Annotated in this window: 30 protein-coding genes and 1 pseudogene (1 of these 31 only partly in view); 15 read left to right on the forward strand and 16 right to left on the reverse strand. The window is 46.2% G+C overall.

The window, feature by feature from the left end; translation table 11 throughout:
• On the forward strand, positions 1–860 hold the 3' end of the coding sequence (locus QUB06_RS08270) for a leucine-rich repeat domain-containing protein (RefSeq protein WP_333434887.1). The gene continues 1,810 nt to the left of window position 1, outside the view; 860 of the gene's 2,670 nt are visible here — the last part of the coding sequence; its start codon lies beyond the left edge, outside the window; its stop codon occupies positions 858–860.
• Positions 857–1,126 (forward strand): annotated as a pseudogene (locus QUB06_RS08275) (Uma2 family endonuclease); the annotation flags it as partial. The gene QUB06_RS08270 and the pseudogene QUB06_RS08275, both read left to right, overlap by 4 nt.
• 25 nt (positions 1,127–1,151) lie before the next feature.
• Here the strand turns inward: QUB06_RS08275 and QUB06_RS08280 are convergent.
• The 4 genes from QUB06_RS08280 to QUB06_RS08295 all read right to left on the reverse strand — a co-directional run bounded on the left by QUB06_RS08280 (position 1,152) and on the right by QUB06_RS08295 (position 4,491).
• Positions 1,152–2,084, reverse strand: coding sequence for an Rpn family recombination-promoting nuclease/putative transposase (locus tag QUB06_RS08280; protein ID WP_333434932.1), 933 nt, complete (start codon positions 2,082–2,084; stop codon positions 1,152–1,154).
• 160 nt (positions 2,085–2,244) lie between these two features.
• Complete coding sequence (locus tag QUB06_RS08285) at positions 2,245–2,676, reverse strand: NUDIX domain-containing protein (RefSeq protein WP_333434888.1); 432 nt, start codon at positions 2,674–2,676, stop codon at positions 2,245–2,247.
• 218 nt (positions 2,677–2,894) lie between these two features.
• Positions 2,895–3,347: a DUF3531 family protein gene (locus tag QUB06_RS08290; protein ID WP_333434889.1), complete on the reverse strand. Its 453-nt coding sequence runs from the start codon at positions 3,345–3,347 to the stop codon at positions 2,895–2,897.
• A gap of 127 nt (positions 3,348–3,474) precedes the next feature.
• Positions 3,475–4,491, reverse strand: coding sequence for a Sll0314/Alr1548 family TPR repeat-containing protein (locus QUB06_RS08295; protein ID WP_333434890.1), 1,017 nt, complete (start codon positions 4,489–4,491; stop codon positions 3,475–3,477).
• Positions 4,492–4,863: 372 nt separating this feature from the next.
• Here QUB06_RS08295 and QUB06_RS08300 point away from each other — a divergent pair, with 372 nt between their 5' ends.
• The gene (locus tag QUB06_RS08300; protein ID WP_333434891.1) at positions 4,864–5,535 is read left to right on the forward strand and encodes an energy-coupling factor ABC transporter ATP-binding protein; all 672 of its coding nucleotides are present in this window, start codon (positions 4,864–4,866) and stop codon (positions 5,533–5,535) included.
• 166 nt (positions 5,536–5,701) lie between these two features.
• The gene (rsmG, locus tag QUB06_RS08305; RefSeq protein ID WP_333434892.1) at positions 5,702–6,445 is read left to right on the forward strand and encodes a 16S rRNA (guanine(527)-N(7))-methyltransferase RsmG; all 744 of its coding nucleotides are present in this window, start codon (positions 5,702–5,704) and stop codon (positions 6,443–6,445) included.
• Positions 6,446–6,511: 66 nt separating this feature from the next.
• Here the strand turns inward: rsmG and QUB06_RS08310 are convergent, their stop codons facing one another.
• Together QUB06_RS08310 and QUB06_RS08315 are read right to left on the reverse strand one after the other, a co-directional pair.
• Positions 6,512–7,267 carry a Fe-Mn family superoxide dismutase gene (locus tag QUB06_RS08310; RefSeq protein WP_333434893.1) on the reverse strand — a complete coding sequence of 252 codons (756 nt, stop codon included), beginning with the start codon at positions 7,265–7,267 and terminating at the stop codon, positions 6,512–6,514.
• Positions 7,268–7,481: 214 nt separating this feature from the next.
• Positions 7,482–8,666, reverse strand: a complete 1,185-nt coding sequence (locus QUB06_RS08315; protein ID WP_445251363.1) for an aldo/keto reductase — start codon at positions 8,664–8,666, stop codon at positions 7,482–7,484.
• On the opposite strand from QUB06_RS08315, the gene QUB06_RS08320 reads away from it, so the two are divergent.
• Complete coding sequence (locus QUB06_RS08320) at positions 8,626–8,829, forward strand: hypothetical protein (protein ID WP_333434894.1); 204 nt, start codon at positions 8,626–8,628, stop codon at positions 8,827–8,829. The genes QUB06_RS08315 and QUB06_RS08320 overlap by 41 nt on opposite strands.
• Positions 8,830–8,981: 152 nt before the next feature.
• On the opposite strand, the gene rpiA is transcribed toward QUB06_RS08320, so the two are convergent.
• The gene (gene rpiA / locus QUB06_RS08325; RefSeq protein WP_333434895.1) at positions 8,982–9,698 is read right to left on the reverse strand and encodes a ribose-5-phosphate isomerase RpiA; all 717 of its coding nucleotides are present in this window, start codon (positions 9,696–9,698) and stop codon (positions 8,982–8,984) included.
• A gap of 39 nt (positions 9,699–9,737) precedes the next feature.
• Between rpiA and QUB06_RS08330 the strand changes: the two genes are divergently transcribed.
• On the forward strand, positions 9,738–14,195 hold the full coding sequence (locus tag QUB06_RS08330; protein WP_333434896.1) for a tetratricopeptide repeat protein: 4,458 nt from the start codon (positions 9,738–9,740) through the stop codon (positions 14,193–14,195).
• A 71-nt stretch (positions 14,196–14,266) separates the two neighbouring features.
• Here the strand turns inward: QUB06_RS08330 and QUB06_RS08335 are convergent, their stop codons facing one another.
• The gene (locus QUB06_RS08335) at positions 14,267–14,395 is read right to left on the reverse strand and encodes a hypothetical protein (protein ID WP_333434897.1); all 129 of its coding nucleotides are present in this window, start codon (positions 14,393–14,395) and stop codon (positions 14,267–14,269) included.
• Between the two features lie 758 nt (positions 14,396–15,153).
• On the reverse strand, positions 15,154–19,107 hold the full coding sequence (locus QUB06_RS08340; protein ID WP_333434898.1) for a PAS domain S-box protein: 3,954 nt from the start codon (positions 19,105–19,107) through the stop codon (positions 15,154–15,156).
• Positions 19,108–19,746: 639 nt separating this feature from the next.
• Between QUB06_RS08340 and QUB06_RS08345 the strand changes: the two genes are divergently transcribed.
• Positions 19,747–20,337 (forward strand): cytochrome b, encoded by a 591-nt coding sequence (locus QUB06_RS08345; protein ID WP_333434899.1) that lies wholly within the window; start codon positions 19,747–19,749, stop codon positions 20,335–20,337.
• 117 nt (positions 20,338–20,454) lie between these two features.
• Here the strand turns inward: QUB06_RS08345 and QUB06_RS08350 are convergent, their stop codons facing one another.
• Positions 20,455–24,276, reverse strand: a complete 3,822-nt coding sequence (locus tag QUB06_RS08350) for an alpha-mannosidase (RefSeq protein WP_333434900.1) — start codon at positions 24,274–24,276, stop codon at positions 20,455–20,457.
• 188 nt (positions 24,277–24,464) lie between these two features.
• Here QUB06_RS08350 and QUB06_RS08355 point away from each other — a divergent pair, with 188 nt between their 5' ends.
• The 4 genes from QUB06_RS08355 (at position 24,465) to QUB06_RS08370 (ending at position 30,519) form a co-directional block, all read left to right on the forward strand.
• Entirely contained in the window at positions 24,465–26,462 is a 1,998-nt protein-coding gene (locus QUB06_RS08355) for a hypothetical protein (protein ID WP_333434901.1), read from the forward strand.
• Between the two features lie 78 nt (positions 26,463–26,540).
• Complete coding sequence (locus QUB06_RS08360) at positions 26,541–26,657, forward strand: photosystem II reaction center protein I (protein ID WP_039887172.1); 117 nt, start codon at positions 26,541–26,543, stop codon at positions 26,655–26,657.
• 459 nt (positions 26,658–27,116) lie between these two features.
• Entirely contained in the window at positions 27,117–29,645 is a 2,529-nt protein-coding gene (locus QUB06_RS08365) for a DUF3769 domain-containing protein (RefSeq protein WP_333434902.1), read from the forward strand.
• A 202-nt stretch (positions 29,646–29,847) separates the two neighbouring features.
• Complete coding sequence (locus QUB06_RS08370) at positions 29,848–30,519, forward strand: hypothetical protein (protein WP_333434903.1); 672 nt, start codon at positions 29,848–29,850, stop codon at positions 30,517–30,519.
• A gap of 139 nt (positions 30,520–30,658) precedes the next feature.
• Here the strand turns inward: QUB06_RS08370 and QUB06_RS08375 are convergent, their stop codons facing one another.
• Both QUB06_RS08375 and QUB06_RS08380 read right to left on the reverse strand, forming a co-directional pair.
• Positions 30,659–31,174, reverse strand: a complete 516-nt coding sequence (locus QUB06_RS08375; RefSeq protein ID WP_333434904.1) for a phycobiliprotein lyase — start codon at positions 31,172–31,174, stop codon at positions 30,659–30,661.
• Positions 31,175–31,657: 483 nt separating this feature from the next.
• Complete coding sequence (locus QUB06_RS08380) at positions 31,658–31,810, reverse strand: hypothetical protein (RefSeq protein WP_333290599.1); 153 nt, start codon at positions 31,808–31,810, stop codon at positions 31,658–31,660.
• A 345-nt stretch (positions 31,811–32,155) separates the two neighbouring features.
• Here QUB06_RS08380 and QUB06_RS08385 point away from each other — a divergent pair, with 345 nt between their 5' ends.
• A complete protein-coding gene (locus tag QUB06_RS08385; RefSeq protein WP_333434905.1) occupies positions 32,156–34,387 on the forward strand; it encodes a hypothetical protein in 2,232 nt (743 codons plus the stop codon).
• 404 nt (positions 34,388–34,791) lie between these two features.
• On the opposite strand, the gene QUB06_RS08390 is transcribed toward QUB06_RS08385, so the two are convergent.
• Together QUB06_RS08390 and QUB06_RS08395 are read right to left on the reverse strand one after the other, a co-directional pair.
• Positions 34,792–36,201 carry a heterodisulfide reductase-related iron-sulfur binding cluster gene (locus QUB06_RS08390; RefSeq protein WP_333434906.1) on the reverse strand — a complete coding sequence of 470 codons (1,410 nt, stop codon included), beginning with the start codon at positions 36,199–36,201 and terminating at the stop codon, positions 34,792–34,794.
• 209 nt (positions 36,202–36,410) lie between these two features.
• Positions 36,411–37,847, reverse strand: a complete 1,437-nt coding sequence (locus tag QUB06_RS08395; RefSeq protein WP_333434907.1) for an FAD-binding oxidoreductase — start codon at positions 37,845–37,847, stop codon at positions 36,411–36,413.
• Positions 37,848–37,944: 97 nt separating this feature from the next.
• Here QUB06_RS08395 and QUB06_RS08400 point away from each other — a divergent pair, with 97 nt between their 5' ends.
• From QUB06_RS08400 to QUB06_RS08410, 3 genes are all read left to right on the forward strand, one after another.
• Positions 37,945–39,411: an ATPase domain-containing protein gene (locus QUB06_RS08400; protein ID WP_333434908.1), complete on the forward strand. Its 1,467-nt coding sequence runs from the start codon at positions 37,945–37,947 to the stop codon at positions 39,409–39,411.
• A 435-nt stretch (positions 39,412–39,846) separates the two neighbouring features.
• Complete coding sequence (locus QUB06_RS08405) at positions 39,847–40,218, forward strand: response regulator (protein ID WP_333041151.1); 372 nt, start codon at positions 39,847–39,849, stop codon at positions 40,216–40,218.
• Positions 40,215–41,375: a hybrid sensor histidine kinase/response regulator gene (locus QUB06_RS08410; protein ID WP_333434909.1), complete on the forward strand. Its 1,161-nt coding sequence runs from the start codon at positions 40,215–40,217 to the stop codon at positions 41,373–41,375. Before QUB06_RS08405 ends, QUB06_RS08410 begins: the two co-directional genes overlap by 4 nt.
• Before the next feature lie 608 nt (positions 41,376–41,983).
• On the opposite strand, the gene QUB06_RS08415 is transcribed toward QUB06_RS08410, so the two are convergent.
• The gene (locus QUB06_RS08415) at positions 41,984–43,516 is read right to left on the reverse strand and encodes an MFS transporter (RefSeq protein WP_333434910.1); all 1,533 of its coding nucleotides are present in this window, start codon (positions 43,514–43,516) and stop codon (positions 41,984–41,986) included.
• 769 nt (positions 43,517–44,285) lie between these two features.
• Positions 44,286–45,251, reverse strand: a 966-nt coding sequence (locus QUB06_RS08420; RefSeq protein WP_333434911.1) for a DALR anticodon-binding domain-containing protein, incomplete at its 5' end; no start/stop codon positions are given.

The raw sequence follows: 45,251 nt of genomic DNA on the forward strand, positions 1-45,251 counted from the left end.
TATCGCGAGTGCAAATTCCGAACCAATTTCAAGAGAATGAGATCGAGCAACTTAAAAAACAGCTAAAAGATGCTTTGCATCCTTTTATATTAATCGCAGAATTAGGCTGGGAACTTTGGAGGTCGATCGAATGGGAAGAACAGCTAAAACAACAATTGCAATCGGTTTTTCCCAACTCTTGGAAATACTCGTGGATAGTTACTCCAAAATACCTCCTTAAGGTTCTGGTTATTGCTGATTTCTGCGTTTCTGGCTTGGGAATGGTTTTAGAACCAGATGCGCAGAAACTTTTTGCAGCAGTCAAACAGCTTTTAGTAGAATGCGGCTGGATTTTTATGTTTGAAAATACCTGTATTGTATGCGCTCGCCCCATCAAACTTTCTCTCGATCGCGAATCCCGCCTCCACGCAGAAGGAGAAAGCGCGATCGAATTTGCCGACGGCTACAAAATCTACTCGTATCACGGCGTAACCTTACCTGAAAAATACGGCGCAATTCACCCGGAATTATGGCAATCCCAATGGCTGTTAGAGGAAGAAAACGCAGAACTCAGGCGAGTATTAATTCAAGGAATTGGTTATGCTAGAATTTGTCAAGAATTGCAAGCTACAGAATTAGATTGCTACCAAGAATACACGCTGCTCAGAATTGATGCCGATATTGATGGCTTCAATCCTGACGATTTTGAAGGTGATGATGGTGCTCCGAAAAAAGAAGATATTTATTTATTAAAAATGACTTGTCCGAGTACGGGATTTATTCATGCTTTGCGAGTGCCGCCAGAAATGACATGCGCTCGCGAAGCAATTCGCTGGGTAAACTGGGATATTGACTCAGAGGAGTTTTCCGTGCAAACTTGAAAGCGCAAGAGCAAAAACGCAAAAAGTTAGCCTGTGCATTTCCCGAGTTGCGCTGTACTTTTGGAGGTCGATCGATCGTTCCCGATATTGCTGTTTTTGAATGGTCGAGAATTTCGCTTGACGGAGATGGAGAAATTGCCAACCGCTTTGAAATTCCACCCGATTGGATAATTGAAATTTTATCACCAGACCAATCTCCCAATAAAGCGATAAAAAAAATTATTTTCTCTATCAATCGCGGCACTAAATTGGGTTGGTTTGCCGATCGAGCGCCCTGACAATTTCATCAAATTATTGACTTTCCGACTGCTGCGCCTCCAGCCAAGCCAGCAAATCCTCCCCAGTAGCAAAATCCAACAGCGCCTCACTCAAATCTTCGAGTACCGGCAAGGGGAGATTGGCAAGGCGCGATCGTATTTCCTCCGACACTTCCTGTTGTAAGCGACGGGTTAATTGTCGGACAATCAGCGCGCAGGCTTCTGCCTGTCGTCCTTGCTGCAGTCCTTGCTGCAGTCCTTGCTGCAGTCCTTCGACCTTAGCTTCTTGATAGAAGCTCGTTTCCTGCAGCGTAATTCCCAACATCGATTCCACCTGTGCTCGACTCAACTGTGTAAATTTGTATGCCATAATAGTTGTCAATAGTTCTATTATGTCACGGCTGGCTTCTGGTGCAACTTCTTGCTGCACTCGGCTCAGCAAATACCTTGCTTCTGCTGGCGCTTGAGTCTCCTCGACAGTCGTCAACACCATCAGCGCAATTCCCAAAGGCAAGGCGCGAATATCCCCCAACTCATCTAAGCACACCCGATGCACTTGATTGCTGTTGAGCAGAGCTCGATAAGGATAAACATCGCTTTGTTCAATACTGCGAGATGGATAAATCACCACAGCTTGCCAATCGCTATAACGACTGCGATTGCGGTAAAAATATAAAAACGATTCGCCAAACAACCGTTCGTAAAGTTGTTCATCTTTCTGAAACTGAACTTCACAAAAATAGACGATGCCTGCACCATCTGATTCTGGTGGCAAGAATACGCCCTCAATTTCAAATTTAGGTTCTTTGACTGCCACCGAGTCAAAGCGATAATTGGCAGCATTTGCTGGAGTTGTAGCCAGTAGATCGAACAGCAAAGTTGGCGCTTGCCCGAACAGTTTGTAAAAGATTGAATCTCGTCGCCTGAAATATTTGCACTTAAAGATATCGATTATAGCCTTTTTCAGTTAGGTGATATCCACCCGCTAATTTGTAATATCATGTCCGGTGGATCGACCGCGTTCAAACCTTATCGATCGCGGGCGAAGCGAAGCGGAGGGAATCGATCGGACATGATATAATTGGTAATAGTCAACTATCAACTGTCAACTGTCAACTGTTACTGCATCAGCCTTCGCAGTAGTCGATAAATTGTTCTGGAACTAAGCGCAATTCGCCCGATCGAAAGCGCTCGATCGGCATCCAAAATGCAGTATGTTCTCCATCTCCGTCTGCAAAATCCAGACTCTCCAATTCATAAAATTTGGAATCAACAAAATCGCACTGGTATAGTTGTATTAATTCGTGTCCCGCTTTGCCATTATAAACAAAGAAGTTTTCCAAACAAGCCAAATATTTAATGTTTGTCAACTCTGCTTGAATTTCTTCTTGAAACTCTCTTTGCAAAGCGTCGATGCTGTGTTCTCCGAATTCTAGGCCACCGCCCAGAGCTCGGTAAAAGGTGTCTTGTTTGACCGGATATTCGCATTCTGACACGAAAATGCGATCGCCCGATTGAATTAATCCTAAAACAATTACGCGAATTGTACCTTTTTGCATAATTAGTTATCAGTCATCAGTCATGACGCATCAACACCAAAACAAAAGAAACCGGGTTCCGACTTCGCCCAACCAGCAGGTTTTTTGCCGTTGATGCGGGCTGTAACGAAGTATGATGCAAAAAACCCGGTTCATTACTACCCGTGCGTAAGTTCTATATTACTCAGCAATCATCACTCATTATCCGTGTATCCGTGTCATCCGTGTCGTGCCAACGTTTAATTATCGGCGGCAAAAGCCTCTCGACGGCGACTGTTGTCAACGGGCCAGTCTGTATTTTCCCCGCCAATAATGAGTTTTTCAATCGTTACGAATTCTTTGCTCAGTTGCTGGAAAACATTAATCAAAACATCGAGGCCAATTGCATCGCTAGTGCCCAAATCAAACCAGCAGCGAGCCCAAGAACCTTGATACTCCATTTCTCCCATATTGTGCATCAAAGCCATCATGCTTTGGTCTGCTAGATTAACATCGTAATTCATATCACTGATGTCTAATCCTTCATCTTGAACTTGCAAATTTTCCGCATTAAATCCTCCCAGTTTTCCCAAGAAAAACCAAGAGTCAAACACTTCTTCAACATACTGTTTTTCACCGTTTGAAGGCACGTTGCTGAACTTCAGCCAAATCCAGAGGTCAAAGGGGTTAAACTCGCGAAACTCTACTTGCATCAATTTTATCAAATAAAGGGAATGGAATTGCAGGAATGGGATTGCGGGAGAGAGGAAAATTGGGAGAGAGGGAGAGAGGGAGAATTTTTCTCCTGACTCCTGACTTCTGACTTCCCTCTGACTCTTTTTATAGTGGTGGTAAGGCCGCCGGCCCCCAGACTCCATCTGCATCTCTAATTTTATCGCGCATCGGGTCGCAGTCGCGAGATTTGCTGTCGAGACGGTTGCGGGTTCTGCACTGCTGAAAGAAAATTTCGGCTACTAAACTGCGCGGCAGTTGGTCTGGTTTTGCTAAGGCGGCGTCGAAGTTTTTTCGGGCTTCCTCAAGTAAGGTTTTGTTGCTGTCTTTCCCCTGGGATTGGGAAAACAAGATTTGTCCTTTTAGATATAGAACTTCGGGATTGTTGGGCGTTTCTGCTAGGGATTTGTTGGCAAATTCTAAAGCGCGATCGTACTTTTTCAAGTCTCGATAGCCGACGGCCACGCCGCGATAAGCTAAGTAGCGGGGAGAGGCTTTTTGTTCGAGTCTTTGAATTGCTTCGTTGGGGTTGGAAAATGGCAGGTTTGTGGCTAGCATTAAGTCCATGTAGCCTTTGATCAGGTTGAGTTCGGGGTCGTTGGGCGCTATTTTATCGGCGGCCTCTAGGTATTGAAATACTACTCGCAATTTACTCAAAGCTTGGGGCGCGCCTTTGGCTGTTCCTTCTTTGGCTATAATGTTCGCCCCTTCTAGAAAGTGACCGGCTGCTGTGTAGATGTTGCCGCGCAATGGATTAGTTTTAGTCAAGTTTTCGCCGACTTCGCGGGTTTTTTGCGCGTAGGAATTCATCGAGTTGAAGTCTTTTTCGATGTAGGATAGGGAGGCTGCCATTGCATAGGCTAGCGGCTCGTTTGGTTCGGCTGATAGTGCTTGTTGAATTTGAGTTTTTGCTTGTTTGTAGTTTCCTTGCTGAAACATTGTTTTGAAAGCGGTTTCGGTGTTGGGCCCGATCGCCTGCGGGTTGCTGCTGCGAAAGGGATCGCCCGCTACTGCTGAGTTAATGCAGAGGCTGAGGGCGATCGCTCCTGCACTGGCGATCGCCCGCACTGTCTGTTTAGAACTTAACATTTGCTTGCCCAGCGATGCTAAAGGGGTTTTCGTCATCGTCAATTCTCTGAATGGAATATACTGTAAACTAGAAACAAGAGAGTTAAATCTTCAGACTCTCGGGCCGCGACCAAAAAAAGAGTGAAATTTGCTTGATTTTTTATGGTTGTTGAGGTATATTTTAATAATGGAAGTGTGACTTGTAATATATTAAAGGACAGATTCCCATTATTAAAATATACCATGAAAAAACCGAAAAATCAAACGCCCATCCTGAAAAGAAAGGAAATTTTTGTAAAGATTTATGTAAAATAATTGTGTGCGATCGGCAACAACCAGAAACAAATGGCTGAGGCTCGATAATTAATCCGTGTATCCGTGTCAAAATTCGTGTAGTGCCTTCCTTCTCCCCAATTACCAATTGCGTTAATGCTTTATCTAAAAAACTTAGTATATCATCCTACAGCCTGTCCGAATGCTATTCTGAAAAATATTAACTTAGAACTTCCCTCGCAGCAAATGGGGCTGATTGTGGGTCGCAGCGGTTCAGGCAAAAGTACGCTATTAGAAATATTAGCAGGTTTAGCGGAAAAAACTAGCGGCGACATCCGTTGGCGGGAACAAGAATTAACACCGGAACACTTGCAACAGTTAGGAGGGTTAGTATTCCAGTTTCCAGAAAGGCATTTTTGCGGAGGCACAATTTTAGAAGAATTGCGGTTGGGTCATCCTGAATTGGGACAAGAACAAATTAACTTAGCAATGGCAGAAGTGGGACTCGGACATTTGCCGCTGCGCGCTTCCCCCCACGCTTTGAGCGGCGGACAACAGCGCAGGGTAGCCCTGGCGGTGCAGCTAATTCGGCAGCCGCATTTGCTACTTTTGGACGAACCGACGGCGGGTTTGGATTGGTCGATGCGGCGGCAGTTGGTAAGCTTGTTGAGTAAGTTGAAAAGTCACTGGACTTTGTTGATTGTCACTCACGATGCTAGCGATTTGTTGAGCGTTGCCGATCGATTTTGGACTTTAGACCACGGGGATTTGCAGGAGGTCGATCGGGCTAAATTAGAAGCTAAGGAAACCAGTTTTGTTAGTCATTAGTCATTAGTCATTAGTCATTAGTCATTAGTCATTAGTCATTAGTCATTAGTCATTAGTCATTAGTCAGTAGTCATTAGTCATTCGTTACTGCGGCGGGTATATCGCATTATGAAGCATTTTTAAGTGCAGAGAATTTGCAGAGCTTACAAAAGAGTGGGAATAGAAGATGAATCAAATTACAATGCCTGTGTTGCCCCAGATGAACGAGTTGTGGCAAAAAACGCTGAATTGGCAGCCTGATGAGTCCCAGCAGCAACAATTTCAGCGGCTTTACGAGTTAATTGTCGAGGGAAATCGCTCCTTGAATTTAACTCGAATTACTGAGCCGATGGAGTTTTGGGAAAAACATTTGTGGGATTCTCTGCGGGGAATTGCGAGACTGCTGCCAGCTAATCACAATTCGGCGGAAAATCCCGAATTTGCCGCCGAGTCGGTGCAGAAAGTGATCGATATCGGGACAGGTGGGGGTTTTCCGGGGTTGCCGATCGCGATCGCCCTGCCGCAACTATCAGTTACTTTGCTCGATTCTACTCGCAAGAAAATTGATTTCTTGGAAACAGTTTTGCCGTCTTTAGGCATAGAAAATGCTGCGACTTTGTTGGGCAGAGCCGATGAAATTGCCCGACAGCCGCAGCACAAACAAGCTTATGATTTAGCCGTTCTCCGAGCTGTTGGAGCCGCTCCTATCTGCGCTAAATGCGCGCTGCCTCTGCTGAAAAATGGCGGTTTGGCTGTACTTTACCGTGGAAATTGGACGGTGGAGGAAGAAACGGAGTTGCAAAGGGCGATCGAGCATTTGGGCGGCACCGTTGAGTCAGTAGAAGCATTCACAACGCCCACGAGTCAGGGTGCGCGGCACTGCGTTTACTTGCGGAAAGTTGTACAGCAGTTCGATCGTCCCGTGCGCTAGTAGGGACACGGCACTGCCGTGTCCTGTATTTCATCGGCCGTGTCCTGTATTTCATCTAATTGAAAACTACCCGATCGCCTTTTCGTAGCGCTTGTTAATTTCTGCCCAATTAACAACATTCCACCAAGCTTTTAAGTAGTCGGCGCGCAAATTTTGGTATTTGAGATAATAAGCGTGTTCCCAAACATCGTTACCCATAATTGGATAGTTGCCCTCCATGAAAGGAGTGTCTTGATTTGCCGTAGTTGTAATCTCAAGTTTGCCAGCTTTATTACGGACTAGCCACACCCAACCGCTGCCAAAACGCTTGGCGCCGGCCTCGTTAAATTTTGTTTTAAAATCGTCAACACTGCCGAAAGTTTGCTTAATTGCTGTTGCAATTGCCCCTGTAGGTTCGCCGCCGCCGTTGGGACTCATGATTTCCCAAAACATACTGTGATTTAGGTGTCCGCCGCCATTGTTACGCACGGTTGTGCGAATATCTTCCGGCACTTTGCTCAAATCTCGCAGCATATTTTCCGCAGTGATATTTTTTAGTTGCTGGTATTTGCTGACAGCATCGTTGAGGTTTTTAACGTAAGCGGCGTGGTGTTTGTCGTGGTGAAATTGCATTGTCCGCGCATCGATGTGCGGTTCTAAAGCATTGTATTCGTAGGGCAGAGGTGGCAGTGTAAAAGGCCCCGGAGTTTGGGCTATTTTTGGGCTTTCTGCAATTGGACTTGCTTGAGATACATTATTTCCTGACGCTTGGCAAGCACCTGCGGTAATGGCTCCGACGGTGGCAGTCACCAAATACAAGAAATCTCGGCGTTTGAGAGTCATAAAAAGTACCTAAGTGAATTATTAACTGTTTTATCTCAGATTAAAGCAAAATGGGAGTGAGTTGAGAAAAAAAGTTGTATCGCCCGAATGGATGAGACGGATGGGCGATGGTTGTGAGAGTTTCTCAAGTATAGGCTAATTGTATGCGCGTAACTAACTCACGTGCTCCGGTTCACCAACCCGGTTTCTGTCTCGAAACCGGGTTTTTTTGCGATTATTCTTGGGACAAGCGTTGGATGGCTTCGCCTCCAAAAAGCCGATCGGCTGCTTGAAGAATACCGGGAATTTTAGCAGCGTGGGGACTGTGGGCTAGACAGCGGCGCAAGTCTAATTCATTGAGGCGATCGGCTTTTTGGCCGGGGAACCAGTGGCCCGCATTACCTAAGAGGTTGTAGCGCATCTTGCAATAGTCGATCGTATCGTAAGCCTGCGCCAAATTCCACAGCCACAAAATCACATAAATATTAATACCTCCGGGAGTATTTTCGATAGTTGGTAAACCGACGTGCCAAGTCTTAAACCAATGTTCTCCTAATTTATCAATTGCTGCTTTTTCTAATTTTTCTAATATCGGTGGCAAAATTTCATCAGCTCTATCTAACAATTCTACAGCTTTCAGATGCTCGTTAAAATCTTCAGGTTTGGCTGCCCCCAAACTCAAAGTGTGTACTTGCGGATGCGACAAACAAAACAAATCATTAAACACCATCGGACTCAGCGGATAGCACAAATCTACCAATTTTTGCGGCGGGCTGTAAAGTTGACCGCCTTTGTCGGAAGGACTGATAATAAAAACGCCCATATCGTGACGTTTAGCAGCTTCAATAGCCTGCCAATTACTTTGATTGATGTAGTACCAGTGCAAGTTAAGATAATCAAATTGATTAGTTTCAATTGTTTTGACAATCACATCCGTCGGGCCGTGAGTGGAAAAACCAATAAACTTAACTTTCCCTTCTGCTTGCAACTTTCTCGCCACATCCATGCAGCCGCCCGGACGGATAGACTCCTCTAGCAATTCCCACGTGTTAATGCCGTGTAGTGACAGTAAATCGACGTATTCCAGTTGCAAATAAGCTAATGATTTTTCAAAGTCTTCGCGGAACTCTTGGGAGTTTGGTTTGGGACTAACTTTCGTTTGCACTATCAACTTTTCGCGGGAAAAATTCGGAAAAATCCACCCCAGTTGCATCTCGGAAGTGCCGTAACCGCGAGCAGTTTCTATGTGATTGATGCCGCATTCAACCGAGTAGCGAATCGTCGCTTCTAGATTTTGTTGATTGTCTGGGGGAATTTCATTGGCTGGCACGTCTTGCCATTTGTACTGATATCTCATGCCACCGCAGGAAAAGACGGGCATGGATAATTCTGTGCGACCGAATCTGCGATATTGCATCATCATAATCAAAGTCAAAGCTATAGCATCAGGAAGAAGGAAGTTCGGCAACGGATTCTGTAACGGATGTAACGGATGTCAGGAAGAAGGGAGAAGGGAGAAGGAAGAAGGAAGAAGGAAGAAGGAAGAAGGAAGATGTAACAATCGCAAGGGTTTCACTGATTAAGAACTTTTTAATAGTCTTGGCGGTTGCTATAGGGTAAGAAACCTGGTTTTTGGTAGTTTTGCGGGTTGTAACTCCCATATTGCAGCATTCTCATGAACAGGCAAGATGCCTGTTCCACAAAGAGTTTTTGACCACCAGTGGGGCCGTTTTGACTATTTAGAAATCTCCCGTACTACTGGTTTTCCGTCTGTGATTTCGCCGACTAAAACCAAATCTGTACAGTCTACAAACAAACCATTTTCTAAGACACCGGGAATGTTGTTCAAGCTTTTTTCCATTTCGCCGGGGTTGGCAATGTCATCAAATTTGACATCGATTACCATATTACCTTGATCGGTAATTACGGGGCCTGCTTTTTTCACGCCCATGCGGAGTTCGGGTTTGCCACCCAATTTTTCAATGGCGCGCATCACTGGTGTTAATGCCATTGGTATAACTTCGATGGGCACGCGAAAAGTCGAACCCAATTTATCTACGATTTTGGAACTGTCCACTACTACAATAAACTGATTTGCGAGGTAATCTACTACTTTTTCGCGGGTGTGGGCCGCGCCGCCACCTTTAATTAAGTTGAGGTGGGGATCTACTTCATCCGCGCCGTCAATAGCAACATCAATTCTGTCGATTTCATCTAGTGTTGCCAGCGGGACTCCGTACTGTTTGGCTAACACTTCAGATTGAAAAGATGTCGGTACTCCCTTGATATCTTTGAGTTGACCGGATTTTATGCGATCGCCCAACGCTTGAATAGTATAAGCTGTAGTTGACCCGGTGCCGAGTCCGACAATCATACCAGATTTTACGCGATCGGCAGCAGCAAAGCCGACTTGCTGTTTCATCAATTTTACGGGATCTTGTTCTGTGGTCATGTTCGGTACTCCTTAATAGTTTTAAGATTATACCATTGAATGAAAATCGGATTTCTCGATACCTACACTTGGGATTACAATATTGAAACTCCTTACTGCCAACCTTTGGGCGGCACTCAGTCGGCTATTTGTTACTTAGCTGAGGCGTTGGCTGCACAGGGAAACGAGGTATTTTTGCTCAACAATACTTCCGAGTCGGGGATTTCGCGCGGCGTTGATTGCAGGCGTAGGGTGGGGGACAAATCTAATTTAGAATTGCTGCGAGCGCTCGATTTTTTAGTTATAGTCAATATAGTCGGCAAAGCGCTGGAAATCAAGCCGCTTTTGGGCGATCGCACTCAATTAATTTTGTGGATTCATAACGAACCCGGCTTTGTATTCCTCCAAGATTTTAAGAACGTTCGAGAAATCAATGCTTGCGATGCCTTTGTATTTGTCAGCGACTGGCAGCGCGAGCAATTTCATCGGCGCTTTGGGATTGACTTTAATCGCAGTTGTGTTTTAAGAAATGCGATCGCACCTTGTTTTGCTAACATTTTCGCCGATAATATTTCTATCCTCTCTCATAAATCTCGACCGCCCATTCTAGCTTACACCAGCACTCCCTTTCGCGGACTTGATATTTTGTTAAAAGTCTTTCCCGAAATTCGCCAAGCTGTCCCCGGAACCAGATTAAAAGTATTTTCAAGCATGAAAGTACACCAAATAGACGACAATGATAACAAGCTTTTTTTCGGTCAACTTTACCGCCAGTGTCAGGAAACAGAAGGCGTCGAGTACATCGGTTCCGTACCGCAACCCGAACTCGTCCGGCAACTGCGTTCAGTCGCGGTTTTAGCTTACCCGAATACCTATTTAGAAACCTCATCTATTGCCGTGATGGAGGCAATGGCCAGCGGTTGCCGGATTGTGACGAGTGAATTGGCAGCTTTGCCGGAAACAACTGCTGGATTTGCCCGTCTAGTTTCAATGTCAGGGGTGGAAAATTTTGCATCGATAACTAATTGGAAGCGGGCGGGTAAACCAGATTGGGAGGGATATACAAGGCGGTTTTTAGAGGCGATAGTCGGAGTATTAAATGAGGGCACGGGTGCGGGCGGCGCAACTGCTGAAAATCATCTGAGACAGCAGGTAGAATATATAAATCGAGGGTGTACTTGGTCGGTGCGATCCCGAGAGTGGGTAGAATGGTTGAATATTATTAGTGTAAAACCTGTAAGAGTGGCAGAGCCAATGATCGGGAATTCTTTAGTAGGTTTAGAGGCAGTGAGAGATTATTTTCAAAAGGGAAATTGGCTGAAAGATCGAGGTGATCTCGGTGGCGCAATCGAGAACTATCAGAAAGCTTTAGAGTTTAATCCAAAAGATGCAGAAGTTCATAAAAAGTTGGCGGAAGTTTATGTTTTGCAAGGAGAATTTGAAAAGGCGATCGCCTCTTGCAATCTCGCTCTTAAATTTCAACCCAATTTTGCTGCTGCTTACTTGACAATGGGCAATGCCCAGCACGCTCAAGGCAAACTGGAAGTGGCAATTCAAGCTTACTTGCAAGCTTTAGAAATTCAGCCAAAATTTGCTGAAGCCAGCGCGAATCTCGGCAGTATGTATTACCAATTAGGGCAATTGGAAGAGGCGGCAAATTATTACCAAAAAGCTCTCGCCATTAATCCTGAATTGTCTTCGGTTAATATGATGCTGGGCAGCGTTTTACAGCAGCAACAAAAGTTAGATGCAGCAATTGCTTGCTATCAAAAAGTGCTGCAACAGCAACCGGGAGATGCCAGCGCGGCTGAGAAACTATCGAGTTTGCTCGCACAAAAACAGGGGGAAACTACCGACAGCAACTTTATCGAATTAGAAACAGAATCAGGCGAACAGCAACCAGTATCTGTCAACAAAGATGAAGGCTACGGCTTGCAGCCTTCGAGCATCAATTTGCCGCCAGCACCAACCACTGAGACTTTAAATACTCCATTTACAAATCCCGCCGAAGTTTCCGAACAAGTTACCGCGCTCAATGTTCCAGATAGCGGACAAGTTGCCAATTTTGAAGAAGTAGAACCCTACAAAACACTGGCAGAAAACTTTTTAGTTCAAGGTAAAATTAAAGAGGCGATCGCAGCTTGTCAGCAAGCGATAAAAATCCGACCGGATTTCATCCACGCTTACGTCACTTTAGGCAATGCTTTGCAAGCAGTAGGCAAAACAGAAGCTGCGATTCGATCGTATTCTCAAGCCCTAGAATTGCAGCCAAATTTTGCGGAAGTGCGGGCCAATATCGGCAGTATGTATTTCAAAATGGGGCGTTTGGAAGAAGCGATCGCCCATTACCAGCAAGCCATTGCCCTCAGTCCCGATTTAGCGGGCGCTCACTGGAACTTAGGGAAAGTATATCAGAAACACGGCAACATCGAAGCTGCGATCGCCTGTTTTAAAAGAACATCCGAACTCAACCCGCAGCTAGTCGGTGCAGACTTCCACTTTAACTTAGGTAATCGACTTTTCAGCCAAGGAAAGCGCGAGGAAGCCATCGAAAGCTACGAAAAAGCGATCGCCATTAAACCGGATTGGGCCGAAGCTTACGGTAACATCGGCAGCGCGCGATCGCAACAAGGCAATCTCGACGCCGCCATCGCTTACTATCAGAAAGCTGTAGCTTTAAAGCCGCACTTAGAAGTTCTGCACTTCAATATAGCCAATTCTTTTTTGCAGCAAAACAAGTACGACGAAGCAATTATTAATTATCAAAACACTCTGAAAATCAAGCCCGACTGGCCGGAAGTTCACGCTAACCTCGGCAGTTGTTTTTCCATGCAGGGGCGGCTGGAAGAAGCTTTAGCCAGCTATCAGCAAGCCCTGGCATTAAAACCGAATTGGGCAGAGGTTTACTGCCGGATGGGACACATTCAGAAACAAGATAAGCCGTTGGAGGCGATCGCCAATTTTGAAAAGGCGCTCCAATGCAACCCCAAATTTAGCGAAGCCTACCAACAATTGTGCGACTTGCTAAGTCATTCCACCAACCTCGCCGGAGCCCGCAGCGTAGCCGACAAATACTGCGAAAACTGCGGCGAAAATGCCCCCATCATGTCAGCTACAGCCTACGTCTTTTCCTACCTGCAATCAGGTGTCAGCAAACAGGCAATTCAGAAACTCGAAGAAATCGAAAAACTCTGCTACGAAAAGGTCGAAACCTTTAGCGTAATCGAACTAAAACTGCTCTACGAAATCTTCCTGTTTGCAGTTTCTCACCTGCGAGACAACCGAGAAAAAAATGCCAGTTTCTACAGACTCATTGCCAAAGAATACTACCAAAAAGCCGTTCCTAAGCGCCAGGAAATTAACAGAAGCAACCTAGCAAATTACCAAACAAAAGAACAGCGTCCTTTAAAAATCGGCTTCCTTTCCAAACACTTCCGCCGCCACTCAGTAGGCTGGTGCAGCGAAGCTTTAATTCGCGAATTAAGCCACATCACCCCCCACGTTCACCTTTACGTCACCGGCAAACTCCACCGAGATGAAGTTACGCAGCGGTTTGAAGACATGGCGGGCAAGTTTTACTGGCCTAAAAAATATCCAAACGGCTTTGCTGACGGCGGCGAACTCTTTGCCGAAGTAGCGCAAGACAACTTGGATGTTTTGATAGACTTAGACTCGATGACAGTCCCAACAAATGTCGAAGTGCTGTATCAATATCCTGCGGGAATTTGCGTGTCTTGGCTGGGATTTGACGCACCCTACATTTCAGATAATCACTACTTTCTCTGCGACGAACACACTCACCCCCCTGGTGTGGAAAAAAATTACTTAGAACAGTTAGTAAGATTGCCTGTTTGTTCCGTAGCAATTGGCGCACTGCAAAGCATTCCTGTGAATCGAGAGGCGATTAGAAATGCTCTTGGAATTGGCTTGGATCAAATGACTTATCTGTGCGTTGCGCCAGGGCGAAAAACCAATCCCGAAATGGTACGAGCTCAAGTTACAATTCTTAAGGAAGTACCAGATAGTGTGTTAATCCGCAAAGGTCAAGGCGACCCCGATATTATTCACAGCACTTACCGCGAAGAATGTGAAATTCAGGGAGTAGATTTTGGTCGGATTAAGTTTATAGGGCAAACCCGAAGTGAGGAAGAACACCGGGCTATTTATTATGTAGCCGACGTGCTTTTAGATTCCTATCCTTACAACGGGGGGACTCACAATTTAGAGGCTTTGTGGGCGAATTTGCCAGTCGTAACTCGCTCCGGCGACCAATATCTTTCGCGCATGGGTTACGCTTTTCTGAAAAGTGCAAATCTTGATGTTGGTGCGGCGTGGACTTGGGAGGAATACACGCAGTGGGGAGTTAAGTTTGGCAGGGATGCTGGTTTCCGAAATGCGGTGAAAGAGCATTTAGTAAAATCTAAGCAGCCAGAACATCTCGCACCTTTGTGGAATCCTAAAAAGTTGGCTGAGGATATGTATGAGGTGTTTCAAAAACTTTTGTCAGTTGACGGTTGACGGTTGACTGTTATCAGTTATTGGTTATTTGTTACTCGCTTGGGGCTGCTAATAACCAATAACCAATAACATTAGTCTGCACCCTCAACGGTCAACTCTCTCTGTGTTCTCAGGGTGCGATCGCCTATCAAGCATTGGAGAGGGCTGTGGGCGATCGCATTCGATCGAGTTGACGAGCAAGACTTCTGGAACTGGTACAAATTTTGCTAATCCTCGACATCACCCTACAGCGCCACTGGCACACTCACCTCCTTACCAGCAGGATGATTTCGTGCTACATCCCTAATGACTTTTTGCCAAAAGTAGATTACTATTAAATTGAACGCTCTTTGCTATCCCTCTTGTCAAAACCTTTAGTTTAGACAAAAGGAACATCTAGGATGTAATCGTATGGATTGGTCTGACGCCGTAATTAGTGGACTAATACTTATAACTCTTGCTGTAACTTTGGTGGGTGGCGGTTTGGTAAAAATACACTCATTTGAAATCCACCTTCAAACAGATAGCTGGCTTGGTACAGTATTTGCTGTGTTACTTATTTTGGTAGGTTTATTTATCATCCTTTACAAAATTCTTTCCCCATAATAGTCTGGACAGTTTTTAGTTCGTAATCTGACACCCTCGATTTTCCGTTGGTAGCTCAATTGCCTTGGAGCCTTGAAACCCTTATTCTCAGGTTGGGAATCAAAAACTGTCCTAAGTATTGACCCTAGTGAGGTACCCTTAATTCCTTGATTGTCAAGCTTTTTAGCTTCAAGGATGTACCTCACCTGACCAAGAACCGCTATATGTGGAGCTTTCGATAATACTATCAAATTTGTGCTTAAAATTTTTCATGAATAAAGCTCGGTAGTTCGCTATCGATATTTATTCATTGTGTATTTAGTTTCGGGTACCAATTCCTTAGTAGCAGGTAACAAACAATAAGAAATAACCAATAACCAATAACAACTAATAATTACTGGCTAATCGCCACTCGATCGCGCCCGCCAGACTTAGCTGCATAAAGCGCCTTATCAGCAGCTTCAATCAGCATTTTCGGCGAGTTTTGACCTTCAGAAATCGTCGCCACCCCCAAGCTGAGAGTCACATAATCGCCGACAACAGACTTGATGTGGGGAATTGCCAAGGCTTTGACGCGGCTGCGGATTCCCTCAGCAACAGCCTGTGCAGCCACGATATCCGTATTTGGCAAAATAACCCCAAATTCCTCGCCGCCGTACCTAGCAGCCAAATAGAGGCGTTCTGGGGGTGCGTTTGTGCAAGCATCCCCGATCGCCCGCGCCACTTGCTGCAAACAAGCATCCCCGGCTTGGTGGCCGTAATTGTCGTTGTAAAGTTTAAAACAGTCAATGTCGCACAGAATCAAAGATAGCGGTTCCGAAGAGCTCGACTGCTCCCATTCCCGGTTGATCACCTCGTCAAAACGGCGGCGGTTAGCTAGTTGAGTCAGACTGTCCAAATTCGCCAACCCGTCCAGTCGCTGGTTGGCAGCAGCTAGCTGCTGGTAAAGTAAAGATTGTTCGATCGCGATCGCAACTTGAGTGCCCAACTGACTCAGCAAATCCACATCAAACTGCTGCCACTGGCGGGGTGCCGAACAGTGGTGGGCAATCAGCAAACCCCACAACTTCGGCACTTGACAAGAACCGTTACCTTCCCTAGGTTCTATTCCCTGTTGGACAATCGGCACCACCAAATTTGCCTTCACCTGACACGCCTCCAAAAAATTAAGGTGACACTCGCTCAAATTAGAAGCATGAACATCCTCGATGGCGCGAATGCGGCCCTTTAAATACTGTCCGATGTAAGTAGTGGCAAAACAGCAATCCTCAATTCCCATCCCCTTGAGTGGCATCCATCCTTCTGCAACCGACTCCACCACCACATCTCCGTTCCAGTCGGGTCGGAAGCGGAAAACCAGCACGCGATCTGTTACCAAAAACTCCCGCACTTCCGCTACTGTAGTGTTGAGAATATCTTGGATATCTAGAGAAGAACGGATGCGCGATTGAATCTGTGCGATCAAACGTTCCCGTTCTATTTGTTGCCGCAGCGCGACTTGGGCTTGCTTACTTTCAGTAATGTCCCGACCTTCCGGCAGCAACAATACTATTTTGCCAGTTTCATCCGCGACCGGTTTGAGAGAAAAATCAACAGTTGCGGTTCGATTTACACCTTGAACTTCCACTTCATAGCGGACAAATTCACCTTTTGCCGATCGAGAAATCGCCTCTTGCAACTGTTCCTTAACTTCCTCAGAATCTCCCCACCAAGGCAACAGCCAAAACGGTTTATTTGCAACATCCCGTAGCTTAATTCCCGCAAAATCCAGAGAAGTTTGGTTAGCTTCCAGCAGAGTGCCGTCCGGTTTCAATAAGCTCACAAATTGGAAAGAAGAATCAAAAATTGCCCGAAAGCGCCTTTGAGAATCTCCCAACATTGCCGTCACCTTTTCGCGAGAGGTAATATCGCGGAAGCGCCACACCCTGCCAATAATATTTTGTCCGACTCGAATTGGCTGCGTGTAGCGCTCAAAAGTGCGACCGTCTTTAAATTCTAGAATATCGCAACCTTCCGACTCCGCATCGCTATAAAATTCTTTAACTCTCTGCAAAAAAGCTCTCGGATCTTTAACTTGCTTAGTGAGAAATGCCAGCCGCACCGTTCTATCCATTGAGTTTCTAACTTCTTCATAAATTCCCCACATTTGAACTAACTTTTCGTTATAACTAATCATTTCTCCGGCGGTAGTAACGGCGAGAATGCCGTCTGCCGTTGCTTCTAAGGTAGCGTGTAGCAGAGAGCGCGATCGCTCTAATTCTGCTGCGATCAATTTGCGTTCTGTGAGGTCTCGGACTGCTTTCACCTGGACTAAACGACCTTCCCAAAATACGAATTTGCTGCGAACGTCAGCAGGAAAAGCAGTTCCATCTCGCTTGAGAAAAATAGTTTCACAGACTGTATTGCTGGCTGCAGAAATCATTTGCGACGCCTGTTTGTATGATTTCGGGGACAGTAGTTCCAGCAAGCTCATTCCCACCATTTCCGCAGGTTCGTAACCGAAAAGTTCCGCAAAATTACTGCTGACGCTCAAAATTGTATCGCGGTCAGCCACGGCAACTGCTTCAAAATAAGCTTCGCATTCGAGCAAGCGATCTGCTGAGTGGCTGCTGCCATTTTCGCCAGAGGAATAGCGGTTGTTAATTAACTGTTGCAATTGCGTATTTGCCGAGTACAAAGCGGTCATGGCTTGCCTGTACATAGCAGTACGTTTTTCGACTTTTTGTGCGAGGCGATCTCGATATTCTCGCAGTTCTTTTTCGACTCTAATTAAATCAGTAATATCTACTGCAAACACGATTACGCCAGCGACTTTACCTGTTTCATCGCGGTAAGGTATTTTATCTGTCCGCACCCAGCATTTTTGACCCGATGCTGTTGGTAATAGTTCGACTTGCCCCTGCTTGGGAACGCCAGAATTGATTACTTCCAAATCTTCTAAATAATATTGCTCTGCTTCGTCTGGATAGATTTCATAAAAAGATTTACCTTCTAATTGAGCTGCGGGCAAACCTCTCGATGCAGCCGCGGCTTGATTAATTCGCAGCAGGCGACTTTCGGTATCTTTGAGCCAAATCATCGCCGGCACGGAATCAAAAATAATTTGCTGTTCTTGTTGCTGCAGGCGAAGTTCGGCTTCTGCTTGTTTTCTTTTAATTATTTCTTTTTGCAGTTTTTGGTTAGCTTTTTTGAGTTCAGCAGTGCGTCTTTCTACTCTTTCTTCTAGTTGATCGTAGTATTGGGTCAGCAAGTTTTGCTGCTGTTCGTGCCGCAGTGCTTCTAATTTTAACTTTTCGCTAGCTGACAAACTTGAGGATACAAAATCTGCTAATATTTGGGTAAATTCGTGTTCTTCTTCCGTCCAATCACCGTCGGAACCCTGGCGTTCTATGCTGACTATTCCCAACCTTTGACCTGCTAGCACAATCGGTACGTTTAACAGGGAAGTCGTACCCTGATCGAGCAAATAAAGACCGACAAGTTCTCGTGTTCTGGGGTCATTTTCTGCGGCCACAGTAGCGATCGCACTTGCCGATTTTAAAGCTTGAAAATATGCCGGACAGTCTGCTGCTGTGATGATTATTTGTACAGAATGGAGTTTAGTATTTTGTTCGTAAAGGTCGATGCAGTGAAGTTGCGTTTTGTCTTCGCCATACAGCCAAATACTGGCTCGATCGCAGTTGACAATACTAACAGCGGTTTCTGTTACTTCGCGGATGAAGCCTTCTATATTGTGGCGTTCTTTAAGTTGACTTTTGGCTAATTTTGCGATCGCTAAAGTTGGACTGCGCCAATTTCCTCTCTGGTTGGGCGACGTGGGCGACTCCGAAGCAGCCTTAATTTCTTCGCAAACTAACAGTATAGCCGGCCGTTGGAAATTCGCAATTGAGCGACCATTAGTATTTTCCTCTATTTTCCAATCTACCGCCGGCATTGGGCGCGCGGTTGCTTTTACCCTCATAATCCTGCCGTCTTTGCAAGTCAAGCAGCCTTCCCAACAGGCAATTTTTGGAGTTGGCGTACCGTTTTCCGGCTGGGCCAATCCGGCAAATTCTGCCTGCATTTTGCCTTGCTCTTGGCAATAAAATATGTTAAAGATTGAATGACAAATTAATTCCTGCGATTTGTAGGCAAGGCGAGACGCGCCGAATTGATTTAGCGAAAAAACTCTTCCCAAAGCGTCGAGAACGAAGTAAATGCCCGGAAAATTCTCGTAGAGAGTTCCATACCAATCTTGTTCGACTTGTTGGCTGCACGAAAGTTTGGCTGTCGCGAACTCGCCGTCCGTGTCGAGCAAGTGAGAATAGTTGGTTTCGGGGCTGCTTGAATGACTTTTTTTAGCAAACACTTTTAGCTTAACTCGACTGTAATTAATTTTACTTTCTGGAATTTAACTTTTTTGTGAAACTAAATTAAACCTGTTGTTTGAAAAAAGTTACAACTTGTAACAAAAATACCACTTGTCCAGCACCCTGATTTTCGCTTCCCAATGCAACCACTGTGTTTGTTTGTAGCTGGTACACGGTCGGCCGACGATATTTCCCGCTAGTTGCAATGCCAGCAGGTTTAGCTGCAATTACCCAGTCTGTACTTTTAGCATCCTAGACAATAAAAAAAACCGGCAATCACTGATTTTAAGTATATACGATAACACTCAAATACCTAGTATTGGGACTGACCTACTTCGGATTCGGTTTGGGATATTGGTCGGGGCTGCGGATGAACCGGGCGGCGGTTGCAATTATCGGGTGAGATGAGTGCGGTGGCTTTGGGGATACACGACAGGAAAACTGCTTGGGAGGCGATCGACCCCAGTACGATCGTTTTGTGTTGGGAATGACGATCGTGAATCTAATTAATTAGACTGTTTAATAAATATTTATAATACTTAAGTTAAGTAAATCTTATAATGCACAATCGGCCACGAGCTTTAGTCCTATAGTTTATACTTAATCTTGTGCAGCAAACGCTAAGGAGGTAAGAAAGAGTGAGTACCGTAAAACCCGCTGCGAAACCCAGACTTAATTCTGCGTTCAAACAACTGATGTCCTTACACTGGGTAATGTCAGCTTGCTATTTAGTGCTGTTTATTACCGGTACGTTTATGGCTCAATTGCCGAGAGAATTGTTTATTCGAGGCCCCCTGTACGATTTTCACAAATCCGTAGCCGTGCTGACAATGGCTTTGCTGACTTGGCGGATTTTAACTCTCCTCCGGGTATGGTCGAAAAAATATACGAAACGCCTGCCAAAGTTTACCAAGGAATGGTACAAAAATTTTGCTCTGCACGCAACTTTGTACGTTTTTATGTGGCTAGTTCCGGTTAGTGGTTTCTTTTTTTCTAACTCTTTCAAAAGTAACAATGTGAAATTTTTCGGCCTTGTTTTGCCGGATGTCTTTCCGCAGAATTCCGCAATGGTTGAGCTGGGAAGGAGTTTGCATTTTTGGCTGGCGTACACATTTTTAGCGTTCGTACTTTTGCATATTTTAGATCAGAAGAAAGTTGTGAGAGCTAATTGGCGCAGGTTGACAAATTTTGTTGGCACTAAGTTCCCAACGTCTCAAAAGGTGGGATAAATTTGCGATGGGGTACTATAGCCTTTCTCAGAAAGATGAGGTACTCATGGGCATAGGGCATAGGGCATAGGGCATAGGGCATAGGGCATAGGGCCTACCTCACTTTTTTGAGAACCGCTATATCTGAATTGGTAATGATAAATTGACTGCAAAACTCGCTATTTTCCACGGTGATATTGTGAAACTTGTCCCATCGTCTGACTTCTGGGGCAAATTTATGGGTTGTTCTAATAAATCGACGGGGTGACTAATCGCCAAACCCAAATCGCTGTTTAATTCCAACTTTGCCTCTTCACCGTGACACTCGTAACACCGCAAAATCCCGACATTAGAATCATCTTCCGATTGTTTGAATGCCATCAACACTAAATTTTCGGCGGACAAATCCAAGAATTTACCAACTGCGGGTAAACTCTTGTTTCGATTTTCTCCTAACTGCGGCAACACCTTGACTAGCAGCGGCAAATTCAACTCGTAACCCTGTCGAACTGTGCCGGCTTCTTGCCAATTTCCAGCGTGGGGATAGACTGCACAAGTAAATTCGGAAACTCCTACATCTGCTTGTTCATCCGGCCAAGTCGAACCCCGAAGCAATGTCAGCCGAATTTGATTTGGCTGAAGGTCGCAACCGTATTTGCAATCATTGAGCAAACTCACTCCAAAACCGTCATTGCTGATATCAGTCCAGCGCAAAATCGGCACTTCCCATTTGGCTGTTTCGGCGGGTGTTTGCGGCTTGGTTGTGCGTGCGATCGCACCGCCGGGAATTTCGCAAGTTGCAAAATCTGCTTCTACATTTAAGCCAAAGGCTGCTTTTACTAAAACGTGCTTTTCTTGCCAATCTGCCACTGTCTTGATTTTCAGCAGCGGCGAACCTATTTCTACTATATAATCTTGGCAAAACTCCGATTTGCCAATTTGTCGGACTACGCGCAAACTCTGCCGTATTTCTCCCTGTGCTATCCAGGAAATATCTTTGAGTGTCGGCGCTGGTAGTTGATGTTTTTCATAATTTGGGTCAATGTTCCAAGCATCCCAATATTGACCGCTGTCTTGAAATGCTTGCAGTTGATTGCCGCCTGCTGCATTCAGGACTTCTCGGTTATTTACTTTATCCCAAATGCTGGATAAATCCCCAGTTTTGCCGTCTACTGTTGCCAGAATAAATTCATTTTCTAAAACCATTTGTGCGGCTGCAAAAGGCGTTTCTTGACTAACTGTGTTTTTTTGTGCTATACCGTATGTAAGTTTTGATAACTCTGTCTTTTTTTCAGTTTCTGGACTCGCGGACGCATTATCCACAGTTTGAGCGTCTTCGCGACACAGCCAAAACACCTGGTAGCCAACGGCAGGGAGATTATTTGCCCAGAATAATAGTTTAGATTGCGATTCGAGTCGATCGCCCCTGACAATCTGCGAAGTCAGTCGCCGTCGGGACAAGTCGTAAATTTGCCAAGCTGAATCAGCGGAATCGGGAAGCGGTACGGCGACAACCTCAGAGCGCGACCAATTGAGGGTATTGAAAATCAAAATCGGTTGAGCATCGGGCTGGGGGGGATTCGGCAGAGAAATTTGAGTGGAGATTGCATCCAAAGATTTTAGCAGGATTTCGCGACAAGTGCGATCGACCTCAGCAAAGGCTATATTAGCATCCGCGTAGACTTGGGCGATCGCAGAACCGGGCAAAATATCGTGAAACTGGTTAAACAAAATTTGTTTCCAAGCTGATTCTAACTCGGATTTCGGATAAACCGCACCAGTACAAATCGTTGCCAGCGAAGACAACAACTCCGCTTGGTAGAGCAATTCTTCGCAGCGGCGGTTTTGGCGTTTTTGGTCGGCGCGAGTCGTGTAGCAACCCCGATGGAATTCTAAGTAAAGTTCGTCTTTCCAAATGGGCAGAGTTTTGAGTTGTGAGATGGAATGATTTGCATCCGAAATTGCCGACAAGTTTGACAATTCTCGCGCCCGCAAATTCCCGACGGTTTCGACAACTGGCCAATTTTCCTGATTGTCCGATTCTGAAACATCGCTTTCGGACTTAGTTGGGGAAATTGCCGACAAGTTTGACAATTCTCGCGCCTGTAAATTCTCCTGGTTGTCCGATTGTGGAACATAGCTTTCGGACTTAGTTGCCGTAACTTCCGGCAAAAACTGACTCTCGATCAAAGACAAATAATCAACCGCTTTGGCAAACTCCAACTTCGGGAAAAAAGGCGACATTTTCCAGCGTTTTGCCACCTCCAACATATCACGAGTCGGGCCACCGCCGTGGTCGCCCACCCCAGGCAACCAAAGAGCATCTTGCAAACCAGTCTTAACTTGCCAGTCAAAAGCATAACTTGCCATTTTCACAGATTCTATGCCTTCACCAATTGGAGCAGACATCATGCTAAATATTTTAGTACCGTCCAACCCTTCCCACCAAAACGCACCGTGGGGAAATTCCGTTGTATCGTTCCAACGCAACTTTTGCGTCACAAAATAATCAACTCCACCTTGCCGCAAAATCTGAGGTAATTGCCAACCAAAACCGAAAGTATCCGGTAGCCAAGCTACGCGCATCAATTCTCCAAATTTTTCTTTTGCATAACGCTGTCCGTAAAAAACTTGCCGCACCATTGATTCAGCGGAAATCAAGTTTAAATCCGGTTCTACCCACATCCCGCCGACAACTTCCCAACAACCCGCCACCACCTGTTTTTTAATCGCAGCAAATAAGTCCGGGCGATGTTCTTCCATCCAAGCATAAAGCGCCGGAGTGGAATGGCAGAAAATTAAATCGGGAAACTCCGATTGTAATTTCAATACCGACTCAAAAGTTCGCTTTGCCGCTTCCCAAGTTTCCGGGACAGGCCACAGCCAAGCTAAGTCTAAATGAGCGTGACCGACCAAATAGATTTTACCTGTATATATAGATGTCAGCTCGCCAATTTCTCCTATATATATAGATGTAGAATTGCTATTTTCTCCACCCTGACAAACCTCATCTCTTCTTCCTCCCTCTGCGCCCTCTGCGCCCTCTGCGGTTCCCTCATCTAAATCCCCAGACAAAAATGTCAGGACACCACTTTCTCCTATATATATAGATGTAGAGTTGCTATTTTCTCCAACCTCAAAAACCCCCTCCCTTCTTCCTCCCTCTGCGCCCTCTGCGTCCTCTGCGGTTCCCTCATCTAAATCCCCAGAAAAAGCCCGCAGATATCCCAGTAAATTGTGCCGCAAAACAGACAGCGAGCGATCGAACTTTTCGCGATCGCCCACCGCCGACCAATCAATCAAATCCATCGCCAAATCAATCTCAGATTTCAGCGTTTCCCCCTTGACAAACAGTGGGCGATTTGCTATTGTTTCAGTGGAGAGGTATTGGGAATTTACATTTTCTAAATTTTGAGTGAGCGAATTTTGCAAAATCTCTAATTCGGCAGCCACAAAACCCGGATCAAAACAAGAAGAGTCAGCAGCTTCGTACAAACAAATCGATCGCACTAAAGCACCGTTATCGTGACCCGGACTTACCAACCGCAAAATTACTAAAAATTCATCTCCGGGATTTGCCGACGAACTCAACAAAACTCGATCGGCAAAATCAAATAAATCTCCCTGTCCGACTAACTCGCCGTTGACAAAAATTTGAGCATCTTCAGCCCACCAAGTCAAACCCAGCAGCAACCGCAAACCAACCACAGGATAGCCGTGCAAATTGTCAGGAATTACAAATTTCTGGCCCAAATACAAAACTTGCTTCCCAGACGGCCAAGCAATATGTCCTTTCCCGTTAAGTTCGGCAACAGGCCTGTTACAAATATTTACCGAAGAGACAGCCGAGTCAGAATCGCAGTACCTCCAGCCAGACTGAACCTCCACTTGGCTGAGGCGGCGCAACTTTTCGACAGTGGCAGAAATATTGTTGCTAGCAGGTGACACAGAAGCGCTCATTTTTAGCTAAAATCAAACTTGTGTAGGAATCAAAGATCGGATTGAACCGCGAAGACGCGTTACGCGAAGCGGCGCGTTAGCGCTAGGACGCGAAGAAAAAGGTTTCAGAGGGTTTGAAGCGGAGATTAAGAGCTCGCTTTGATTTTACAGCAATATTTAGCAATTCCCTGAATTCAATAATTAAACTTATGTCCAACGGTTACTACGGCCCATACCAAAGCCGACTATTAAATTTTATATCGAAACAGTCCCGCCAAGTCGCTGACAATTGCGATCGAACTTGGCGTCAAATTAAAGAAGCAACTCTCACCGCCACCCAAATTCTGCTTTATCCAGCTTATTTGCTGGTGCAAAGTTCCCGACTGCTGGGCCGACAGTTGCGGGAATCAAGTCAAAAAGTAGATTTACCGGAACTGCAAGAATTTGGCGGTGACGAAAATCCCGATGGGCAACAAAATTGGTATCAGGGCGAAACTTCCGACGAAAGTTCGATCGCCGAAATTTTGCACCTAGCCGAAAATTTACTAACCTCGTCGCAAACTGCGAAAACTTTAGCCAGCTTCCCGCTGTTAATAAATCAGGGAAATACTGCTAACAATTTACACCCGGCCGTAAATTTTAGCGGACAAATCGCCAAGCATCAAACAACTTCCGTCTTAGAAAACCCGCTTGCTAAAACTCAATTAAAACCGCAAGCGAAAGTTGAGGGAATTGCCAGTTTTATCCCAGCCCGCACTTTAGTATTGGTGGGAAAAGAAAATCAGATATTAGATATTTTGACACCCCAACAGCAGGAAATGCTCGAAGGTCGCATAACTTGGGAAATTGCCAACAGCGGGCCCGAACGGCGGGAAATTACCCAAAAAGAATTAAAATTTAATCTCGGTTTGGAATCGGCTGCCAAAAAAGCGCAGTTGCCGCCGGTGCGTCGTTTTTGGGAATTGATGGCATGGCTTCAGACGAGTCCGGTTGCTCTCAAAAGAAATCAGTTTGGAGAATCAATCCTCGCAGTTAAAAAATCGATCGACCGCAATGCCATCATAGTCCAAAAAGCCCGCGCCCAGATCGAAGCAAAAACCGCACTGCAGTCAATTGCAGCATCGAATTCGATCGACTACAATACCCCAAAACTAGAAACTAATTTTAACAGCAAGTTCGAGCATCGAGTCAGCAATCCTCTCTCCTTTGTTACATTACTCGATCGCGCCGCCGTCAACATCGAGGAATTAACCCTACCGCCAGCGCTAAAAACAACCGCCGCACCAACAGAAATCCCCGGAGTAAAAATTAATACATCCGGCACATCCGGCAATTTAGATTTTTCCGCCCGCGAAATCCTGGAAAAATACGCGCGAAACATCGAAGGAATTATTTGGTCGTCAGTAGACCACCTCCTAGGCAAAGAAACAGCAGCCAGTGATAATACGGAAAAATCCCTCTCAATTAAGTATTATTTGCAACAGCTAGAAGAGGAAAAAAACACGCAAAAAAGCCCAGAGGTCGATCGACCGTGGCTGAAGTGGCAAGACTTATTCGGGGAAGCACCACCGCAGCATTTAATCGACGGCAGTTCCGAACCAGAGGCAAAAGGTCAAAGCGTAATATCACAAACTAGCCCAAAAGTCAAGCACCAAATTGCAGAAGTAGGAGAATTGCCAGAAGGTCGATCGACCGCAGTGTCAATCTCCCCTTACCCCGAAGCACTTCACCGCCTGCTGGGGCAGCTAAAACAGAGCTTGTTGACACAAAGCCCAAAAAGTCAACCCCAAACAGCATCTGATTTATCTGATTTAGCAGTTACTCAAAAAAATAGCTCTGCACTCGCAGCAGAATCAACCCCAGGGCGCGCGCCGGAAACCCAAGTGCCAAAAAACACAAACCCGAACACCCGACAAAACAACCAATCCCCAGCAGCAATCACCGCGCCAACCCGCAGATACACCCCCGCAACCCCCGCAACCCCCGCCGCAGCCGAACCAAAAAATCACAGCGCAGGCGTCCAACCCGAAGACGAATACTTAGAAACAAAAGCAGAATCGATGGGATACATTAAGCACCCCCTAGAACAAGTGCTCGAATGGCTCGATCAAGTCATGCTGCGGTTAGAAAACATCGCCGAGCAACTCTGGAATTGGGCAAAAATCAACTTGCCAAAAATCCTCAAAAGCAAAGATAAAATTGACTAATCTTTAGCTTATGATAAAAAAGTTGCGGCAACAGCAGCAAATCAGCTCAGTATTAGGCCATCTTTGGAGACTCCCACAGTGCTAACCCTCAAAATCGTAGTTAATGTAGTTGTTTTATTTTTTGTTTCCCTGTTCATATTTGGATTTTTGTCCAATGACCCAGCCCGGAACCCCAACCGCAGAGACATGGAATAAACAAGTTATCTCGACCGCTGGCTGGGGGGCACGCCACCGCAGCCCCCCGGCAAGCCGGTAAACCCGCAAAAATTAGTTGAACAAAACTTGACCGAAAGCATCCAGGATACAAGCCCCCGGATTCATTCCGAAAGCAGACTCAGGACCCAGAAATAAAAAACCTGTATCCGATGAAACTTGCCGAACGTATTTATCCGTGGGGTCATGCTTCAATTCTTTAATCTAAAATCTAAAATCTAAAATCGATTGACCTCGCACCAGCAGCGAGGTTATCTTGTGGCGGAAGCAACTTCTGAAAGCAGCCCTATTCCGGCGCGCCAAAGCCACGGGGAATTTTAGATATCAGATTAATGTTTAAACAGTTGCCTTCTAGATGCAAAATTATAAATAATTTGCACCCTATAAAATCTAAAATCTAAAATCTAAAATCTAAAATCGGATGACTTACCTGTTTTAACTATGCCCTATCCGGTACCGCCGCCAGAACCCCCTGGCATCATCTACATCGCAAAGCCTAAGAAAGCCGCCCTCACTGTCGCGGCCGGCGATGGAGACACCCGCAGCAACCCCGCAGAAATACCGGAACCAAGCCCAGATATCGTTCAGGCAGAACCCACACCGGCCCCAGCAGAACCCGCAGCCACACTCCTCGGCACCACCCCAGCCACCGACCAGCCTCCAGAAATCGCCGACCCCCTAGCAGCGGTGGAAAGCGGCGACGCAGTGGTGGGATTTCAGCGTCGGGCCCCTGTGGGAGAACCCGAAACTGCGGAAACTCCGAAAGATTCCTCGTTTACGGCTTACCAATTGGGTTCGGTAGAAAATGCCATTGCCATTCGCAATCGAAAACGAACCGCAGAGGCGCAGAGAAAACAGGAGAAAAATGTTGCCGGAAAGCAGGAAAGTTGGTATCAGGCCCAAGGCCGGCAGTTAGAAGATAACCCTCCCGAACCTGCGGAGATTCCCGTTCCAGAACCCGCCCCGGAACCAGCACCCAGCGGACAACAGCAGTTCGACATTCCCGCACCAGGCCCGGCCCCCGCACCCAGAACCCCCCCCGCGCCAAAACCGAAACCTAAACCAGCCGCGCCGGGAGTCCGCACCGCCCCTTCTCAGCGGACGGTGCCTTTTCCCGTGACTCCGGCCGATACTATCGAAGTTAAGGCTGACAGCCAAGAATTCGACGACAAGCAGCAAATTGTGACGGCGGTTGGTAATGTCGTTGTGCGGTTCCGGCAAACTGTGATTGATGCCGATCGAGCGATCGTCAACTTAGTCACCCGCCAAGTGGTAGCATCCGGCAATGTCGCCTATACCCGCGGCCAACAAGTAGTGCGCGGCCAGCGGATGGAGTTCAATCTCGGCCTCAACAGCGGCGCAGTCGAACAAGCCAGGGGCGAAATATTCCTGCCCGCAGCAGGTAGCGAATTGACCCCCACACTGCCGACGGATATCAGTGCCGGGACGATTCTCGAACAGCCGCTGAGCGATCGAATTACCAGCCAGCAGCCCCTGCGCGGAGTCAAATCCCCCGGCGCTGCTACAGTGACTCTCGGTGGCGGTGGACAGCTAGCAGCCCCCCAAATTACTGGTGCCGTCAACCGCATCCGCTTTGAAGCAGAACGCATCGAACTGCTGCCAGACGGCGCGAGAGTAGCAACCAACATTCGGCTTACTAACGACCCGTTTTCCCCGCCGGAATTTGAATACAGAGCCCGGAGGGCGACGATTAGAAGGATTTCGCCCACGGCAGAGGAATTGGTCACAACTCAACCCCGCTTGGTGTTCGACAACCGGGTGAAAATACCCGTGTATCCCCGCAGGCAAGTGTTTGACAGCCGGCAGCAAAACGGCCCGTGTTTGACTTTTGGTTACGACGGAGGGGATCGCGGCGGTTTGTATGCCGAGTGCGGTTTTGAGGTGTTGCAAAACGGGCCGGTGCGGCTAACCCTGACACCCCAAATTTACCTGCAGCGGGTTGTGGAAAAGCACGGCGGTAATCCGTTTTCTCCCGATAGCTACGGGCTGAAAGCGAGGTTGCGCGCTAGTCTCGGCCCGCGCACCAGGCTGGACGGATCGGCAATATTTCTGAGTTTGGAAGATTTCCCGAATTTGCCGGAAAACAGCTTTCGGGGCAATTTGCGCCTCCGGCAGTTGATCGGCACTCACTCTCTGGCAGCAGAATACAGTTATCGCGATCGGCTGTTTAACGGTTCTCTGGGCTATCAAACCGTGCAGAGCAGCCTGGGGGCAGTCCTCACTTCTCCAGTCATCCCACTCGGAGGCACTGGCATCAATCTCAGCTACCAAGCTGGGTATCAATTTATCAATGCTGACACCGATCGAGCAGACTTGCTCGAACCAGTGCGGGAAAACAACCGCATCGATCTGGGCCGTTCCCAACTCAGCTTTGCCTTAAGCCGCAGCTTCAGCTTGTGGGAGGGCGAACCCCTGCCCCGCACTCCCACCCAAGGTTTGAGGTATACGCGGTCGCCGGTGGTTCCTTTCTTGCAACTGGCCTTGGGACTCCGGGGAGTTGGCACTTATTACAGCAGTGGCGACAGACAAAATTCCCTCGCCGGCAGCGTCGGCATTCAAGGGCAGTTCGGTCATTTCTCCCGCCCTTTCCTCGATTACACTGGGTTTAACGTGACTTATACCCAGGTGGGACGGGACGGTATATCGCCGTTTTTATTCGATCGCTTAGTAGATTTGAGAGTCCTGTCTTTTGGGCTTGTCCAGCAAGTTTACGGAGGGTTTCGAGTTGGATTTCAAAGTGCTATTAATTTAGAAAGCGGGGAAACAATCAGTACGAATTACACTTTAGAATACAGTCGCCGCAGTTACGCAATCATTTTGCGTTTTAATCCTGAGCGTCAAGTCGGCAGCCTGACTTTTAGAGTTAGCGACTTCAACTGGAATGGGACTCCCGAACCTTTTTCCGGGGACGCGCGAACTGTAGATGGAGGAGTGCGTTTATCCGATTAATTCAATGGGCTAATTGGGCATTGGTCATTGGGCATGGGGAATTGGTAATAGGTAATAGGTAATGGGGAATTGGTAATTGGGTAATTGGAACCAAAAGACAACAGTCAACAGATAACAGTCAACAGTCAACAGACAACAGTCAACAGTCAACAGACAACAGTCAACAGATAACAGTCAACAGTCAACAGTCAACAGACAACACATGACAGAAGTGACCGCAATATCTGCACAAGCAGCGGCTCTGCTGGTTCACTACGGTTTTGACCTAGGTGGCAAAAAAGCCGAGAAATTGGCGGGTGAATGGCTAACCAAGTATCCCGGCTATTGGCTGCGTTTGGCAGTGGTTGAAGCGCTTTATCAAGGCCGCTACAAGGCTGTTTCTGTGGGACAGCTATTGAGTATGTGGCACCGGATAGGTGAACCTCTCTATCATTTCAATCGCGAGTTTGAACGCTTGGTATGCAACAATTTTCCTCAAAATTTAACCGGGGAAATTGGTGATCAAATGTCGCAGGAGGATATACTTTTCTCCAACCCGGAATCGCAAGTTGGTGTCGCCGAGTTAGATTTGCGATTGCCGTCAGAGGCGCAACTGGATGTGGCGCTTCATGCAGAAGTCCCGAACACAGAGGCCCAGGAAACAGGAAAATTGCCCGCAGCCGACGATCGCACAAAAGAAAATACAGAATTTGTAGTATATGAAGATGTGGCTATTACCGCCCTCGCCGATCGAGCCGAAGCCGAGCACAAATTAGCCGACAAACCTGTGGCAAAATCATTCCCAGTTGTCAAACACACTGATTTTCATACCAAGTTAAAAGCCATTGCCAGAGAAGGCCGAAGAAAGAAGGGAGAAAGCAGAAATAGAGTGTAAACTTGGGGAACTATAGCCTTTCTCAGTAACATGAGGTACTCATAGGGCATAGGGCATAGGGCATAGGGCATAGGGCATAGGGCATAGGACTCGCCCCCATACCTCACAACGCTTGAGAACCGCTATAGATAGTTATTTTTCACTTTTCACTTGGGGCACTTACTCCCATCCGAATTTCCGAACAAAAAGAAGCTTGTTCCGTACCGTTAGCTTGCTTAACAACGCTAGTCCGCAGCCGCAAATTGGGCATGAGATACCACAGCCTTTCTTCGGCATGGAGGGTGTCTGATTCTGTAATCAATGTCAGCACGTCGTCGCCCATCACGTAGCGGCTGTTACCCTTGTCTTGCAACACTTTGCCTTCGCTTGGATTGTCGGGATTTGGTACGATCGCTAGTATGGTAGAACCGATTTGTTTAGCTTTGTCGCGATCGGGAATACCGTCCCAACTAATCCGAACGCTAGTTAGCTTAGTTGAATCCGGGTTAATCGAGTGTTGTTGGCAAAGTTTGACGACTGCTGCATCGCTAGCTGTCAGTATTTCTATTTTGAGGTCGGATTTACCCGCCTGCAATTCCCCAGAATTGAGATTGTGTACGGTACGCTGAGAAAACCATTTACCTGCACTTAACTCGAAAAACTCGATAACATCCATGAAATTTGTCTCTAAAGTCAATACTGCTTTATTTGCGATCGTGACTTGCGCGCTATGGAGTCAGAAACCCGGTTTCTTCCTGCGTACTAGCGGCCAAACCAATGATTTTGTCTAGAAACCCGGTTTAAGAGTGCAAGTCCTTTTCTATATTTTAGAGGAAGGGGGCGCACCTGCAAAGCTTTCTGAGAGCTTTGGGGGAAACAGATTGCAGATGCCGTTGAGGTACGAAACCCAACCAGGGGGACATCTGCCTCGCTGATGCGGCCGACTTGACAGAAAATTACAGCATCCGCCATCATATTTCGTTAGAAAAAGTCTTTTTCGCAGATTAAATAGGATTGCGATACCTGAAATTTTTTAGCTTTGACCGAAAGCATCCAGGATACAAGCCCCCGGATTCATCCCTCCAGAAATAAAAAACTTGTATCCGATGACACTTGCCGAACGTATTTATCCGTGGGGTCAAGGCTTCAATTCTTTAATCTAAAATCTAAAATCTAAAATCGATTGACTGTGTTGATCGCTAGGGAGCATCTCATATTTGCAAAAATACTTCTTTCTTCTTCCTTCTGACTCTTTTCTCCTGGCTCCTGACTCCTGACTCCTAATTCCAATTTCGAGCTTTGCTGCTTTCATTGAGATGCTCCCTGATCGATCGACCATCATCGCCCAAATACCCGCTATGTTAAGAAAAGCAACGATATATCTGATCTTTTGTCGATCGATCTGTAAATTGGGCGTTGCTGAGTTTAATTATATTAGCGACGATTTATTGTAATCGCACTGCTTGAAAATTCTCAAAGCAGACTCCGACTAAAAAACCAGCAATTCATCCAACCATCACCAAACCGAGGACAGCAAGCCCATAGCATATAGCATTCAAATATGTCATGCTAAGTCTAAGAGAAAAGATTCTCGCTCGGCTTTTCGGTAGGGTGCAGCTAGCGATCGTATACATTTAAAAAACACATCCGTAAATTTATGACCGAGTTTAAACAATGGCTGGATAAAATGCAGCCTGCTGAACAGACGGACTACCTGGGAATCCTGCCAAGTCAGCTAGCAGCGACTTCAGACTCCGAAAAATTATACAGCTTACTAACAGATTACAATTTTATTAAAGCCAAGCTGTCAGCATCGGGAGTACAGGCGCTAATAGAAGATTACGATTTAGCAACAAGTCCCGATATTATTATCTCAGACCAAAAAGCCGACCTACTCAAATTAATCCAAGAAGCAATTCGGCTGTCTGCCCACATTCTAGCCATAGATAAAAGCCAACTACCCACCCAACTAATAGCCCGCTTGATGTGCTTTGAAAGTCCAGAAATTCAAGCACTGCTAGCACAGGCAAAACACCAAACAACCCCCTGGCTGCGACCGCTAACGCCCAGCTTTACTCCTCCCGGCGGGAGATTGCTGCGTACCCTCACCGGACATACAGACTGGGTACAAGCTGTAGCAATCACCCCCGACGGCAAGCGGGCAATTTCTGCCTCCTCCGACCACAATCTCAAAATTTGGCACTTAGAAACAGGAGAAGAACTTTCCACCCTCAAAGGTCATCTTACCTACGTCAATGCTGTAGCTGTCACCCCCGACGGCACTAAAGTAATTTCCGGTTCTTGGGACAATACCATTAAAATTTGGGAGTTAGAAACTGGGAGAGAAATATTTACCTTTGCAGGCGATACTTTTGCCGTAGAAGCAGTAGCAGTAACTCCCGACGGCAAGCGAGTAATTTCAGGTTCTTGGGATGGCAGTATTAAAGTTTGGGATTTGACAAGCAGGGAAGTAATTTTTAACTTCAAAGGTCACAGCAGTTTTGTTCAGTCCGTAGCAGTAACTCCTGATAGCAAACGGTTGATTTCCGGGTCGGGAGACAACAGCATGAAAGTCTGGAACCTAGAAACTGGAAAAGAACTTTTTACTCTCACGGGTCATGAAGATTGGGTAAAAAGTGTAGCAGTTACTCCCGACGGCGAACAAATAATTTCCGGCAGTTACGACGGAACTGTTAAAGTCTGGAGTTTGTCAGAAAGAAAGCAACTTTTCACTTTAGGAAAACACAGCAGTTTCGTTCAAGCTGTGGCAGTCAGTCCCGACGGCAAACGGGTTATTTCGGCTGCCGGCGACAAAACGCTGAAAGTTTGGAATCTGGAAACAAAAGAAGAACTTTTCACTTTTACCAATCACATCGCCCCAGTGAATGCTGTGGCTGTTACCCCCGACGGCAAGCGGATAGTTTCTGGTTCCTCTGACAAAACTCTCAAAGTTTGGCGCTTAGAAAGAGGCAAAGAAAATTTATCATTTGCAGGTCACGATGACTGGGTAAATGCTGTAGCAGTGACGGCGGACGGTACGAAAGCGATTTCCGGTTCAGGAGACAACAGCATTAAAGTCTGGAATCTTGAAAACGGACAAGAAATTTGTACTATTCCCGGTCATAAAGATTGGGTAAAAGCGATCGCAACCACACCGGATAGCAAGCGAGTAGTTTCGGGTTCAGGCGACAAAACTGTGAAAGTTTGGGATCTAGAAACCGGAAAGGAAATCTTTACTTTCACGGGTCATACGGACTGGGTAAATTCTGTGGCAGTGACTGCAGACGGAACGATGGCGATTTCCGGTTCGGGAGACAAAACTATTAAAGTTTGGAATCTAGAAACAGGAGAGGAACTTTTTACTTTTTCAGGTCATGAGGACGGGGTAAAAGCTGTGGCAGTTACTCCCGACAGCAAGCGGATTATTTCGGCTTCCGGCGACCAAACTCTGAAAGTTTGGAGTTTGGGGAAAGAAAAGAATATTTTTGCGGATTTATGGAATTTAGCCGTCAAAAATCTACTTTTCACTCTCAAAGGTCATGAGAGTTTTGTGAATGCTGTGGCAGTTACGGCGGATGGCAAATGGGCGATTTCAGGAGGGCGGGAACACAATTTGAAAATTTGGGATTTGTCAAGTAGAAAAGAAGTTTTTACTTTGGCAGGTCATGCTGATGCGGTAACATCTGTGGCGACTATGGGAACAAAGGCAATTTCTGTTTCGGACGATAATACTCTCAAAGTTTGGGATTTGTTAAGTCGAGAAGTAATTGCTAGTTTCATGGGAGATAGTGCTTTGAAAGCTTGCGCTATTGCACCTGATGGGGTGACAATTGTGGCGGCAGAAGCTTCGGGACAGGTGCATTTTTTGAGGTTAGAAGAGGGGAAATAGTCATTAGTCATTAGTCATTAGTCATTAGTGATTAGTCATTAGTCATTAGTGATTAGTCATTAGTGATTAGTCATTAGTCATTATGCCGATCGCACTTTTGCTAAAATTTAAAAGTGCGATCGGTCTTTTCCCCATCTAGTTTACAATTTTTCCGGGTCAATTCCCATCGCTCGCAGTCTTTCTGCCAGTAAAGCAGCCCGCTGTTCTGCTTTTTCTGCCCGCTTTTGGGCTTGTTCCAAGCTGCGAGAAACCTCCTCATAACTTTAAACGGTTCGCCATCAGGGCGATAAATTTGCCACTCTTCACCCGCCACTCCTCTGCGCCCTCTGCGCCCTCTGCGGTAAAAAATCTCATTCACAAAAAAGCACATCGAAAATAGGGCAGACACCGCCCGCCCTACAAAACTACTTCCTCAGCAACTTAACCCCGCGAATCGAATAATCCAAAAGCTCAATTGGGTGCATCAAAGTAACTTTCTTTCCCTGCAACTCCAAATGCTTCTTAATTTGCAAAGAACAACCCGGATTAGAAGAAGCAATCAACTCCGCCCCAGTATTCAGCAAATTCTCCACCTTTTGCACACCCAATTCATCAGCAATCTCCGGCTGAAGCATATTGTAAACCCCCGCACTCCCGCAGCACAAAGCCGCATCCACAGGTTCTTTTAACTTCACCCCAGGGATTTGTTGCAGCAACTGACGCGGCTGCAAACTAATCTTTTGCCCGTGCAACAAATGACAAGCATCCTGATAAACAATTGTCAAATCTCCCTCAATCAAAGGATTGAGTTTCGCTGTAATTCCCGCACTGGCCAAAAACTCTTGCACGTCCTTAACATTAGCAGCAAATTTTTCAGCTTTCTCCCGATAATCAGGGTCATCTGCTAAAATGTGACCGTATTCTTTCAAAGTATGACCGCACCCAGCAGCGTTGATAATCACAAAATCAACGCCAGTATTTTCAAAGCTATCAATCATTTGTCTCGCCAAAGCTTTCGCCTGTTCTGCTTGGCCTTGATGTTCCGGCAAAGCAGCACAGCATCCCTGACTTTTAGGAACCACAACCTCGCAACCGTTAGCCGTTAAAACTCGCACCGTCGCTTCATTAACTGGCGAAAATAACAGCCGCTGCACGCAGCCTAAAATCACCCCCACTCGATAGCGTTTCTCCCCTTGTGCCGGAATTACCTCTGGTAAATTATCCCGGAAAGAATCGACAGAAACTTTCGGCAAAATTGATTCCATCGCAGCCAAGCGAGGAAATACTTTTTTCAGCAAACCTGTTTTGCGGACAAGTTTTGGCAGTCCTAATTTTTGATAAATAAACAGCGGTACAAGCAAAGGCCGCAATCTGTGAGGATAAGGGAAGAGATTAAAAATCAGAGTGCGAATTACATTGTCGGAAAAAGTGCGTTCCTGATTTCTAGTAACTTGGTGGCGAGTTGCGGAAATTAATTTGTCGTATTGAACTCCAGAAGGGCAAGTTGTAACGCAGGCCAAACAGCCCAAACAAGTATCGAAATGTTGTGAGGTTGCTTCGTTTAAAGGTGCGTCGCCTTCGTTAATTGCATCCATTAAATAAATGCGGCCTCTAGGCGAATCCATTTCTTTGCCAAGTACGCGATAACTCGGACAAGTTGACAAACAAAAACCGCAATGTACGCAAGTATCGATTAATTTCGGATCTGGCGGGTTCTTGGCATCGAAACCTGGGATTTCGAGGGTTTCTAAGTGGGGATTTTGTGCTAGGAAATTGCTTTCTTTGGCAGGTCTTAAATCGTCGCTGGGAATTTGAGATGTTTCTGAAGTTTGCATATATGGCAGAAAGAAGTTCGGCAACGGATTATTTAACGGATTTAACGGATGACATCAAGCGAACACACACACTTTCTTCTCTTCTCTCTTCTTCTCTTTTCTTCCTTCGCGTTCTTCGCGTCTTCGCGGTTCGTTAAAAAAGAACCTAGTTTACAAAAGATTTAGACGGGGATTTAAGAAGGACTTTAGTCCCGGCTACAAACTTTAAACTAAATACCGCTTATAAAACGATGTGGACTCAAAAGATTTTCCGGGTCAAACTGCTGTTTAATCCGGCGCATTAAATCGATCGCACTTCCAGTATAGCCCCAAACATCTAACTGTTGCTTGATGTCGGTCGGTGCTGCTAAAACAGTCAGAAAACCGCCTTTCGCTTCGCACCCTCTGCGTACCTGCAACAGCGTTTGGGCTGTCGCATTCTCAAACCGCAAAACCCCCAAACCGCTGCCTGCATGAATCCAAGCGTCCTGTACCGGCAATTCGTTAAGGGCCCTTACAGCTTCCGACGGTCTGATTCCTATTTTGCAAATAATTGCCGACTTTGTGCCAGAATCCCACATAGTTTCTGGCAATCTTTGCCATAACTGATGCTCATCATTGTCGCCACAGATATTTGCTTGCAAACCCAACTTTTCGCCAACTTCCAGCAAGCGGGCTGATTGTTCTTTAACGCTTTCTGCGATACTTTGAAATCTTACTATCAATCCTTTGCCCTTTCCTAAACCTAATTGTGCTACTAAATCAGGTGACACCAAATCAACGGCTGTCGGAGTCAAAGCAGAAGACAATAAGATTTGAGTTGCTTGAGCTAAAGCATTAGTTTCCCCTGTCAGCACTACGGTTCCCGATGATTCAGGCAGCGGATAAACTCGGAAAGTTACTTGAGAAATGACGCCCAATGTGCCGTAAGCACCAGTAAACAGTTTCATCAAGTCGTAACCGGCGACATTTTTAACAACTCGACCCCCGGCTACCGCAATTTTACCGTCCGATCGCACAAAGGTAATTCCCAATAGCAAATCTCTCACCCCCCGATAGCGATGCCGCAAGGAACCCGCATCAGCAGTAGCGACAATGCCGCCCAAAGTTGCCTCTTGCGGATATGCTGGATCGATCGGCAAAAATTGACCTGCTGCAGCTAAAATTTGTTGCAAATCCGCCAACTTCATCCCGGCTTCTGCTGTCACGGTTAAATCGCCCACAGCGTGTTGTACAAGTCGATTGAGGCGCGAAGTGCTGACAGCCACCATCCCCGCTGCATCAGGATATCCCTTTAAATCCCCCTTAAAAAGACCCACTTTGACAACATCTTGCTCCCCCCTTTGTAGGGGCGGTGCCCCCGTGCCCGCCCTGGGCTGGGGGGGATCGGAGTCTAATTTTACTAAACCGCCCCAATCAAGTTTGCTGCCGCTACCACAAGGCAAGACTGCACAGCGATTTTGCCCAGCCCAAGCAATGACAGCCGCCAGTTCTTCCTGAGTATTCGGGTAAACGGTACAATCTATTTTCGTGTCGGGGGCAACTGCTTTTTCTACCCGTTCTTGCCAAAATTGCTCTGTATCTTGCCAGCGACAGATGCCAGCAGTCCCGACAATACTTTCTAATTCTTGTATGCTTACGTAATTTTCGGTAGAAAAAGATTTCATGAAGGTTATCAGACGCCCGGTAAAAAAAATTATCAAAACAGTGCCTAAAACCATTAAATATTAATACGGGCCCGATATTCAAAACATGAACAAAAAAATGTCTCAAAACCGAATTTCTCTGGGAATTACCGGTCTCAACGAAGTGATTGGCGGTGGCCTAATTTCTCAACGCTCTTATCTGGTGCGCGGCGGCCCGGGTACTGGCAAGACGACACTGGGCTTTCACTTTTTGGCAGCAGGTGTGGCTCTGGGAGAAACGCCCCTGTTTATTACTTTAGGAGAACCGGAAGCCCAATTGCGGGCCAATGCCACAAGTCTCGGTTTTGATATGGAAGCGATGGCCTTCCTCGATTTGAGCCCATCCTCAGAATTTTTTACGCAAGTTCAGACTTATGACATTTTCTCCCCCTCCGAGGTGGAGCGAGAACCGACTACACAAAAGATTATCGAGCGAGTCGAAGCTGTCAAGCCACAACGGGTGTTTTTGGACGCAATCACTCAATTTCGCTACTTAGCTGCGGATGAGTTCCAATTCCGCAAGCAAGTTCTGTCTTTTCTGCGGTTTTTGGTGGAAGGGGGGGCGACGGTGGTGTTTACCTCCGAAGGCACATCAAGTGCTCCCGACGACGATTTGCAGTTCATCAGCGACGGAGTAATTTACTTGGAACTGCGCCCTGAAGGACGCGCCCTGTCTGTCACCAAACTGCGAGGCTCCAACTTCCGCAGCGGCCGCCATTCGCTGCGCCTGACTCAGGCTGGTATGGAGGTATTTCCGCGACTGCTTCCAGACAACTTTCAACAGGATTTTGTTGCTGAAGCAATTTCTTCTGGGGTTCCAGAAATCGACGAACTACTGCACGGGGGAGTGGAACGGGGGACTGTGACGGTGATTAGCGGGCCTAGCGGCGTGGGTAAAACGACGGTGGGGATTCAGTTTATGAAGGAAGCCGCAGGAAGGGGGGAGCGATCTGTAGTTTACATTTTTGAGGAGTCAAGTTCTACTCTGCTGCAGCGCTGCGAATCAGTTAACATCCCGGTTGGGGCGATGATGGGGCAAGGAAGTCTTTCGGTGATACCCGTGGAACCTTTGCTGTACTCGCCGGATCAGTTTGCCTGTATGGTTCGCAAGGAGGTGGAGCAGCAAAAGACGCGGATTGTGATGCTTGACAGTATTTCTGGCTATCAGCTTTCGATGCAGGGGCAAGATTTGGTGAACAATTTGCACGCTTTGTGTAAGTATCTGAAGAATATGGGAGTCACCGTTATCTTGATTAATGAGGTAGAAGCCATTAGCGGAGATTTTCGGCTGACCGAGATCGGGATTAGCTATTTGGCGGATAATCTTCTGTTTATACGCTATCTGGAACGCCAACTGCATAATAGGACAGAAATCCGCAAGGCGATCGGAGTAATTAAAAAACGAGTCAGCAATTTCGAGAGAACTCTGCGAGAACTCGAGATTACTCGCTACGGCATCAAAGTCAGCAAACCGATACGGGGGCTGCGCGGCATTTTGAGTTCGGCGCCGGTGTGGATTGATGAGGGGGGAGCAGATGAAGATTGAATCGGGATTTGTCCTGCTGTTTTGGGGCAATTGCAGTTAATTTTGCAGTCGTGAATCTACTAATCAGTAGGGGCGCACCGCGCACCTCACCACTAGCTGTAGTGCGCGCACCGCGCACCTCACCACTAGCCTAAGTCCTGGAAAACTTAAATATATTGGTAAATTTGTGTATTTTTCGACTTTTATAGCAGTTTTCACTTCTATGAAATACACTAGGGGCACAGGCACGAGGGCGTGTCCTGTGTCTGATCATCTGTAGTTCACTCAACTGAAAACCAATGTAATCCCTCGCCGAAAAGTAAGCTAATACCATATCAAAAAAGAATCCAAGTTTAGACAACCTCCCAACCCCTATATAATTAGTCACTCCCCATTCTAAAATCTAAAATATAACATCTAAAATGGTTATAACTCGTATTCACAGGAAGCTGATAAATGACTGGCACTTCAATAATTTTAGCCGTAGACCGCAATCAGCGCAACTTGGAACTATTAGCACAATTTCTCAACAAAGAAGGATACCAGATGATCGCGGCTTATAACTTTGAAGATGTTGCACAAGCTATCAGTCAGCCTGCTAGGATCGGGATGGCTTTAGTAGATATTTCTGGTTTCGATCGCCGGATTTGGGAGTGCTGCGAACAACTGCGAAATCACCAAATCCCTTTTCTGATACTCTCGCCCAAACAAAGCGCTGCCATTCAGCACGAAAGCCTCTGCCACGGTGCTCGGAATATGTTGGTAAAACCTTTGATCGTTAGAGATTTGCTGGGAATTGTGCACAGCTTGCTAGGAGAACCTGCGTGAGTCAAATTTTATTGCTTGTCGAACAGAAAGAAAACCGCCGGCTGTTATTAGAATGGCTAGCAGTTTACTATGAGGTATTGCTGCCAAACTCAACAGATAAGAGTGAGGATTTTTTACCATTTAATCAATCTTTTGACCTGGCGATAATTGACGGTATTTCCCTGAAACGCCATTGGCAGTGGGTTGCAGCCCAAAAACAGGCAGAACACCCGGTATGCTTGCCTTTTCTTTTGATTACATCCCGATCGGATGTAGGGATGGCAACGCAATTTATTTGGCAAAGTATTGACGATTTGATTATCGCTCCGATCGAGAAGATCGAATTGCAAGCGCGGGTGGAGATTTTGCTGCGATCGCGCCAGTTGTCTTTAACTCTCAAATTGTCTCACGACCAACTCGATCGCACTCTGCAAACAGCCCAAGAACTCAACGAGATGAAAACATCTTTGCTGTACATGATTGCCCACGATGTTCGCAATCCTTTGAATTTCATCATCGGCACTACACAACTTCTTAGCAAGTACAAGTTGACATTAACAGATGAGAAAAAACAAGAACTTCTCGACAAAACTCAAGCAGCGGCAAAAGGCATAGATTTGTTATTAGACGATGTTCTGTTGCTGGGGCGTGTTGAGTCAGGACAAGCCTGGTTTTGCTTGCTACCGATAGACTTAGCAAAGTTTTGTAATGAGTTGGTAGGGGAATTTCAGAACAGCCTGAAGTTGAAACCTGAAAATGATCGGGTGACGCTGATTTTTGTGAATCACAGTCAATCGGCGATGGTGTCTTTGGAGGTAAGCTTGCTGCGGCGCATTCTGGGCAATTTGCTGTCAAATGCTATTAAGTATTCTCCCCCAAATACCGAAGTAATCTTTGAATTAAAAGTTACTGCAACCGAGGCTATCTTTTCTGTACAGGATGCAGGAATTGGCATACCTGTAGCAGACCAAGGACGGCTGTTTGATTCATTTTACCGGGCTAAAAATGTTGGTCGAATTCCCGGTACTGGACTGGGGCTGAGCATTGTTAAAAAATGCGTGGACTTGCACGGTGGCGAAATTACTTTGATCAGTGAAGAAGGCGTTGGCAGTACATTTACAGTAACGCTGCCGATCGCACAACCTCGAAAAAAGCAAATCTCGCCTGCAACGGCTTAAACTAGATGCAGGCATTATATTGGGATATTCCTCGATGAATTTCACGACCGGGTGAGGCTATACCTGGTAGTGTGACCCTGAGATGTATCCTCAAAAAACTGAATAAAACTCTCGCTATTTTACAACGCCAGAATGTGAAGAACCATTAACAGTCGCTGGTCAACTGATGAAATTGAGCATCGTCGTTCCAGGAGCGATCGACGAGCGGGAGAATTGGCGATCGTTCGTCAAAGCTCGATCGCTATCGTAAAAAATGTTGAAGGCACCCAAAAATAATTAGATGCCATACAAAACTGATCCCAAATTGCCAGACTTTATATTTCTGAAAAAAAGGGGCCGAACAACCGTCACATCTTAGATGATCTGATGAGTATTTTAACACTTTAAAAATGGTCGATCAACTATTTTATGAATTATTGTCGGACTCTTTTTAATGAGCGAGTAGTTATATCATTTCCGGTTACACTCCTTATGATGTTGACGGTTGACTGTTGACTGTTGACGCCGTGAACAGTGAACAGTGAACTCGGATTTACTATTCCGATGCTAACGGATTTGATATTAGAGAGTTGGTTGCAGCAGGCGTCTTATACTCTTGTGCCGTAAAATCAATCCACCGTTGAAGATCGATCGCCTGAGCTTTCAGGCCCAGAGTCCAACTGTTCAACTATTAATGGTTGAAACCTGATGTCTCCAGGTTCAATGGGCACTTTTCTCCACCAAGCTGGCAACAAGAGCAGCCAAAACTTACCCAAAGACACAGAACGCTGCTCGCGAACAAAAACCAAGGGCAGGAGAGCCGCAAGTCGTAAGACGGCTGAGAGGGCAAACACCCCTGGCAAGCCACCCAGATTGGTCAAAGTGGCGATAAAGCCACCAAGGGTGATTCCCATTGCCCCAGTGACACCAGGAACCGCCGCCGCGATCGCAAAGTATATCGACTGATTCAACAGTGGTGTCACCGACATCATCAGATTACCACTGCACAAGTCGATCGCCGCCCACGTTGCACCGCCGATGATGTGCAACAGCGGGAACCAGACCCATAGGAAAATTGGAGCCGTTCCACCTTCTAGCCACAGTAGAGGGGTCAGAGCCACCAAAATTCCCACTACTACAAGAATCGGGCGATTCCCAACCCGGTCAGCCAGCTTCCCCCAAAAAACCAGCATCAGTAAGTTAGCACCCGCTCCTAAGCTGTTGTAGAGCGTTACCACACTGACATCTATACTTAGGTTATCCAGCAGATAGAGGTTAAAAAAGGGCGCGCTGACGTTAACGGCAAAGCTCCATACAGCAGAGTAAAGCAAAAACTTTAAAAAATTGGCTTCCTTGAGAAAGCTAAAAATTGTCCCTATGGATGATTTTTCGCCTCTATGTGAATGCGTGACGTGTAGAAGCTTTGGATTCACATCGGTCATAAAGAACTGACAACCTAGACTGATGATGCCAAGCACAATTCCTACAACCAAGATGGCACTGTAACCTTGGAGCCTTCCACCGGGCCAGTTCGATACCACTAGAGCCAGCAACGGCACACCAATGAGATTCGTCAAGCTGACAGCACTATTGCGAAAGCCAAAATACCGCCCGCGCAACCGCTGAGGTACTAAAACCGCCAACCAGCTCAAGAAGGAAGCACGACCTAAAGATTCTAAGACTTGAGTTACCCAGATGATTGCCAATGTCAACTGCACTAGCTGATGTCCAGCGAGCTGAAATGAGCCTCCCAACCAAATGGCTGGCACGATAATCAGCCACAGCAGTCGCGACAGTCCGAAAATCCAGATGGAATACCAGTGGCGGCTCTGCAGTCGGTCTCCTATATAAGCTCCGAACGGTTGGAGCAGATTTACCAGTTGAGGAATGGAGGCGAGCATACCAATTTCGACTGGGCCAGCCCCTAAATCCAGCAAGAAATTACTGAGCAACGCGCCGCCGATGATGCTGTAAAAAAGCGTAGCGAAGACACTCTCCAAAGTTAGCGATCTGAGGCTTAACCGAGTTTCCGGTTTGGAAAGTTTTAGAGGCGGATTGGTCAGAAGTACCGTCTCTGGTAAGGCTATATCCTCTTGGATTTCCTGAAGAGGGAGAGGATTCGTTCCCACTAAGGTGTTATCTTCTTCTTGTGTTTCGAGCATACTGGATAGCCAATAGATGAGCTGCTACGCAGCTTAATTGTATAATATAAGATTAAGTATTTTAAGGAACACAGCCATAGATGCAAGCTAAAAGTCTATACGGTTCAGTTACAACTATTTATTCCTCGGAGATGCCCCTAAATCCCCCTTAAGAAGGAGGACTTTGAGTAAGTTCTGATATCCCTATTTTTAAGGATTGCTAGTAGGGGGGAGCGAGCTTAACTGAACCGTATTGAGCTAAAAGTTATCGCTCTCACAAGTAAAAAAAAAGATTACTTAAATAAATTAGAAAAAATAAGAATGCCAAAATTACAGATTAATGATTATTAATTGCATTATTAATAATTAATCAATAAATATAGCGGTTCTCAAAAAAGTGAGGTATGCCCACGGAGACCTATGCCCTATGCCCTATGCCCTATGCCCACGGAGGCCTATGCCCATGAGTACCTCATATGAGAGCTCGAAAGGCTATAGCTAAGTTTTTATAAATTTCCTATGCGACAGTAGGTTACTGGGTTCTTCAGGGTGAACCCAATAAAACAGAGAGCTTTTCAGATGGAAGAAGTCAATCGATTTTAGATTTTAGATTAAAGAATTGAAGAATTGACCCCACGGATAAATTCGGGGGGCAAGTTTCATCGGATACAGGTTTTTTATTTTTACACGGATGAATCCGGGGGGTTGTATTTTGGACGCTTTCGGTCAAGGTAACTTTCGGAAACCCGCCTCTTAGTATGAATAAAGGTTGCTAAAAATGAGAACAAAATCAAAGTTCTAAAGGAGCAATGGCGTTAAACAAATTTTCTAGGATAAATCGCAGCAAAGATTGAGTGGCTAATATTAAACCCAATCGAGCTTGGGCGAGTTTTGGCTGTTCGATTTTAACTTCTCCCCAAATTCGGCACTGGCTGTAAAAAATCTGAAATGCGTCGCTCAAACTATTGGCTAATTTGAAATAATTGACAGGTTGTTCGCGGTTCTTTACATCAAAAGTAGGATATAAATTGTCTAGCACTATTAAGAGTTGGGATATTAAACGGCGTTCTGCTGGATGCACTAACCGCAGTCGATCGCCCTCGTCAATCCAAGGGATAGGATTTGGACTCGCCAGCGACCAAATTTGTGGCGCTGTAGCGACATCGGGCTGCGCGATCGCAATTATCCGATCGCGGTGGGCCATTCGCAGCAGGGAACAGCAGCGCGCGTGGCTGTACTGAATGGGAAACAGTCGATCGGCACACACAACAGAAGATAATATTCGAGATTCTGAAACTGGGAGGTTCGTTTGAGCTAAACGCTGCAACCAGACGGCTAAACCTGCATCAGTCAACTCCATCTCAATAATTCCCCCCGGCGCTACTTTAACGGCGAAATCCGGGTAGCACAGCGGTTGGAGTGTTTCGGCCAACTGTGCCGCGATTGTCTGCGGTGTCTGCTGCCAAGTTTTAGCCAATTTCAGGGCGATCGCAGACACGTACAGCACCCGCGCGCTATCTTTACTCCGATTTAACGGAAATATTGCACCCTTCTCAATTACTTGTTTAGGAACAGGCATCTTGCCTGTTCCACAAGAAAATTCATCTCTTGTGGAACGGGCATCTTGCCCGTTCTTGAGAATGGTGCAAGATGTGAGATTTAACGGAAATATTGGACCATTCTCAATTACTTGTTTAGGAACAGGCATCTTGCCTGTTCCACAAGAAAATTCATCTCTTGTGGAACGGGCATCTTG

The organism is Microcoleus sp. D2_18a_D3 (assembly GCF_036702455.1).
Taxonomy (GTDB): Bacteria; Cyanobacteriota; Cyanobacteriia; order Cyanobacteriales; family Microcoleaceae; genus Microcoleus.

Coding starts and splice junctions, on each gene's coding strand:
- QUB06_RS08370 (WP_333434903.1), top strand. CDS start 29,848: ATGACAGAAGTGACCGCAATATCTGCACAAGCAGCGGCTCTGCTGGTT.
- QUB06_RS08315 (WP_445251363.1), bottom strand. CDS start 8,666: ATGATGCAATATCGCAGATTCGGTCGCACAGAATTATCCATGCCCGTC.
- QUB06_RS08310 (WP_333434893.1), bottom strand. CDS start 7,267: ATGACTCTCAAACGCCGAGATTTCTTGTATTTGGTGACTGCCACCGTC.
- QUB06_RS08320 (WP_333434894.1), top strand. CDS start 8,626: ATGGATAATTCTGTGCGACCGAATCTGCGATATTGCATCATCATAATC.
- QUB06_RS08350 (WP_333434900.1), bottom strand. CDS start 24,276: ATGAGCGCTTCTGTGTCACCTGCTAGCAACAATATTTCTGCCACTGTC.
- QUB06_RS08355 (WP_333434901.1), top strand. CDS start 24,465: ATGTCCAACGGTTACTACGGCCCATACCAAAGCCGACTATTAAATTTT.
- QUB06_RS08385 (WP_333434905.1), top strand. CDS start 32,156: ATGACCGAGTTTAAACAATGGCTGGATAAAATGCAGCCTGCTGAACAG.
- QUB06_RS08400 (WP_333434908.1), top strand. CDS start 37,945: ATGTCTCAAAACCGAATTTCTCTGGGAATTACCGGTCTCAACGAAGTG.
- QUB06_RS08330 (WP_333434896.1), top strand. CDS start 9,738: ATGAAAATCGGATTTCTCGATACCTACACTTGGGATTACAATATTGAA.
- QUB06_RS08405 (WP_333041151.1), top strand. CDS start 39,847: ATGACTGGCACTTCAATAATTTTAGCCGTAGACCGCAATCAGCGCAAC.
- QUB06_RS08295 (WP_333434890.1), bottom strand. CDS start 4,491: ATGACGAAAACCCCTTTAGCATCGCTGGGCAAGCAAATGTTAAGTTCT.
- QUB06_RS08365 (WP_333434902.1), top strand. CDS start 27,117: ATGCCCTATCCGGTACCGCCGCCAGAACCCCCTGGCATCATCTACATC.
- QUB06_RS08290 (WP_333434889.1), bottom strand. CDS start 3,347: ATGCAAGTAGAGTTTCGCGAGTTTAACCCCTTTGACCTCTGGATTTGG.
- QUB06_RS08395 (WP_333434907.1), bottom strand. CDS start 37,847: ATGAAATCTTTTTCTACCGAAAATTACGTAAGCATACAAGAATTAGAA.
- rsmG (WP_333434892.1), top strand. CDS start 5,702: ATGAATCAAATTACAATGCCTGTGTTGCCCCAGATGAACGAGTTGTGG.
- QUB06_RS08375 (WP_333434904.1), bottom strand. CDS start 31,174: ATGGATGTTATCGAGTTTTTCGAGTTAAGTGCAGGTAAATGGTTTTCT.
- QUB06_RS08415 (WP_333434910.1), bottom strand. CDS start 43,516: ATGCTCGAAACACAAGAAGAAGATAACACCTTAGTGGGAACGAATCCT.
- QUB06_RS08380 (WP_333290599.1), bottom strand. CDS start 31,810: ATGAAAGCAGCAAAGCTCGAAATTGGAATTAGGAGTCAGGAGTCAGGA.
- rpiA (WP_333434895.1), bottom strand. CDS start 9,698: ATGACCACAGAACAAGATCCCGTAAAATTGATGAAACAGCAAGTCGGC.
- QUB06_RS08390 (WP_333434906.1), bottom strand. CDS start 36,201: ATGCAAACTTCAGAAACATCTCAAATTCCCAGCGACGATTTAAGACCT.
- QUB06_RS08285 (WP_333434888.1), bottom strand. CDS start 2,676: ATGCAAAAAGGTACAATTCGCGTAATTGTTTTAGGATTAATTCAATCG.
- QUB06_RS08300 (WP_333434891.1), top strand. CDS start 4,864: ATGCTTTATCTAAAAAACTTAGTATATCATCCTACAGCCTGTCCGAAT.